The organism is Maricaulis sp. CAU 1757 (genome assembly GCF_054482675.1).
Map to the genome: position 1 here is coordinate 1 of NZ_JBTLRI010000003.1, position 55,873 is coordinate 55,873.

Annotated in this window: 56 protein-coding genes (1 of these 56 cut by a window edge); 22 read left to right on the plus strand and 34 right to left on the minus strand. The window is 64.4% G+C overall.

Features of this window, described 5'->3' with window-relative positions; genetic code table 11:
* From ACXYMR_RS08995 to ACXYMR_RS09010, 4 genes are all read left to right on the plus strand, one after another.
* Positions 1-731 (plus strand): diacylglycerol/lipid kinase family protein (locus tag ACXYMR_RS08995; protein WP_458942525.1); only part of this gene is annotated, 731 nt, incomplete at its 5' end.
* Positions 731-1,516: a metallophosphoesterase family protein gene (locus ACXYMR_RS09000; protein WP_458942526.1), complete on the plus strand. Its 786-nt coding sequence runs from the start codon at positions 731-733 to the stop codon at positions 1,514-1,516. The genes ACXYMR_RS08995 and ACXYMR_RS09000, both read left to right, overlap by 1 nt.
* A gap of 68 nt (positions 1,517-1,584) precedes the next feature.
* A complete protein-coding gene (locus tag ACXYMR_RS09005; protein ID WP_458942527.1) occupies positions 1,585-1,941 on the plus strand; it encodes a glycine zipper domain-containing protein in 357 nt (118 codons plus the stop codon).
* Positions 1,942-2,108: 167 nt separating this feature from the next.
* Entirely contained in the window at positions 2,109-2,237 is a 129-nt protein-coding gene (locus ACXYMR_RS09010; RefSeq protein ID WP_458942528.1) for an entericidin A/B family lipoprotein, read from the plus strand.
* Between the two features lie 80 nt (positions 2,238-2,317).
* Here the strand turns inward: ACXYMR_RS09010 and ACXYMR_RS09015 are convergent, their stop codons facing one another.
* Together ACXYMR_RS09015 and ACXYMR_RS09020 are read right to left on the minus strand one after the other, a co-directional pair.
* On the minus strand, positions 2,318-2,497 hold the full coding sequence (locus tag ACXYMR_RS09015) for a DUF1328 domain-containing protein (protein WP_458942529.1): 180 nt from the start codon (positions 2,495-2,497) through the stop codon (positions 2,318-2,320).
* 58 nt (positions 2,498-2,555) lie between these two features.
* A complete protein-coding gene (locus tag ACXYMR_RS09020) occupies positions 2,556-2,993 on the minus strand; it encodes a hypothetical protein (protein ID WP_458942530.1) in 438 nt (145 codons plus the stop codon).
* A 147-nt stretch (positions 2,994-3,140) separates the two neighbouring features.
* On the opposite strand from ACXYMR_RS09020, the gene ACXYMR_RS09025 reads away from it, so the two are divergent.
* The gene (locus ACXYMR_RS09025; protein WP_458942531.1) at positions 3,141-3,314 is read left to right on the plus strand and encodes a DUF1328 family protein; all 174 of its coding nucleotides are present in this window, start codon (positions 3,141-3,143) and stop codon (positions 3,312-3,314) included.
* A gap of 352 nt (positions 3,315-3,666) precedes the next feature.
* Positions 3,667-4,566 carry a PRC-barrel domain-containing protein gene (locus tag ACXYMR_RS09030; RefSeq protein ID WP_458942532.1) on the plus strand — a complete coding sequence of 300 codons (900 nt, stop codon included), beginning with the start codon at positions 3,667-3,669 and terminating at the stop codon, positions 4,564-4,566.
* A 78-nt stretch (positions 4,567-4,644) separates the two neighbouring features.
* Here the strand turns inward: ACXYMR_RS09030 and putP are convergent, their stop codons facing one another.
* Genes putP through proC form a run of 3 tightly spaced genes read right to left on the minus strand, consistent with a single transcriptional unit; the run spans position 4,645 to position 8,293 of the window.
* Positions 4,645-6,165, minus strand: a complete 1,521-nt coding sequence (gene putP, locus ACXYMR_RS09035; RefSeq protein WP_458942533.1) for a sodium/proline symporter PutP — start codon at positions 6,163-6,165, stop codon at positions 4,645-4,647.
* Positions 6,166-6,218: 53 nt separating this feature from the next.
* Positions 6,219-7,472: a glutamate-5-semialdehyde dehydrogenase gene (locus tag ACXYMR_RS09040; RefSeq protein ID WP_458942905.1), complete on the minus strand. Its 1,254-nt coding sequence runs from the start codon at positions 7,470-7,472 to the stop codon at positions 6,219-6,221.
* Between the two features lie 41 nt (positions 7,473-7,513).
* Positions 7,514-8,293 carry a pyrroline-5-carboxylate reductase gene (gene proC / locus ACXYMR_RS09045; protein WP_458942534.1) on the minus strand — a complete coding sequence of 260 codons (780 nt, stop codon included), beginning with the start codon at positions 8,291-8,293 and terminating at the stop codon, positions 7,514-7,516.
* A gap of 348 nt (positions 8,294-8,641) precedes the next feature.
* Between proC and proB the strand changes: the two genes are divergently transcribed.
* A complete protein-coding gene (gene proB, locus ACXYMR_RS09050; RefSeq protein WP_458942535.1) occupies positions 8,642-9,799 on the plus strand; it encodes a glutamate 5-kinase in 1,158 nt (385 codons plus the stop codon).
* Positions 9,800-9,881: 82 nt separating this feature from the next.
* Complete coding sequence (locus ACXYMR_RS09055) at positions 9,882-10,793, plus strand: acyl-CoA thioesterase (protein WP_458942536.1); 912 nt, start codon at positions 9,882-9,884, stop codon at positions 10,791-10,793.
* Here ACXYMR_RS09055 and ACXYMR_RS09060 read toward each other — a convergent pair.
* On the minus strand, positions 10,790-11,962 hold the full coding sequence (locus tag ACXYMR_RS09060) for an acetyl-CoA C-acyltransferase (protein WP_458942537.1): 1,173 nt from the start codon (positions 11,960-11,962) through the stop codon (positions 10,790-10,792). The two genes, ACXYMR_RS09055 and ACXYMR_RS09060, sit on opposite strands and share 4 nt — an antisense overlap.
* A gap of 54 nt (positions 11,963-12,016) precedes the next feature.
* Positions 12,017-13,273 carry a TetR/AcrR family transcriptional regulator gene (locus ACXYMR_RS09065; protein WP_458942538.1) on the minus strand — a complete coding sequence of 419 codons (1,257 nt, stop codon included), beginning with the start codon at positions 13,271-13,273 and terminating at the stop codon, positions 12,017-12,019.
* Positions 13,274-13,528: 255 nt separating this feature from the next.
* Here ACXYMR_RS09065 and ACXYMR_RS09070 point away from each other — a divergent pair, with 255 nt between their 5' ends.
* Positions 13,529-14,290: an SDR family NAD(P)-dependent oxidoreductase gene (locus tag ACXYMR_RS09070; RefSeq protein WP_458942539.1), complete on the plus strand. Its 762-nt coding sequence runs from the start codon at positions 13,529-13,531 to the stop codon at positions 14,288-14,290.
* 2 nt (positions 14,291-14,292) lie between these two features.
* Here the strand turns inward: ACXYMR_RS09070 and ACXYMR_RS09075 are convergent, their stop codons facing one another.
* The 6 genes from ACXYMR_RS09075 to ACXYMR_RS09100 all read right to left on the minus strand — a co-directional run bounded on the left by ACXYMR_RS09075 (position 14,293) and on the right by ACXYMR_RS09100 (position 23,768).
* The gene (locus ACXYMR_RS09075; protein WP_458942540.1) at positions 14,293-15,456 is read right to left on the minus strand and encodes a CaiB/BaiF CoA transferase family protein; all 1,164 of its coding nucleotides are present in this window, start codon (positions 15,454-15,456) and stop codon (positions 14,293-14,295) included.
* The gene (locus ACXYMR_RS09080) at positions 15,453-15,923 is read right to left on the minus strand and encodes a MarR family winged helix-turn-helix transcriptional regulator (protein WP_458942541.1); all 471 of its coding nucleotides are present in this window, start codon (positions 15,921-15,923) and stop codon (positions 15,453-15,455) included. The genes ACXYMR_RS09075 and ACXYMR_RS09080 overlap by 4 nt, the downstream gene beginning before the upstream one ends.
* 33 nt (positions 15,924-15,956) lie before the next feature.
* The gene (locus ACXYMR_RS09085; RefSeq protein ID WP_458942542.1) at positions 15,957-16,934 is read right to left on the minus strand and encodes a zinc transporter ZntB; all 978 of its coding nucleotides are present in this window, start codon (positions 16,932-16,934) and stop codon (positions 15,957-15,959) included.
* Positions 16,927-17,898, minus strand: coding sequence for a mechanosensitive ion channel family protein (locus ACXYMR_RS09090; protein ID WP_458942543.1), 972 nt, complete (start codon positions 17,896-17,898; stop codon positions 16,927-16,929). The genes ACXYMR_RS09085 and ACXYMR_RS09090 overlap by 8 nt, the downstream gene beginning before the upstream one ends.
* Before the next feature lie 81 nt (positions 17,899-17,979).
* Positions 17,980-22,056 carry a translocation/assembly module TamB domain-containing protein gene (locus ACXYMR_RS09095; RefSeq protein ID WP_458942544.1) on the minus strand — a complete coding sequence of 1,359 codons (4,077 nt, stop codon included), beginning with the start codon at positions 22,054-22,056 and terminating at the stop codon, positions 17,980-17,982.
* Positions 22,053-23,768 (minus strand): autotransporter assembly complex protein TamA, encoded by a 1,716-nt coding sequence (locus ACXYMR_RS09100; RefSeq protein ID WP_458942545.1) that lies wholly within the window; start codon positions 23,766-23,768, stop codon positions 22,053-22,055. Before ACXYMR_RS09100 ends, ACXYMR_RS09095 begins: the two co-directional genes overlap by 4 nt.
* A 168-nt stretch (positions 23,769-23,936) precedes the next feature.
* Between ACXYMR_RS09100 and ACXYMR_RS09105 the strand changes: the two genes are divergently transcribed.
* The 4 genes from ACXYMR_RS09105 (at position 23,937) to ACXYMR_RS09120 (ending at position 29,704) form a co-directional block, all read left to right on the plus strand.
* A complete protein-coding gene (locus ACXYMR_RS09105) occupies positions 23,937-24,767 on the plus strand; it encodes a DUF3108 domain-containing protein (RefSeq protein WP_458942546.1) in 831 nt (276 codons plus the stop codon).
* 294 nt (positions 24,768-25,061) lie between these two features.
* Positions 25,062-27,083, plus strand: coding sequence for a TIR domain-containing protein (locus tag ACXYMR_RS09110; RefSeq protein WP_458942547.1), 2,022 nt, complete (start codon positions 25,062-25,064; stop codon positions 27,081-27,083).
* A gap of 97 nt (positions 27,084-27,180) precedes the next feature.
* Complete coding sequence (locus ACXYMR_RS09115; protein WP_458942548.1) at positions 27,181-27,786, plus strand: hypothetical protein; 606 nt, start codon at positions 27,181-27,183, stop codon at positions 27,784-27,786.
* A 31-nt stretch (positions 27,787-27,817) separates the two neighbouring features.
* Complete coding sequence (locus ACXYMR_RS09120) at positions 27,818-29,704, plus strand: tetratricopeptide repeat-containing protein (protein WP_458942549.1); 1,887 nt, start codon at positions 27,818-27,820, stop codon at positions 29,702-29,704.
* Here ACXYMR_RS09120 and ACXYMR_RS09125 read toward each other — a convergent pair.
* Positions 29,633-30,325 (minus strand): Crp/Fnr family transcriptional regulator, encoded by a 693-nt coding sequence (locus tag ACXYMR_RS09125; RefSeq protein ID WP_458942550.1) that lies wholly within the window; start codon positions 30,323-30,325, stop codon positions 29,633-29,635. The genes ACXYMR_RS09120 and ACXYMR_RS09125 overlap by 72 nt on opposite strands.
* Before the next feature lie 164 nt (positions 30,326-30,489).
* On the opposite strand from ACXYMR_RS09125, the gene ACXYMR_RS09130 reads away from it, so the two are divergent.
* Positions 30,490-33,147 (plus strand): M14 family metallopeptidase, encoded by a 2,658-nt coding sequence (locus ACXYMR_RS09130; protein WP_458942551.1) that lies wholly within the window; start codon positions 30,490-30,492, stop codon positions 33,145-33,147.
* 85 nt (positions 33,148-33,232) lie between these two features.
* Here the strand turns inward: ACXYMR_RS09130 and rpmE are convergent, their stop codons facing one another.
* Positions 33,233-33,451, minus strand: a complete 219-nt coding sequence (gene rpmE / locus ACXYMR_RS09135; RefSeq protein WP_458942552.1) for a 50S ribosomal protein L31 — start codon at positions 33,449-33,451, stop codon at positions 33,233-33,235.
* 189 nt (positions 33,452-33,640) lie between these two features.
* Here rpmE and ACXYMR_RS09140 point away from each other — a divergent pair, with 189 nt between their 5' ends.
* The 3 genes from ACXYMR_RS09140 (at position 33,641) to ACXYMR_RS09150 (ending at position 35,161) form a co-directional block, all read left to right on the plus strand.
* Positions 33,641-34,540 (plus strand): alpha/beta hydrolase, encoded by a 900-nt coding sequence (locus tag ACXYMR_RS09140; RefSeq protein ID WP_458942553.1) that lies wholly within the window; start codon positions 33,641-33,643, stop codon positions 34,538-34,540.
* A 66-nt stretch (positions 34,541-34,606) separates the two neighbouring features.
* Entirely contained in the window at positions 34,607-34,852 is a 246-nt protein-coding gene (locus tag ACXYMR_RS09145) for a type II toxin-antitoxin system CcdA family antitoxin (protein ID WP_458942554.1), read from the plus strand.
* Positions 34,853-35,161, plus strand: coding sequence for a CcdB family protein (locus tag ACXYMR_RS09150; protein ID WP_458942555.1), 309 nt, complete (start codon positions 34,853-34,855; stop codon positions 35,159-35,161).
* A 3-nt stretch (positions 35,162-35,164) separates the two neighbouring features.
* On the opposite strand, the gene ACXYMR_RS09155 is transcribed toward ACXYMR_RS09150, so the two are convergent.
* The 8 genes from ACXYMR_RS09155 to ACXYMR_RS09190 all read right to left on the minus strand — a co-directional run bounded on the left by ACXYMR_RS09155 (position 35,165) and on the right by ACXYMR_RS09190 (position 41,508).
* Complete coding sequence (locus ACXYMR_RS09155; protein WP_458942556.1) at positions 35,165-36,154, minus strand: peptidoglycan-binding protein; 990 nt, start codon at positions 36,152-36,154, stop codon at positions 35,165-35,167.
* Entirely contained in the window at positions 36,151-37,152 is a 1,002-nt protein-coding gene (locus tag ACXYMR_RS09160) for a hypothetical protein (RefSeq protein ID WP_458942557.1), read from the minus strand. Before ACXYMR_RS09160 ends, ACXYMR_RS09155 begins: the two co-directional genes overlap by 4 nt.
* Positions 37,153-37,238: 86 nt before the next feature.
* Complete coding sequence (locus tag ACXYMR_RS09165; protein ID WP_458942558.1) at positions 37,239-37,679, minus strand: DUF3995 domain-containing protein; 441 nt, start codon at positions 37,677-37,679, stop codon at positions 37,239-37,241.
* Positions 37,680-37,702: 23 nt separating this feature from the next.
* The gene (locus ACXYMR_RS09170) at positions 37,703-39,106 is read right to left on the minus strand and encodes an NAD(P)(+) transhydrogenase (Re/Si-specific) subunit beta (RefSeq protein WP_458942559.1); all 1,404 of its coding nucleotides are present in this window, start codon (positions 39,104-39,106) and stop codon (positions 37,703-37,705) included.
* 3 nt (positions 39,107-39,109) lie between these two features.
* A complete protein-coding gene (locus ACXYMR_RS09175) occupies positions 39,110-39,430 on the minus strand; it encodes an NAD(P) transhydrogenase subunit alpha part 2 (protein WP_458942560.1) in 321 nt (106 codons plus the stop codon).
* 29 nt (positions 39,431-39,459) lie between these two features.
* Positions 39,460-39,951, minus strand: coding sequence for a hypothetical protein (locus tag ACXYMR_RS09180; protein ID WP_458942561.1), 492 nt, complete (start codon positions 39,949-39,951; stop codon positions 39,460-39,462).
* Positions 39,952-39,981: 30 nt separating this feature from the next.
* Positions 39,982-41,112 carry a Re/Si-specific NAD(P)(+) transhydrogenase subunit alpha gene (locus ACXYMR_RS09185; protein WP_458942562.1) on the minus strand — a complete coding sequence of 377 codons (1,131 nt, stop codon included), beginning with the start codon at positions 41,110-41,112 and terminating at the stop codon, positions 39,982-39,984.
* A 93-nt stretch (positions 41,113-41,205) separates the two neighbouring features.
* Positions 41,206-41,508, minus strand: a complete 303-nt coding sequence (locus ACXYMR_RS09190; protein ID WP_458942563.1) for an aa3-type cytochrome c oxidase subunit IV — start codon at positions 41,506-41,508, stop codon at positions 41,206-41,208.
* Positions 41,509-41,688: 180 nt separating this feature from the next.
* Here ACXYMR_RS09190 and ACXYMR_RS09195 point away from each other — a divergent pair, with 180 nt between their 5' ends.
* The 4 genes from ACXYMR_RS09195 to ACXYMR_RS09210 are packed head-to-tail and all read left to right on the plus strand — an operon-like array spanning position 41,689 to position 44,306.
* Positions 41,689-42,288 carry a DUF7010 family protein gene (locus tag ACXYMR_RS09195; protein WP_458942564.1) on the plus strand — a complete coding sequence of 200 codons (600 nt, stop codon included), beginning with the start codon at positions 41,689-41,691 and terminating at the stop codon, positions 42,286-42,288.
* Entirely contained in the window at positions 42,285-43,421 is a 1,137-nt protein-coding gene (locus tag ACXYMR_RS09200; protein WP_458942565.1) for a sensor histidine kinase, read from the plus strand. The genes ACXYMR_RS09195 and ACXYMR_RS09200 overlap by 4 nt, the downstream gene beginning before the upstream one ends.
* Complete coding sequence (locus tag ACXYMR_RS09205) at positions 43,415-44,017, plus strand: response regulator (RefSeq protein WP_458942566.1); 603 nt, start codon at positions 43,415-43,417, stop codon at positions 44,015-44,017. The genes ACXYMR_RS09200 and ACXYMR_RS09205 overlap by 7 nt, the downstream gene beginning before the upstream one ends.
* A 43-nt stretch (positions 44,018-44,060) precedes the next feature.
* Entirely contained in the window at positions 44,061-44,306 is a 246-nt protein-coding gene (locus tag ACXYMR_RS09210) for a hypothetical protein (protein WP_458942567.1), read from the plus strand.
* Between the two features lie 6 nt (positions 44,307-44,312).
* Here the strand turns inward: ACXYMR_RS09210 and ACXYMR_RS09215 are convergent, their stop codons facing one another.
* Positions 44,313-45,260 carry an alpha/beta fold hydrolase gene (locus tag ACXYMR_RS09215; RefSeq protein WP_458942568.1) on the minus strand — a complete coding sequence of 316 codons (948 nt, stop codon included), beginning with the start codon at positions 45,258-45,260 and terminating at the stop codon, positions 44,313-44,315.
* A 47-nt stretch (positions 45,261-45,307) separates the two neighbouring features.
* Positions 45,308-46,156, minus strand: coding sequence for a CPBP family intramembrane glutamic endopeptidase (locus ACXYMR_RS09220; protein ID WP_458942569.1), 849 nt, complete (start codon positions 46,154-46,156; stop codon positions 45,308-45,310).
* Positions 46,157-46,337: 181 nt separating this feature from the next.
* Between ACXYMR_RS09220 and ACXYMR_RS09225 the strand changes: the two genes are divergently transcribed.
* Entirely contained in the window at positions 46,338-47,807 is a 1,470-nt protein-coding gene (locus tag ACXYMR_RS09225) for a sigma-54-dependent transcriptional regulator (protein ID WP_458942570.1), read from the plus strand.
* A gap of 389 nt (positions 47,808-48,196) precedes the next feature.
* On the opposite strand, the gene ACXYMR_RS09230 is transcribed toward ACXYMR_RS09225, so the two are convergent.
* From ACXYMR_RS09230 to ACXYMR_RS09270, 9 genes are all read right to left on the minus strand, one after another.
* The gene (locus ACXYMR_RS09230) at positions 48,197-50,182 is read right to left on the minus strand and encodes a S9 family peptidase (RefSeq protein WP_458942571.1); all 1,986 of its coding nucleotides are present in this window, start codon (positions 50,180-50,182) and stop codon (positions 48,197-48,199) included.
* 56 nt (positions 50,183-50,238) lie between these two features.
* The gene (locus tag ACXYMR_RS09235) at positions 50,239-50,700 is read right to left on the minus strand and encodes an ASCH domain-containing protein (protein ID WP_458942572.1); all 462 of its coding nucleotides are present in this window, start codon (positions 50,698-50,700) and stop codon (positions 50,239-50,241) included.
* A gap of 239 nt (positions 50,701-50,939) precedes the next feature.
* A complete protein-coding gene (locus ACXYMR_RS09240) occupies positions 50,940-51,407 on the minus strand; it encodes a hypothetical protein (protein ID WP_458942573.1) in 468 nt (155 codons plus the stop codon).
* Positions 51,394-51,822 (minus strand): nuclear transport factor 2 family protein, encoded by a 429-nt coding sequence (locus ACXYMR_RS09245; protein WP_458942574.1) that lies wholly within the window; start codon positions 51,820-51,822, stop codon positions 51,394-51,396. The genes ACXYMR_RS09240 and ACXYMR_RS09245 overlap by 14 nt, the downstream gene beginning before the upstream one ends.
* A gap of 97 nt (positions 51,823-51,919) precedes the next feature.
* Entirely contained in the window at positions 51,920-52,222 is a 303-nt protein-coding gene (locus ACXYMR_RS09250) for a DUF2312 domain-containing protein (protein ID WP_458942575.1), read from the minus strand.
* Positions 52,223-52,280: 58 nt separating this feature from the next.
* Positions 52,281-53,258, minus strand: coding sequence for an alpha/beta fold hydrolase (locus ACXYMR_RS09255; RefSeq protein WP_458942576.1), 978 nt, complete (start codon positions 53,256-53,258; stop codon positions 52,281-52,283).
* Positions 53,255-53,836: a hypothetical protein gene (locus ACXYMR_RS09260; protein WP_458942577.1), complete on the minus strand. Its 582-nt coding sequence runs from the start codon at positions 53,834-53,836 to the stop codon at positions 53,255-53,257. Before ACXYMR_RS09260 ends, ACXYMR_RS09255 begins: the two co-directional genes overlap by 4 nt.
* Before the next feature lie 218 nt (positions 53,837-54,054).
* On the minus strand, positions 54,055-55,029 hold the full coding sequence (locus ACXYMR_RS09265) for an aldo/keto reductase (RefSeq protein ID WP_458942578.1): 975 nt from the start codon (positions 55,027-55,029) through the stop codon (positions 54,055-54,057).
* Positions 55,030-55,086: 57 nt separating this feature from the next.
* Positions 55,087-55,873, minus strand: the 3' portion of a protein-coding gene (locus ACXYMR_RS09270; RefSeq protein WP_458942579.1) for an acyl-CoA dehydrogenase family protein. The gene runs 302 nt beyond the window's last position; the window shows 787 of its 1,089 coding nt (coding positions 303-1,089); its start codon lies beyond the right edge, outside the window — the gene reads right to left on this strand; the stop codon is at positions 55,087-55,089.

A 55,873-nucleotide genomic window follows, 5' to 3' on the forward strand; every position in this document is an offset into this window, starting at 1 on the left:
GTATCGCTGAGGCCTTGGAAAGTGCCGTGAAGCACGGCGCTGACGCGATCGCGATCGCGGGAGGTGACGGGACGATCCGCGCGGTCGCCGAGGAGGTCGCGCGCTCTGGGCTTCACCTGCCGCTCCTTCCACTGCCACTGGGCACTGCCAACTTGTTGGCCAAGCGCTTGTACGGGGATCGCGACGCATTTGAAATTCTGGAAGAGGCGCATGGCTACCGGGAAGACGTCGTGCCCGCAGGCATACTCAATGGCCACCTTTTCCTGGTTGCCGCAGCCATTGGTTTCCCGTCGTTGTTTGCCCGTGCTCGCGAAGTATTGCGAGACGCCGACCGGCCGACGCCACTCTGGGACAGCTTCAAACGGGCTCTGGTTTCGTTCCAGTATGCATTCAGGCCCCGGGTTCGTTACAAGTTGGATCGATCGCACCGGGCTGCACGCCAGAAGGCGAGTGGCATCTACTTGTCGATACGGGCCGACGATCCGGATGGCTTTGATTGTATCGTCGTGCACTGGCGTCATTTCTGGGATTTGCTCAGCATGCCCTGGGAAGCCATGGCCGTGAATGAATCCGAGTATGCGACAACGCGTCGGACGCGCGTCGAACGGGTTGTTGCGAAGTCAAGTAAACCCTTGTCCGTAATGGTCGATGGAGAGCCGATATTCCTCACAGAACCCGCAATGATACGCATGATACCCAACCCGCTGGCGGTTCTGCGACCGGAGGAGTGATGCAGCTCCTCCATATTGCAGACCTGCATTTCGGAGCGGAAGACAGTGCGCTTGTTGATGCCTTCGCCACCTATTGTGAAGAAGCACAGCCGGACATGATCATAGCAGCTGGCGATTTCACCCAGGATGGCCGGAAGCAGGAATTCGAAGCCGCGGCGGACTTCTTCCGCCAGTTGGGCGTTCCGGTTATCGGCGCGGCTGGCAATCATGATGTTCCGGTCCGTTCCGTGTGGCAGCGCTTCGCGTCTCCCTGGCGGCGGTTTCATCATGCCCTGGGGGGTGCCGTGACGGATCGCTACGAGAGCGAAGGGCTGCATGTGGAAACCCTGCACACTGCGCGGCGAGCGCAATTCCAGCTTGATTGGTCACTTGGCCGCGCCGCCGCAAGTGACGTTTCAGAGGTCGTGAACCGACTGGCCCGCTCAACAAGTCGCACCCGCATCCTGACCTGCCACCACCCGCTTCGCGCGCCCGGGGGGAATCAAGGACGGGCTCGAACGCGCTATGGCGAAACCGCTGCGGGAGTCGTGGAAACGGCGTGCGATTTGGTGCTGACCGGGCATCTTCATCAGACCTTCGTGCTTCCAGCCGTGCAGGGAGACCACACCTGTTGGTTTGTTGGGGCTGGCACCACCTTTTCCCACCGAACACGTACGGAGCCGGCCGGCTTCAATCGTATTGAAATCCAGGACCGCGCAATCCGCGTCCAGCATGTGGTTGCGGAGGATGGTACCCGCTTTGCGCCCGGCCGGGTTTGGAATCTGGAGCGCGAGTCGCTGTCCTGATCGGCACCTTCTCAGGAACAAATTTTAGGCCGTCGCGTTTACCTGCCACACGCAAAAGGGAGCAGACCATGCGTACACTTATGGTAATGACCGTCGCCGCAACGAGTGTCTTGGCGGCATGTTCCAGTCATCCCAATACGGCGCGCAACACGGCCGCCGGCGCGGCTCTCGGCGCTGCCGCCGGTGCGGTGATTGGCAACAATACCGGTAGCGGAGACGCTCAGACGGGCGCCTTGATCGGTGCCGCCGTCGGTGCCGCTGGCGGTGCCGCGGTCGGCTGCCAGCAGGACCGGGCATGTCCGTGGAACGACAACAATCCGCGTCATTCCGAGCTTTATTACGACCAGCGTGCAGGTCGCTATTACTTCATCGACGAAGGCTCGAATTGCACCTATTGGCGCAATGGTGAGTTCCGCGGCTGCTAACTGGAAGCCGGATCAGATAAGTGCCAGTCGGTTCAAGCTGGCCGTATACCAGGCTCGAAGCCCCGGGATGTGTCCCGGGGCTTTGATTTTATTCAGGGGAAAGCGGTTCGGCTGGAACGGTGGGGCGAGTGGAGCGTTCTACCGGGGTCTATCAAGAGGAGACCGGTATGAAGCGAGCCACTTCAGCCATTCTGATCGCACTGCTCACTCTTTCCGTGGCGGCCTGCAACACCATTTACGGTGCCGGCCGTGACGTGGAGGAAGCTGGTGAGACTGTTCAGGATGCGGCCGACTAAAGACTCGTCGTCTTTTACGCCAAGCTAAAAAAACCCCGCTCTTCCGAGCGGGGTTTTTCATGTTTGCGGGTCAAAGGCATTTAGACCCGAGGCGAGCCGCCGCCACGGAACAGGCGCATCGCAAGTGAGACGGCGAACAGGATCAGGAAGATCACGAACAGGATCTGGGCAATCCCGGCGAGTGACGAAGCGATACCGCCGAAACCGAACACGGCTGCGACGATCGCAAAAATGAAGAACATAAGGGCCCAACCCAACATGGCATTCTCCTTTCAGTATGATGTTTCGAAGATCTAGAAGGCGAGGTTGAGGTTGCGCTCAACTTGTGCCCGACATGGCTCCTGGTTCAGGGGCCGGTGGGGACAGGAAGTCGTTGAGCAGGTTTTGCTCGGCTTGCCTGAACCCCTCTTGCAAGTCGCGCCATTCAAGGTGCGCGACCAATTTGTCCGTGTCGGCGTCATATCTGACGAAGCCGGCAGGATGATCGATCATGCCGAGAGTGGAGCCATCAGGTCCCTCCCAGAGAATCTGATAGGAATGGACGGCGCCGTCATCGGTGCGGATTACAGTCTCAACGCTGCCACTGGCCTGCCCCGTGATGTCAGTCACCGGCGTGGCCTCGAACTCATGCTCGGTCTCGGGCCAAATCGTCAGGGCTTGGTCGGTCGCTGTTGACGGGCTTGCAGGCATCGCGGATAGCCCGGTCGCGAGGGCGACCGTGCTGATGGCGATGGTGGCTGCGGCGAGACGTTGCATTGTTCTGTTCCTGAAACCTCTTGCAGCTGCAACGCTTTGTTTGGCGCTTGGTTCCCAGGAGAAGAAAAGGAACGCGTGCCGCAGTCGTCCGTTTTCCTGTCCTTGGAGGGGCCAGTCGGCCCCCAGGAATTAGGAGGAGTGCAAGTCATGTTTGGCTGGACGGTGGCTTTTCTACTGCTAGCTCTGGTCGCGGGCTATTTCGGGTTCTTTGCGCTGGCCGGCACCGCCGCTTTCATCGCTCAGGTACTATTTGTTCTGTTTCTTATCCTTCTGGTCTTGCAGGGGATTATGGATGCGGTGAGGGGGCGGCCGCCCATTTAGGCAAAAGCGGCGACGGCCGGATGTAAAAAAATGTACTAGGTGCGGGAACGAACCCGGGCGTAAGTCGTTCTACTCTTGCCCGGTCGGTAGGGTCCCCCCCTTCCTCCCCGCACCCCATGCCCTCAGGCAGCCGACCGGGCACCTTCCTCCTTGTTCAGATTAGTCACGCCCAGTCTGCGCGTCTGGGTCCGTGATAAGCATCTGTAAAGGAGTGGTTTTTTCAGTATTCGAGACCTCGCTTAAAGTTGAATTTGATCGAGGTCATGGGAACCGGAAGAACGCCGAGCGCGTTTTTCAGGCCGAATGCGCGGTGCATTCCAACGTGACTAAGAAGTTTAATGGAGAATTCGATATGAAGCGCATCCTGATTGCCACGACATCGCTGTTCGCCGCTTCGACGGCCTATGCTCAGGAAGGCGACGTCGATCCCACCGTGCATGGTGATGACATGCACATTGAAACCCAGGTCGAGGCCGATCTGGACCTGAACCACGAGCGCGACTGGGCCGAGACCACGGCACATGCCGCGTTCACCGAAGATCATGAGCTCGTCGATGCGTCCGTCTATGGTGTTGATGGCGAGGAGATCGGTGAAGTCGAGATGGTTCGCCTATCTGCCTCAGGTGAGGTCGACGCTATTGTGGTCGAGAAAGAAGGCCTCCTCGACCTCGGCGAATCCGAACGACTGCTTGAAATGGAGGATTTTACAGTGGACCGGGGCGATGACGCCGTCATGATCCGGACCACCCTGAGCAGCGAGCAGTTTGAAGCCCTCCCGGAGTTCGATGATGATCGTGTCGCTCTTGATCAAGTAGATGATGAGAGCGACCGGTATGACGTCGCGGAGATCGACGATGACGACCTGTCTCTCGACGATGATGATTGGGAGACCCCTTACACAGACCATCACGAGCTTGTCGAAGCCGATGTGTTTGGATCCGATGGGTCGGAGCTAGGCGAAGTCGAGCGCGTGCGCCTGTCCTCCTCCGGCGAGGTGGAAGCCGTGGTTGTTGAATATGGCGGCATTCTCGAAGTCGGCGGCCGCGAGATCCTGGTCGAGGCCGGTGCCTATACGACCGAGATGATTGACGATGACCTGCGGCTAACGCTGACCTACGACCAAGCTGGCTTTGAAGCCCTGCCCGACTTCAATGAGCGTGAAGCCACGACCTATCCGTTCAGCGATGATGATATCGGCAATGATAATGCCGATGAAGAAGGCGAACCGGACTTGGGTGACGGTTCGCGCTAAGCGCGGGCAGTGACCCTAAATACAAAGGGCGGCGCAGTGCGCCGCCCTTTTTTCATGTTCGACGCAAGAGTGCGGCGGTCAGCCTGCCTTGCGCACTTTCTCGGCATCGAGCTGGGCGATCATTTCATCGAAATGCTCCGTGACTTCGCCCTGAGGGAGGCGCGTCATCAGGCTCACCAGCACGGTGGTCGCGCTACAGGCGATGAAGCCCGGGATCATTTCATACAGCACGCCTGACAGCTTGAAGACGTAGATCCAGACCAGCACCGTGACCGCCCCAGTAATCATGCCGGCAATAGCGCCACTGCGCGTCATCCGCCGCCAGAACAGGCTGATCAGCACGATAGGCCCGAATGCCGATCCGAAACCGGCCCAAGCGTTGGACACGAGCGTCAGGATGTTGCTCGACCGGTCGAAGGCGAGGCCGATTGCGACCAGGGAAACAGCGAGAACCGACAGGCGACCAATGAGGACCAATTCCTTTTGTCCCGCGTCGCGGCGCAAGAAGGTCTTGTAGAAATCCTCGGTGAGCGAGCTGGATGAGACCAGCAGCTGGGAGGAAATCGTGGACATGATCGCGGCCAGGATTGCGGCCAGCAGGAAGCCGGCAATCAGTGGGTGGAACAGGACCTGGGACAACACGATGAAGACGGTTTCCGGGTCGTCCAGCGACAGGTTCGTGGAAGTGACGTAAGCTAGGCCGGCAATACCGGTCCCGACTGCGCCGACCACGGTTACGATCATCCAGCTCATCCCGATATGCCGGGCCGTCGCAACTTCACGCAGGCTGCGGATGGCCATGAAGCGGACAATGATGTGCGGTTGGCCGAAATAGCCGAGGCCCCATGACATCGTCGAGATGATGGCAACGATGGCAAGCCAACTCCATTGCTCCGGGAAGAACGCCAAACGGTCAGGGAAGCTGCTGTCGATCGTCGCCACCATTTCGCCTGCACCCCCGATCTGCATGAGGGTCACGATCGGTACGAGGATCAACGCCACGAACATTATCACCCCTTGGACAAAGTCCGTCAGGCTGACCGCTAGGAAGCCACCGAAAAGCGTATAGGCGACAACAACTCCTGCGGTCAGGAACAGGCCGAGGCGATAGTCGAGGCCGAAGGAGGCCTCGAACAGCTTGCCACCAGAGACGATGCCGGCCGAGGTGTACAGCGTGAAAAAGATGATGATGACGATCGAGGACAGAATGCGCAGCGTCCGGGTTCGATCATCGAAACGCTTCTCGAAATAGTCCGGAATGGTGATCGCATCGTGAGCCACCTCGGTATAGACGCGCAAACGCGGCGCTACGAGGCGGTAGTTGAAGTAGGCGCCGATCACCAGACCGACGGCAATCCAGGCTTCCGACAGGCCGGTCGCGAAGATGGCACCCGGCAGGCCCATCAACATCCAGCCACTCATATCTGAAGCGCCGGCCGACAGTGAGGCGACGGCGGGGTGCAGCTGGCGACCACCCAGCATGTATCCCGACACGTCGTCAGTCGACTTGCGGTAGGCGTACAGGCCAATCGCCATCATCAGGATGAAGTACAGCGCCAGGGAAACCAGCGCTTCCACGTCGATATCATTCGGTGTCATGAAGGTGCCTTGGGTGGAGAGTGAAACGTCGTCTCAATCCGGCAGGAAGTGGCTCAGGGGCGGGTCTGCCCTTCACCGTGTACCAGGTACTTGAAGGAGGTCAGCTGCTCGAGCCCAACCGGACCGCGGGCGTGCATTTTGCCTGTAGCGATACCAATCTCTGCGCCCATTCCGAACTCCCCCCCGTCGGAAAACTGTGTCGAAGCATTATGCATTACGACTGCACTGTCGATAGTCGTCAGGAAACGCGACGCAGCAGCTTCGTCCTCGGTGACGATCGCGTCGGTATGACCGGAGGAGTGACGGGTCACGAAGTCGAGCCCCTCCTCCAGCCCTTCGACCACTTTCACCGACATTATGCTGTCCAGATACTCGGTATCCCAGTCGTCATCACCTGCCGGCCGGATGGACGGCGCAATAGCACGCGCTTCGTCATCGCCTCGCAACTCGCAATCTTTCAATTGGTTGACCAGGCGGGGCAGGAAGTCGGCCGCGACCGCCTTGTCGACCACCAGGCTTTCGGTTGCCCCGCAAACGCCGGTGCGCCGGAGCTTGGCGTTCTCGGTGATGGCCAGCGCCTTGTCGAGATTGGCAGCAGAGTGGACGTAGGTGTGGCAATTGCCTTCGAGGTGCAGGAGCGTGGGAACCTTGGCCTGGTCGCGCACCAGCGTCACGAGCCCCTTGCCGCCACGGGGGATGACCAGATCCACGAATTCCGTACATTGCAGGAGGTGCTGCACCGCCGAGCGGTCTGTGCTGTCGATCATCTGGATGGCTGCGTCGGGAAGGGCGGCGTCGCGCAGGCCGGACTTCATGCAGTCGACGATAATGCGCGTCGAGTTGAGGCTCTCCGAGCCGCCCCGGAGGATGACGGCATTGCCTGATTTCAGGCAGAGGGCGCCGGCGTCTGCGCCCACATTCGGACGCGACTCGTAGATCATGCCGATCACGCCCAGTGGAACGGCGACCCGCTCAATGCGCAGGCCATTAGGGCGCTTGAACTCCGCCAGTTGGCGGCCGACAGGGTCAGGCAGGTCTGCGATCATTTCTACCGCGCTGGCGATCCCCTCGATGCGGTCCTCGTCGAGCATCAGGCGGTCGATGAAAGACTCCGGCTTGCCCGCTTTGCGTACACCTTCAACGTCCGTTTTGTTGGCCTCTAGGATTTCACCGGCGCGCTGACGCAAGGCCCTGGCCGCGGATTTCAGCGCTGAGTTCTTCCGGTCAGTGGTCGTCGTGGCAAGTTCGCGGGCTGCGGCGCGAGCGTTCTGACCAAGCGTGTCGATGTAGGATTTCATGTCTGTCATCAGGATGTCCTTTTCTTGTTGTACCGCGCGCTGCAAGAAGCCTAGCGGAGCTCTTGCGCTCGCGAATAGGCGGCCTTGGTCGCGTCCTTTACGAGCGTTTCGAAGGCACGGTTGCGCGTCAGGGCATTGATGCCCGCCTCAGTCGTGCCCTTCTTGCTCATGACGGAATTACGGAGTTCCTCGGCCGACTGGTCTGACCGCGATGCCATTTCAACGGAGCCGGCGACTGTTTCGAGCACAAGCCGGCGGGCTGTTTCGGGACTGAAACCCAGCTCTTCGGCGGCGTCGATGTAAGCCCTCAGAAATTCGAATACATAGCCCGGCCCGCTGCCCGCAACCGCGGTAATGCGGTCGATCTCGTCCTCGCTATCAAGCCAAACAGCCTGTCCGGTCGCTTCCGCTAGACGGGTGGCGAGCTTGATGTGTCGTGACTGGCAATCCGCACTGGCATAAAGGCCGTTGACGCTGCGGCCGACAAGCGCAGGCAGATTTGGCATGAGGCGGATGACGGGGCGTTCGCCGAGTGTATCGCGCAGCGATTCCACGGAAGTACCGGCGGCGATCGAGAGGAAGCAACCATCATCGCTCAGAAAGTCCCGGTAAGCGGGCATTATGTCGGCGATCTGCTGGGGTTTGACCGCCACTATGATGGCGTCAAAGCGGCGGTCGGCCAGGGCCGAGGCATTTCCGGCATGCGCGGCGGCGGGAGGAATGTTGTTGCCGCTCCGATTGACGGCTGTGAATTGGGCTGGAACCTCATCGACCCAGCGGCTCAGCATCGCGCCGCCCATTTTCCCGCACCCTACCAGAAGTATATCCATGCCATCCTTTCCTGCGCCCGTCCCGAGTTTCCGCGTCGGGCTACAACCATAACAAGGCGTCCGATGCACTGGGGTGCTCCGGACGGTCAGCGCGATATATAGGAAGAATTAATTCGAGTTCAAATAAGATTTCCATATGGAACAAAATAGCGATCGAGCCGTTAGCGGGTGTGGTTGTGGCCCAATGTAGGCCGCAGGGCCTTTGCGCAATCCTGTGCCCCGGCAGCAGGCCGAGTGGGGCGTGGGGTTGAAAAAATTTGAAGACTAAATATCTAAGGCCGTGCTGAACGGGCGAGGCACGAGTCCCGGCGACGGTTTGCCCGGTCTAACATCATTCAGGAGATGTCATTGAGTGAACGAAAACGCATTGTCGTGAAAATCGGATCGAGCCTTCTCGCCAACGACAACCGGCTGACACTCAATTACGCCTTCATGCATGGCCTGATGTCCGACATCGCCCAGCTGCGTGAAGACGGCTACGACGTAATTCTGGCGTCGTCCGGCTCCGTCGCGCTCGGGCTCAACACCATCAATTGCTCACCAGAGAACGCTGGCGTCCTAGACAAGCAGGCTGCTGCCGCTTGCGGTCAGCCGCTCCTGGTGAACGCCTACAAGCAGATTGCCCACGAGTTTGGCTACGACATCGCGCAGATTCTTGTCACGCTCGAGGATCTTGAGGAGCGACGTCGCTTTCTCAACACCAAGAACACGATTCAGCGCCTGTTCGAGCATGGCGTGATGCCGATCGTGAATGAAAACGATACCATTACGACCGAGGAAATCCGGGTCGGTGACAATGATCGTCTCGCAGCCAAGGTCGCCCAGATGGTGCAGGCGGAGCATCTGATCCTGCTGACCAATATCGACGGGGTATACGATCGTAACCCGGAGGACCCGGCCGCCGAATTCGTCGAGACGATCGAAGATGTGAGTGAGTACCTCGAAGTTACTTCCGGGACGAGTGCTCTGGGGTCGGGTGGCATGCTCACGAAGATGCGCGCCGCCAACATGGCGCAGAATGCCGGGTGCACGACCTTAATTGGCGAAGGCCAGATCGATCGGCCCGTTTCATCTATTCTCAGTGGTGAGCGGCGTCATACGACGTGTGTCGCTAAGGGTACCCCCCGTTCGTCCTGGGCGGTGTGGCTGACCAATCGCCTGCAGCGCGGTGGTGGGCTGGTACTCAACGAAGATGCTGCCAAGTCGCTGCGTGAAAACAAGCGCGGTGTGGGGCACGAAGACGTGCTCAAGATCCACGGCACATTTCAGAAGGGTGACGTGCTGCACGTTTACGCCCATGACGGCGAGGAGATCGCACGCGGTCTGACCAATTTCTCGTCGGACGAAACCATGGTGCTGGCGCGTCACGCGGATCATGATGTCCAGGAATTGCTGGGCTACCAGGCCCGTCCCGAGATCATCAACCGTGACAACATGGTGATGCTGGAGGATTACCACCTGCCTTGGGACGCTCCGACCAAGTCGCTGCGCCTGGTCGCTTCCTGACCTGAAATTGCCGTACCCAAGACTGGAAAAGTCCTGAAGCCGGGCGCACACTCCTGCGCTGACAGGCCGGAGTGGAATTCTCATGGATGATGCCAGCAAGATGGGTGCTCGAATCGCAGACGACGAGAAGGCGGCAAAACGCGCCGCCACGCTGCTCGATCTGCTGTCAGTCGAAGAGCTGGATACCGACCTCTACCGGGGCCACCGGAATCCCGGTGGCAAGGGACGAGTGTTCGGAGGGCAGGTTATTGGCCAGGCCCTGATGGCTGCTGTCGGTTCGGTGGAGGCGGATCGGATCTCGCATTCACTGCATGCCTATTTCATGCGGCCAGGCAATGAGGACTATCCGATCATTTATCGCGTCGAGCGCGACTATGACGGGGGAAGCTTCTCCAACCGGCGTGTGATCGCCATGCAGCGGGGCAAGCCCATCCTCAACATGACGGCCTCGTTTCACCGGGATGAAGGTGGGTTGTCACATCAGGTTGGAATGCCAGATGTACCAACGCCGGATGCGCTGGAATCCGAAGCGTCGCTGCTCGCCCGGTACCGGGATGAAATGCCGGAAGAGGTCTACAAGTTCCTGTCCCGGCCCCGCGCAATCGAAATGCGCCCTGTCGAGCCGTGGATGCCATACAGGCCGGTCAAGCGACCACCCGAGCGGCAGATCTGGTTCCGCTTGGCGGGGCCCGCTGGTGATGACCCTGTCATGCACCGGGCGATACTCGCCTATGCGTCAGACATGGCTCTTCTGAGTACGGCGATGCAGCCACACGGGGTCAGCTGGGTCAGTGGTGACGTCCAGTCGGCGAGCCTCGATCATGCCCTGTGGCTGCATGATGATTTCCGGGCCGACGAGTGGTTGCTCTATGTAACCGACAGCCCCTGGGCCGGAGGCGCCAGGGGCTTCAATCGCGGGCGGATATTCAGTCGCGACGGTCGGCTGGTCGCTAGCACAGCCCAAGAGGGGCTGATGCGGGTGCGCAAGCCCTAGAGGACTTCGAACAGGCCGGCGGCACCCATGCCGCCGCCTACACACATTGTCACCACCACGTATTTTGCGCCGCGTCGCTTGCCTTCGATGAGAGCGTGCCCGGTCATGCGGGCGCCTGACATGCCATAGGGGTGACCGATCGAGATCGAGCCGCCATTGACGTTCAGAAGGTCGTTGTCGATCCCTAGACGGTCACGGCAATAGATGACTTGAACGGCGAAGGCCTCGTTAAGCTCCCACAGTCCGATATCGCTGGTCTTGAGGCCGAACCTCTCCAGCAGCTTGGGTACCGCGAAAACTGGGCCGATACCCATTTCGTCTGGTTCTGTTCCGGCCACGGCCATGCCCATATAGCGTCCTAGCGGCTTCAGGCCGCGCTTGGCAGCCAGTCCTGCTTCCATGACCACGCAGGCCGACGCGCCGTCAGACAGCTGGCTGGCATTGCCAGCTGTGATGGTGCCGCCGTCGATGACCGGCTTCAGGCCGTGCAGGCCTTCAAGCGTCGTGCTGGGGCGGTTGCCCTCATCCTGACGCAGAGTGACTTCTTCCGAGGAAATCTTGCCGGTTTCCCGGTCGGTCACGAGCTTGGTCGCATCGACCGCAACAATCTCGTCGTCAAAGCGACCCGCCTCTTGGGCGGCAGCCGTACGCTGCTGGGATTGCAGGCCGTACTCATCCTGAACATCGCGGCCAATATCGTAGCGCGCCGCAACGGTTTCCGCGGTCTGCAGCATCGGCATGTATATGTGCGGATGCATCGCGACCAATTCCGGATCCGGCGCCACCCGCATTTCCTTGGTCTGCACCATGGAAATCGACTCCACACCGCCCGCGATCACCACGTCCATGCGATCGACTATGACTTGCTTGGCGGCGGTAGCGATCGACATCAGACCGGACGAGCATTGGCGGTCGATCGACATGCCGGCGACTGTGACCGGCAGACCGGCTCGCAGGGCAGCCGTGCGGCCTATCGTGTGCTGAACGCCTTGCTGCATCGCTGCTCCGATAATGCAGTCATCGACTTCCGCCCCTTCGATGCCGGCCCGCTCGACAGATGCGCGAATGGCATGTGCGGCCAGGGTCGGAGACGGGGTGTTGTTGAAGGCACCGCGATAAGCCTTGCCGATCGGCGTGCGGGCTGTGGAAACGATAACGGCGTCGCGCATGATTCGATCACTTTCCTGTCTGTGCGCCGCGCCAAGGTCCGGCCGGCTTGCGAATTACTTTCTGTGTCGGGACTTGGGTGGTGGTGAAAACAATCCTGACGTCAGGGTCGAAGCGTATCCGGCGATAGCCTCGCTCGCCGGAACCGGCCTGATCCAGTCGCGCAGATCGTAGGCCGCATTCAGGCCGCCCATAAGTACCTGGCTGGCGATGAGCGGGTCCACGGGCTTTATTGAGCCCTCTGTAATGCCGTCTATCATCATGCCTGCAAATCGCCGGGCCATGCGGTTGGAGCGCTCCAGGACATTGGTGCGCCAGTCGGTCGGCAAGGCATGGAGGGCGGTCGAGCGCAGCAGGGGGAACTCGCTGTAGAGCTGAATATCCAGCAAGGTTGCGATGGCGCAACTTAGTTTGTGCCACTCGCTACCTTCGAGTTGTGTGGCTGATCGCTGCACGAGGGAGACGCGGCCATAGCTGCGGTGGAAGCATTCCAGGACAAGTTCGTCCTTGGCTTCGAGGTGGTGGTAAAAACTGCCCTTGGTGACGTTCAGTTCGGACGCGATCTGCTCGACAGAGGCCCCGCGATAGCCGCGTTCATTGATCAGCATCGTCGCCGCTCGAGCGAAGTTCGCCGGCATGCCTTCAATGCCTACGCGCAGCGAGCTCTCATCTATGTCGAGGATCTCCGGGTCCCAGCCGCTGCCGGTCGGCAAGAGCCCGTGTTCGAAAATCTCTATCAGCCGACGGCACACCCGCGGGTAATCGCCGGAAGAATACTGACTCAGCCATGCTGGAACCCAGAACAGGGTATGCAAGAGCACGTGGGCGCGTACGGTGCCGAGGACCTTGTCTTCCTGGCTGCGGGGTATTGGGAAGAATTCTCGCAGGCTGCGGAAGACCGCCACATACCGATTGGTCAGCTCTGTTCCGAACGGTTCGTTGAGGGCGCGAATGTCGGACAGGATGGCGAGAGGGCGCTCTTCATTGGCCTCGATCTTGTGTTGCAGATCGAAGGTCAGTTCGATAAAGCGCGCGACCCGCTGGCGCGGCGTCGCGGCTTCGGCTGCCGTGTCGACCAGGGCCTGGATGCGTTCAAGCGATCGGTCCATGACCGCCGCGGCCAGCATTTCCTTCCGCTTGAAGTAGTAGGTGATGCTAGTGGTGTTCAGATCAACCAGCTGCGCCACATCGACAAAGGTCATGCCGCGAACGCCATGCCGGTTTATCAGCGTCGCCGCCGCATCGAGGATGCGTTCGCGCTTTTCCTGAAAGCGGCGGGTCTGGGCGTTCGGTGAGGGGTCGGGGCGGGCCATCATCAATTTCGCTTAGCAGAGAAAGAAACCGGCGTCACGGTGCCGGGGGTCGCTCACAATGAGTGTGTGAGAGCCGCGATATCAAGCATCAGGTATGCTGTACTTTGTCCCTTCGATTGATATCGATGACGTCAGGCAGCTTCACCGGTTGCATTCTGGACAGTTCCGGTGTCCGCTGGCAATGCTTGGCCGAAAGTCGAGTATGTTCTTGCATGGCGACGCGTAGCGTGGCCGAAACGCAGCAGGGAGCTCCAGATGTCTCTTTTCAGCCTTAAGGGGCAAGTCGCGATCATTACCGGATCTTCGCGTGGTATCGGTGCCGCGATCGCTCGCGAAATGGCCGCCCACGGGGCCAATGTGGTGATCTCCTCGCGCAAGCAGGACGCTTGCGATGCCACGGCGGACGCCATTAATGCCGATTATCCGGAGCAGGCGATTTCCGTGCCTGCCAATATTTCCGCCAAAGACGACCTGGAGAACCTGGTCGCGGAGACCCGCAAGCGGTTCGGTCGAGTGGATATTTGCGTCTGCAACGCCGCCACGAATCCTTACTACGGGCCCATCGGCGAAATCTCCGACGAACAATTCCGCAAGATCCTCGACAACAATGTGTTGTCCAATCACTGGCTGATGCAGATGGTGCTGCCGGAAATGGTGGAGCGTAAGAAAGGCGCGCTGATCATCGTGTCCTCGATCGGTGGCCTGCGCGGATCACCGACCATCGGGGCCTACAATGTGTCCAAAGCCGCGGACTTCCAGCTCGCCCGCAATTACGCGGTGGAATATGGCCGTCACAATGTCCGGACGAATTGCATTGCACCGGGCTTGATACGCACGGACTTCGCCCGCGCCCTCTGGGAGGACCCGAAAGCCGAGGCCGCCTTCAAGTCGAGCCATCCGATGCGCCGCATGGGCGACCCGCGAGATCTTGCCGGTGCGGCGGTATTCCTGGCCTCTGACGCAGCCGCTTACGTCAATGGTGAAACCATTGTGGTGGACGGCGGCTCGACCATCTAGGCTTACTCGTCACTGCTTTTGTTGGCGGACAGTTCGTCAAGAATCTCCCGGCTGTGCTCGCCCAGACCGGGGGACCGGCGCGCAGCACCCGTTACCGCGCCGGACATCCGAATGGGCGTTCGTACACCCTTTATGCCATCGAGCTTGATCTGGGTTCCGCGATGGCGTGCCTGAGGTTCGGCAAAGGCCTGGGCAACAGTGTTGATGGGACTGGCCGGCACCCCTATCTTCGCGAGCTCTTTCAGCCATGTCTGACAGGGCTGCGAACTCGTGATTTCCGATATGCGGGCGCTTAATGCCTGACGTTGGGCTACTCGTTCTGCGTTGGTGCGGTATTGCGCAGCTTCCGCGTCAGACAGGCCGAGCAGGCCGGCCAGACGAGCGAACTGGGCGTCATTGCCGCAAGCGATCACCATGTATCCGTCGCTGCAAGGAAAAGCCTGGTATGGCACGATATTGGGATGCGCCGAACCGGTTCGGGAGGGCGATTGCCCGGTCGCGAAATAGTTCAGTGCCTGATTGCCCAGTACGCCCATCATTGAGTCCAGAAGGCTCATATCGATGTGCTGGCCCCGACCGGTGAGTTGCCGCTGGGCCAATGCGGCCTGGATGGCAATAGTGGCATAGAGTCCGGTGAAGATGTCGGCAAAGGCAACACCGAGACGCTGGGGCGGGCCATCCGGCTCGCCGGTCAGGTCCATGATGCCGCTCATGGCCTGGATGGCGAGGTCATAGCCGGCCTTGTCTGCGTCCGGCCCTGTCTGTCCGAAGCCGGTAATCGAGCAGTAGACGAGTTTTGGAAAGCGTTCGGCAACGGCGCCGTAATCCAGGCCGTATTGCGCCAGACCACCGACCTTGAAGTTCTCGATGAGGACATCTGCTTCGGAAAGCAGTGCGAATACGGTCTCGCGTCCCTCCGGTGTCTTGAGGTCCGCTATGACAGACCGTTTTCCCCGGTTGCACGCATGAAAATAAGCAGCGGATGTGCCGCTGGCATGTTCGACCCAGGGCGGACCCCAAGTCCGGGTGTCGTCCCCGGTCGGACTCTCCACCTTGATCACATCGGCCCCGAGGTCGGCGAGGGTCTGCCCGGCCCAGGGACCGGCCAGGATGCGGGCCAGTTCAACGACCCGGACCCCCTCTAGCGGCCGTAGTGACTGGCTCAACGTCCGATCTCACCGGTATCCAGGAAGGGCGAGGCATCGAGATCCTCGGCATCCATCAGCTCGGCAATCCGCTGCAACGAGGCGATCAGCATGTTCTGCTCCCAGGGCTGGAGCTCCCGGAAGCTGCGCATGAAGCCGGCCTGCAGGAGTTCGGGCGCGTCATTGGCGGCGACGTGCCCCTTGTCCGTCAATCGGGCCAGCACCACACGCTTGTCGGAATCGCTGCGTATACGCTCGATCAGGCCGGCATTTGTCAGGCGGTCTAGGATTGAGGTGATCGTGGCCTGGCTCAGAGAGACCCGGCGCGCGATGGCGCTGGGTGAAAGCTCGCCGCCCTTGCGCAGGGTGTCGATGACCACCAGTTGCGGCGCCGTCAGGCCCGTCGCCTTGACCAGGCGCTTGGATTGCAGGTCGATGGCACGGGTAATCCGGCGCAGGGCAACGAGAATTTCGTCATGATCGCTCATCGGGTCTCCCTCAAGCCGGTGATGCGTGCGCTGTTACAGCCATTTGAGCCAACGGAACACGGCGAGCTGAACCATTGTGATCAGGCTCAACAGAGCAAGGAATATCCAGAAGGCACTTGTCAGGTCCGCACCGGGGATACCGCCGACATTGATGCCGAGCAGGCCGGTCAGGAAGCCGAGCGGAAGGAAGATCGCCGCCACCAAGGATAGCATGTAGAGATTCTTGTTCATCCGGTCAGCAAGCGTGTTGGCCAGCTCGTCCTTGACGATCTGGGCACGCTCACGAATGGCATCCAGGTCTTCCAGGTACCGAGTGACCCGATCATGGTTTTCCTGCAGCCGCCGCCGGCTCACCGCGTCGATCCAACTGAGTTCGGAGGTTCTGAGGTAGGTGATCACGTCGCGCTGGGGCGCAAAATGTCGTCGGAAAACGATAGCCTGTTTGCGCAGGGAGATGATCTCCTGGCGCACCGCGGGCGAGGGCTCGTCGATCACGCTTTCCTCGACATCGTCCAGGCGTGTGCTGAGCTCGGTCATCACCGGCTCCATGCGTTCGAAAAGCCGCGCCGACAAAAGGGCAACGAACTCGCCCGGATGACGAGGGCCATTCCCGGCGGCAAGACGTTCCTGGATGTCTGTGACCGCCTTGAGGCTTCGCAATTGAACCGAGACGATCCGGTGCGGGTCGATCCACAGTCGCAATGAAATCATGTCTTCCGGCTGAGCATCGGCGTTCAGATTGACGCCACGCAAGATCAGCAACATGCCCCGTTCGAACTCGACCACGCGCGGCCGGGTCTCCTCGGCCAGCAGGGCATCTGTCGCGAGCGGGTCGAGATAGTCGAGCTCTGTTTCGATCCAGGCTCTGGTCTGGGGGTTGCGGCCGTCCAGATGAACCCATGCAAGCGTGTCATCGCGTATGATGGCCGACGTCCTGTCGGCGGTGAGCAATTCGCCATAGCCGTCGCCATTGATGGCAGCGGAGTAGAGGATTGGTGAAGCGTCAGCCACGGTCGGCGTCCTTCTGTGGCAGCGGTGTGCGTATATGGATGTCCTGCTGCGGGAATGGAATCTCGATGCTGTTGGCGCCGAACTTCCGCCAGATCGCAAACATCACCTCGCTCTGGGGGCCGAGCCGCCCTTTCACCACATCATCGATCCAGAAGTACAAGGTGAAGTCGACCGAGGATGAGCCGAAGGTGCGCAGGAAGCATTGCGGCGACGGATCGCTAATGGTGAGCGGATGCTCCTTGGCCGCTTCGAGGATCAGGTCGCGGGCCAGTTCGAGGTCCGCTCCGTATGAGACGCCGACATGCACCTCGATGCGGGCATGTGAGTTCGACAGCGTCCAGTTGATCACCCGGCTTGTGATCAGGTCTTCATTCGGAATCAGTATTTCCTTGCCGTCAAAGGTCTCGACGAGCGTGAAGCGGGCGCTCGAACGGCGCACGAAGCCGAAAATGCCGTCCGGCATCTCGATCAGGTCATCAATTTCAACCGAGCGCTCGAACAGCAGGATCAGGCCGGATATGAAGTTGGAGGTGATCTTCTGAAGGCCGAAACCGAGTCCGATGCCGACCGCACCGCTGAACACTGTCAGGGCCGTCAGATCGAGCCCGATCAGGTCCATCGCGATCAGGAACGCGATGATGTACAGCGCGATCTGGAACACCTTGATGACCAGGACGCGTGTTGTTGACCGCATCCGCGACAGGCTGTTGACGCGATGCTCAACGAGGCTGGCGATGATGGCCGCGGACCAGAAGATCAGGGCGATGACCAACGCCCCGCGCAATCCCGACCAGGCGCTGATCTCGACATCGCCGATCTGGAAGGTGAGCGGGGCCAGCCAAGCTTCGACGCGCTCGAACGCCCCGCTCAGGCCCGCGACGACGATCGCCAGAAGGGTCAGGAAGATCAGCCAGCCGGCCCACGCCCCGTTCGGCTTGATGATTTTCAGGAAGAGGTTTTTCATGCGGCCTGCTCTGCCCCGCGGGTGCGCGCCTTTGTGACTTGGTTAAAGTGGGTTGCGGAAGCTGACAAGCTTGTCAAAGGACTAGTAATCTCGGCTCCACTGCACGGAAACGCTGGCATCGCTGTCGGCACCGATCACGGACAGCAGGCTCAGGCTGGGTGTGAGTTGCCACTCCACGAGGATTTCGGCGAGGGCTGACAGCCCGCTGGTTCCAACCTCGACATAGACGTTGTCTCCGAAACGCCGGCCTCCGGTGACCTGCAGGTCACCATTCTCCCCGGTGTTGAACGAGAGTCGGTCAATTCCGGCCAATTCGCGCAACTGACCGACGACATCGAGCAAGTTCTGTCCCGACAGCTGGGCCGCGAGTTGCGCAGCTTCGAGGGCTCCCAGCTCGCTGACCGGTCGATTGAACAGGAGACGGGCAATGATCTCGTCTTCCGGCAGATCAGGTTCGCTTCCCAATGTCACCTGGGGCGAGGTGATGGTCCCTCTGGCCCGAGCAGTGGCAGTGAAGTCCGGCCGTTGATGGGTCGCAGCGATGTTGACGCGGGCATTTTGCGGCCGCCCGTCGAAACGCACATAGCCGTCGCTCAGGCGGAAGCGGCGATTGAGCACAAACGCCCATCCTCCAAGCAGGTCGGCACGACCGACGATTGACGGGTCGAGCGGCGAGCCGCGGACCCGCAAGTTCAGGGCCCATTCAGTGGTAAAGGTTTCGGTCGAGATATGGACGTTGTCGTCGGCCATGACCCGGTAGTCCAAGAGGATCGGGAGTCGACTGCCACTAATCGCCCGGCGATCCTTGGGCAGATTGATCTCGCGAACTTCAATTGTGGGAACGGATTGAGTGCCGCTCATTACGGGTTGGGCGCGCAGCTCATCAATATTGGCCGCTCCGCCAATGCTCAATCCGTTTTCATCCAGGCTGAGCCGGGCGTCGCCGGACGCCTCGACTGTCAGGTCGTCGTTTCGTGCGGCATGGAAGTCATCGAAGCTGACATTGGCTTCAGCCCGTAGCCCGGCTTCGGTGAGGCGGGCGCGACCCGAACCGGACAGGCTGCCATTGCCGCCGTCCGTGGCCGACAGCGTTTCCACGTCCACGCCGCTGTCAGTGAATGATCCGTCGAGGGTCAAACCGACAATGCGGCTGGCGAAGGCCGGATACACCAGTTCGCCATTGCTAACCCGCAACTGGCCGTCGAGTTCTGGGTCGCCGCGGGTGCCGGAGATGCTCATGGCCGCAGAGATGTCGGCGCTCTCGACCTCCACCGCCCCCTCTGAGTAAAGCGCTGCCAGGGCGACCAGGCTGCCCTCCGCCGTGAAGTCGCCGGAGATCGCAGCGTCCGGCGGGCCGGCCAGGTTTGCCAGATTTGATGTCGGACCCGCGCGGACGACTTCCCCGTGGGCATCGAGACCACCGCCGGTCAGGCGCAGTTCAAGCGACGTGTTCTCCGCCACGTCAAGCTGTGCATCCAGGCGTAATCGCGGCATGTCCGCAACTGCAGGAGAAGCCAGTTCGGAAACCGCAATGATGGCATTGCCGCTCCACAAACCGTTGCGTTGAGAAAGCGCTGCTTCACCATCCAGAACCCCTTCTCCTGCCGGAATGTCGGCGATATCTGCCAGCATCTCCACCGGCAGGTCGACCAGGGTGAGGCTCGCTGTGGGGTCCGGGCCCAGCGTGTCGTAGAGCAAGCTGGCGCGACCGTCTCCCAGCCGGACTCCAGCACTGGCAAAGAAACCGTCCGACGACGCGCGCACCTCAATCGGATCCGGTACGCTCCAGGGATGTACACTCCATTTTCCGCCCGGCGTGAAGCGCAATTCCACGCCGTCATCGCCGACGGACAGCGTGCCCCGTCCGACGAGGTCGAAACGGCTGCGCATGCGGCCGACGGCCCGAGCCTGCAGCGTCATGTTCTCGAGCTGGCCGGACAGGGTGATTTCGGCGGTATCGAGCAGGGCGCCGCCACGGACCAGATTCCGGGCCTGCAGGCGAGCATCGACAACGCCGGCGCGCAGGTCGCCCGGCGGCGCGACATAGTCGATATCGAGCTCCAGCTTGTCCTGCTGGCGAGCGCTGACCTGTGCGGCGAACTGGTCGGGCGTGCGGCGCGCCTGGCCGACCAGCTGGATCTCGCCAAGCTGCCCCTCGATGACCTCTACAGACCAGTTCCCGCGATCATACAGGGCCGTGCCTCCGAGGCGCACACCGTGGCCGGCGCTCTCCTGACCCGTCAGGAGCCAGTCGGCTCGGGTGGTGCCGGCGCCTTGGCGGAGTTCGATGGCCAGTCGCGGGTCACTGACACTCACCGGACCCACAGACAGAGTTCGCGTCGTGCTCAGTACAGTCGCGGTGAGCCCGTCGTCCGTCGAGCGGGCCTCGAAGGTGGAAGCGAGGGCCCCGCTGAGCTCGATCTGGGAGAGGGGCACGGACCCGGAGTAAGCGAGGTCACCTTCGCTGCGCCAGCCGTCCGGGCCGATGCGGGCGGATAGGCTCGCGCGCAATTGCTCAGCCCCGATACGGAGCTCAGGAAAGCGCCATTCCTGGCCGTTCCTTCGGATGCGTCCATTGGCCCGCAGGCCTCGAAGGGACGGGCGCAGGGCCTCTGACCAACGCACCGAGCGCGCATTCACCACGAAGCGCGCCTCGCTGGCCGACAGGGTGGTAATGGTGGCCCGGACGGGGCCGCTGCCGACCGGGCTGACCCGGGACAGGTCGGCTATTTCAACCGCGGCATCAAGCGTGAACGGCGTGGCCGGTTCGGAAAGGGAGCTGATCGGGACTGTGCCGTTCGCCTGTAGCGTGGCCTCGGTCGATGTCAGCGCCAGGTTGTCGAAGGTCAGCGATCGCGTGCGCGAATTCCAAACCAGGCCACCTTCAACACTCGACGGGCCGGTCAGTAAAGGATCGAGGCGGTCGATCCCCGGCTCGGTGTCGCGAAGCTCAAGATCCATGTCGACGCGGTATTCGGAGGGGTGCCGTTCGATCGACAGCGCGCCGTCGATCCCGCCGATGCGAGCTGGCTCGGCGGTCAGGCTCGTGGCGGCTATGCGGCCGTCCATCCGCACACCGTCCGTTCGGTCCAGCGTGCCTTCCCAGGTCAGCGACCCGACCCGGGCGCGGCCATTTGTAAGGGTCGCTAGTACCGGTCCGGTCAGTACCATGGACAACTCATCCGGCTGACCGGCGCGGGCCCGCAGATTGATGATCGCTCCGGCGGCTTGAAATTGCGCCGTCTCAAGGTCCAGGTCGTCGCCTCGGCTCCCTGTGAGCGCCAGCTCGGCGTCGTCGATCAGGCCTTGGTAGTCCTCGGGGATCATCGGCCACGGAGCCGTGTTGATGTCGGCATTGAGGCGCCAGCTGTCCGGTGACCATTGCAGCGTGCCGTCGGCCAGGGCGACGGTGTCGGCCTGAAGGCTGAAGCTGCCTTGTCCGGCTTCGCCAGTACCGCTTGCCTGGAAGCCGCCGGAAACGGCCTGCTTGTCGAGCCGGAGCAGGCGGGCGACCAATCCGCCGGGTGCTCCCTCGATGTCGAAATTGCCGCCCACGTTTTCAGGTGAAACAAGAAATTCGCCCCGCAGTCGATCGCCTGGCTGATCCAGGCGGACCGCGTCCAGTTGCCCGCTTGCGGCGTTCCCGCCGGACAGACGGAGAGCACCGTTCACGCGGATCTCGGCAGCCAGACCGGCCACCGGCTCGGCCAGGGACAGGGTGTCGATGTGAAGGTCGCGTAGATCGAGTGTCGGGAAGCTTGGCGCGCGGTTGCGTTCACTGTCGGGCTCGTTGCTCACGGGGCGGCGCAAGACATTCACCTCGCCGATGTCGACACTCTTGACCAGGAGTGTCTCGCCAATGCTCGAGCGCGCATTCCAGTCGACATCGATATCACGCACCTGCAGCCACACGCCGTCCCGGTCGCTGAGCTCCAGGCTGTCGATGTGGAAGCGGCTGAGCAGGTCACCTTCGATCCCGGATAGCTGCAGGCGGCCGTGTTCACCTATGGAGCGGTCGGCAATGTATTGCCGGGCCAGCCAGCGTCCCGGTGCGGTGCCGGCGGCCAGGCGCAGGCCCCCGACCAGCAAGGCCAGTCCGACGAGGGCGATGCCGAGCCAGCGCAGGGCCCTCACGGAATTTGGACCGAGCCAGCTCAAAACGCCTGCCCCAGGCTGAAATAGACCTGTATCGCTCCGTCACCGTCGCGCCTATCGAGCGGGGTGGCGATATCGAATCGAACGGGGGCGAAATCGAAATGATAGCGGACGCCGATGCCGGCTGCGGCGCGCATGTTGCCGAACTCGGGCGAGGTGCCGGGGTCAACGGAAGCCGCGTCGACAAAACCGACTACTCCCCATCGGTCGCGGACACGCCAGCGCAACTCGGCGGCGGTTTCCACGACCGACAGGCCGCCAAGGGGTATGTCGGTAGCGCTGCGAGGTCCAATGGACTGGTAGCCATAGCCTCTCACCGACCCGCCTCCACCGGCAAAGAAGCGTTCGTCGATCGGCAATTGGTCGACTGAAACACCCTGCAGGCTGCCGACGCGCAAACGTGCTGCCGCGACAAGACTGGAAGTCAGCCGCTGATAAACAGCGCCTCGGACCTGGATGCGGGCATAGGTCGATTGCAGGTCGCCAAACGTGCGAGCCGGAGCCAGCTCGATCGAGGCGAGGAAGCCGGAAGTGGCGTCGAGCGGATTGTTGCGCGAGTCATAGGCCGCGGCGAGCGGTAGTTTGGCGGTCACGACGCTCTGTTCCACCAGCGCGTCGGACACGTCGGAAGCTTCCAGTGCGACACCGGCGCTGTACGTTCGCCGCGAGCCCGAGCGCCGTGTGATGCTGAAGGCGGTGGACGCCTCGACCAGTTCGTAGGCGGCTGTGTCCTCGCGAACCAGGCCGGCTTCGGCAAACAGAGTCTGTCGGTAGCGTCGCCAATGCGGGCGCGAGAGGCTTGCCTTGAGCCCCTGGTTGAGCTCGGCGGCGACACCGGTGAGCGTGAGAGTTTCGTCGCGACCCAGCATATTGCGGCGCTTCCAGGTCACTTCCGTACCGGCGCCCTCGGTGGTGGAGTAGCTGGCGCCGACCTGGACGGTGTGGCGCGGCGCTGCGGTGAGCTCGATGTTGACCGTGCGCTCGGAGTTCGCGTCCGGTGGGCCGAGGGTGACCAAGGCCGAATTGACGCTTTCAAGCCCGTCGAGGCGCGACTGGAATTCCAGCATCTCGTTGCGATTGGCAATTTCGCCGGACTGGAAGGGTGACATGCGGGCGAGGAATTGCGGGTCCCAGGCCCCGGTGTCGCGATTGATCGTGCCGTAGCGGGAAAATGCTCCCGGGTTGTAGCGGAAGACGACATCGCCGAGCGTGGAGGCGTGGTCGACGGTGACCACGCGTTCTGCCGCTTGAGCATCCGGCCAACCGGACGTGTGCAGAGCCACGAGGCCGCGGGTTTCTGCGCTCAGGACGGCTTCGGCGCGCAGCGGGGCACCGGTACTCAGTTCGATGGCCGCGGCTGCCTGTTCGCCGGCGCGAGTGTCGTCTCGCGCCATAACCGTGACCTGGCCGACCGTGTAGACCGGGCCGGGGACGATCCGGATGCCGGCCATGTCCTGGGCGTCAACGAAGGTTTCGATGCTGGCGGCGTAATAGCCGCGCGACCGCAACACCCTCTGGGCCCGGGTGGCCGCCCGTCTGGCATCACGCAGGGGGTTTCCGGAGGTGGCGCTGTCGGCCTCGGTCCGATCGCCGACAACTCGTTCGACTTCTTCGCGAAGCTCTGTGTCGCCAATGCCTTCGACGCGGGCCAGAGGCTGTGCGATAGCCGGCGTCACGAGCAGCAGGAACAGCAAAACGAGAAGGAAGAATCTCAAACCAATGGTCCGTGGAAGTTGCTGGTGCCGGTATAATGATCGCTGCCCGTTCTGTCCTCCCCTTTCTCGGTCCGGGATGACTGGAATTTCGACGCCTCGCCTCTTCCAACTACACAGTTGCAGGTGCACGATGGACGCCTGCGAGGAGCGCGCGATCAAGGATACACCATGTCGCATTTCATGACCTTGGGGCTAACAGTTCTGGCGCTGGCCGTGTGGCCGGCGAGCGATGCGGACAGCACGATTGCCAGCCCCGCCGGGGGCGCGCTGCAGCGCGCTGGCGGCTACCAGGTTGAAGCGCGGTATTCCAGCTCGGTCATGATCTTCAAGGTCGGGGAAATCTCTTTCCGGGCCCGCTTTGCTCCGGCCGGATACAGCGCCAGCAGCTTCGTGGAGGCGGCTGGCCTGGCAGCGCTGTTCACCGATTTCGACATCCGGGCGGAAGTGACAGGGCGGCGGGCGGCGGGCGAGGCTCGGCCGAACCGCTACGCCCATGTCGAGCGCACGGGACGCAAGGTGCGCTCGGTCGATGTGTCATTCGATACCGGGACAGCCCAATCGGTGGCCGAGCCGCCGTTCGGATCGTGGGGCGTGCCGCCAGCCAGTGCCGAGGAGCGAACCGGCGTGGTCGATCCGATGACGGCCTTCTTCCACCTGTCAGAGCAGCTCCGCCAGGCACCTGAAGCCGGATGCCGCGGGCGGCTGCCGGTGTTCGATGGCAAGCAGCGCTATGATTTGCGGCTGGAGTCGATGGGCCATCAGGATTTGCGCACGCGGGCGTGGAGCGGCGAAGCGCTTGTGTGTCACGCCTATTACGAGCCGATTTCCGGCTATGATCCGGAAGACCGTCCGAGCGAGGCGGAATTGCGCCATCCGCTGGAAATATGGCTGGCGCCGCTCGCCGAGGGGCGGATCTACCTGCCGGTAAAGCTGCATACCCGCGCCGGTTATGGCGGTGTCACCATCGAGGCAGTCGCGCTCGATGTGGCGGAGGGTTAGCCGCAACTTCGAACATCGCGCCGGTGTGACGGGGATCACGGCGGGCGCAAGTGCGGCGCGCTAATCAACAGTCGCTGCGGATGACGCAGCCAGCCTCCCGGCAGTGTTCCGGCCCTGCAGGAGACGGATGGGGCGTGATCCTTGCCCAGTTGCGAAGCCCCAACTTCGCGTCACGCCCCATCATTTCTCCCCTTGCCAACGCAGACTTTATGAGTTGTTGAAAAAGAACGGCTTTCGGGCTTGCGTGAGGCAGGCCAACGCCGCCATCATGCGACCCGGGCAAGGGAGACGGTCATGGCAGAGGCGCAGCGCTATCGCGCATTCATCAGCTACAGCCATCAGGACCAGTCCTGGGCGCGCTGGCTTCATCGCTCTCTCGAGGGCTACCGCTTGCCCCGCCGCCTGGCCGGAAGCGGCCGGGGTGAAGCGGCGGTGCCGCGCCGCCTCACACCGATTTTCCGTGATCGCGATGACCTGCCGGCTGCGTCCGACCTGTCGGCCTCGGTTCGCGAGGCTCTGGGCCGTTCCGACGCCTTGATCGTCATCTGCTCCCCGGCCGCCGCGGCGTCGCCGTGGGTGAATGAAGAGATCCGGGTGTTCCGGGAGCTCAATCCCGATCGACCGGTGCTGGCCGCCATCATAGATGGCGAACCCGAGGCCGCGGCGGCGGGCACGGCGGATGCGTGTTTTCCGCCTGTCCTGCTGCGTCCGGCGGAGGGTGAGACCGTCCGCGAACCCGTCGGGGCCGACTTCCGGCCGGGCGGTGATGGCCGGAGGCTGGGCCTCCTGAAGCTGATTTCAGGCTTGCTTGATCTGAAACTTGATCAATTAATTCAACGAGATGCGCAAAGACGGCAACGACGCGTGACTGCCATCACAGTCATCTCCCTCGCCTTTTCGCTAGTCCTTATGGCGTTGACCTTCTTTGCGGTCTCCGCCCAGTCCGAGGCCGAGCGACGCAAGGCCGAGGCAGAGGACTTGATAGAATTCATGCTCAGTGATCTTCGCATAAAGCTTGAACCGGTCGGTCGCCTCGACGTCCTCGACGCCGTGGGAGCCAAGGTGATCGACTATTACGATGCCCAGAATGATCGCCAGATGATGCCGGATGATCTCGGCCGGCGCGCCCGTGCCTTCCATCTCATGGGCCGCATCGATTCCGCCGCCGGCGACATGGAAGGCGCCTACGAGCATTTCGTGACCGCCTATCAGGCGACCGAGCGCATCTACCAAGTCGAGCCGAGCTCTCCGGCGCGCATCTATGAGCACGCACAAAGCGCCTTCTGGGTCGGGTTCTTTGCGCTGGGCCGCAATGATCTGGAGACGGCCGAGGCACGACTGGGCCAGTATCGTGACCTGTCCCAGCAACTGCTTGACCGTGACCCGGACAATCTGGAGTACCGCACCGAGGTCGCCTATGCGCAGGCCAATCTGGGCGCGGTTTACACGCGGCAGGGCAATTGGGAGGCGGCTTACCGAACCAAGCGGGCGGCCCTGCAAAGCCTGCTGAGCTTGGCCGAGGCCCAGGATTCGGCGCAGGCCTGGAGCGAGGTGGCTGACGCCTATGGCTGGGTTGCGTTGACGGCCGAACATGTCGGGCGGGTCGATGAGGCCATCGAGGCGCTCCGCGCACAGATCGCGCTCTACGAGGCCGGGCTCATGGGGGAGCAGAACTGGACCATTCGCCGGGATTCCATGGCCGCGGATTATGCTCTCGCACGCCTGCTGATCGCGGCCGGACCAGACACCCGACCGGAGCAATTGGAAGCGGCCCTGGAAATCCTGGAAGTCGCCTCGGTGGAAGCCGAAGCGCTGGTCCAGCACGACCCGTCGAACATGGAATGGCGGCTTGTCGCCGTGCGCCAGAGATTGTGGCTGGCCGAGGCCCTCCTGCTCGATGGCCAGGCTGGCCGTGCCCGCGATGCCTATCTGGACGCCACCGGTTTCATGAGCCATTCGGCGTGGGAGGGGATGGACGGGCCGCGATTTGCCGAGACCCGCCTGCATGCCATGCTGGTCGAAGCCCGCCTGTTCGCGGCGCTGGGTGAGCCCGGATCGGCACGAGAGACCCTGCAGCACCTGATGGTGCAGATCGAGCGCAGTGGTGTCTGGGCCCGCAGTTCCAGCAAGGGACCATCGGTCTATGCCGGCGCGGCGCTGCTCATGGCCGACCTGCTGGAGGCCGATGGCGAATTCGAGGCTGCACGCGACATGCTTGAGCAATTGGTCGAACACCTGGCACCGGTCGAAAGCGATCTCGGTGCCGGCGCTAGCCACCTCTTCCACCAAGCGCTGGAACGGGTCGCCGCGGAATAGGGCGTACGGAGTTTGTGTAATGTGCCGGCATAATCTGCCAGCGGCTGTGAGGGGCGCTGCAAATTCTGCTGTTTGGGAAAGCAAATAGGGGGACAGCATGGCTGCCATCGACCGAGAGTCATTCGACGGAACGAAGCCGCAGGAGGACCTGCAGGCTGCGTGCGGGTTCAAGACTACGCGTACCCAGATCAGCCTGATCGCCAGTGCCATTGACGGTTTTGTCGTCGTCACCGGTAGTGACGAAGGTCATGGGGTATTCGACGACGAGGCGATCTCGTCCATTCTGCTGACCTTCTCGCAGGTCGTGGATGACCATCCGGGTGCCACGGCCGGATCCCTCCGCATTGCCGTGCAACAGGCACTGGCAGGGCACTGGAAGCCTTGCGGTGCCGTCAATCCATGTCCCTTCGACCAGGACTTGCAAGTGCCGACCCGGATGATTTTTCATGTCTATTCGCCAGGGTGGGGGTTCGAGGCAGCGCGTCTGAAATTCAAGGGCAAAATTCCCGCCGGGGAATTCTGCGGATTGGCCTGGCTGCAGCTCAACGGGGCGGGGCAGCAACCCTACTCGTTCGAGCTTTCGTGCCGGGCCAGCGAAGCCGCGAAGTATGAATTTGCACTCTACATCAAGGCGTCTCAGGATGCCGGCAACCAATCGACCCGAGTGATTATCGATCCGCTGATCAAGGTGACGCCGGACTGATCAGGCGGTTACCGACCGGACGCAGGACCGAATGACGCGACGCCAGATCATCATGGAGCGTTTTAATCATGGCGATCTGGCGCGCGCCTATGATCTGTGCCTCGACGGCATTCGAGAGCGACCGGACGATCTCTGGCTGAAGCACCGTGCCGTGCTGTGCCTGCTGCGCTCCAATGCCCTGGAGCGCGCCGAAGCCGACTATGAGCGTTTTCAGTTATCCCATGCCAGGCACGACGAGGACTGCATGGCACTGGGGGCGCGGCTGCTCAAGGCGCTCGCATTCGAGGCCAGCGCGCCTCATTTCAAGGCCGCTGCGCGTGCCGCTGCCGACAAGTATGTCGATGTATTTGCCCGGACAGGGGGGCACTACCCGGGGGTCAATGCCGCCACGATGGCGTTTCTGGCCGGCCAAAGCGAGCGCTCAGAAGGCCTGGCCCGCGCGGTCGTCGAGCGCTGCCGTGCCAGCCTGCCCGCCAAGCCGGAAGCGGCCTACTACCAGCTCGCATCGCAAGCCGAGGCCAGCCTCCTCCTGGGCCAGTCGGGCGCTGCCCAGATGGCTTTCCTTTCGGCCGTTTCGCGTGACCCCGAAAATTTCAGTGCCCACGCCACCACGCTGAGGCAATTACGTCTCATCGCCCGGCTGAAGCAACTCGACCTGGCCTGGCTCGAGCAGGCCGGGCCACCTCGCCCGGCGCACTTTGCCGGCCATATCTTCGAGTCCGGCGACGGCAAGACGGCCCTCGACAACGCCACGCTCGAGCGTCTCAACCAGCAGATCGAGGACGCCCTTTCGACCGAGCACGTTGGAGTGCTGCATGGCGCCCTGGCTGCGGGCTCTGACATTCTGATCGCCGAAGCGGGCCTCCGCGCCGGTTGCGAGCTCGCTGTCGTGCTGCCGGTTCCGACAGGCGTTTTTATCGACGCATCGGTGCGCCCGTTCGGAGACGCCTGGGTGAAACGCTGCGAAGCCTGTCTCGGTGCGGCCGACAGTATCCGGGAGATGACCAGCGACCGGCGTATCGTCTCAGAGCTCAATCTCAATTATTCCAGCACGGTCGCGATGGGGCTGACCCGTATCCGGTCGGAAGCGCTGGCTGCCAGCCCATTGCAGATCCTGATCCAGGACGAGCGGGGCAGTGCGGCGCGCAGCGGCACGGCGCGTGACGCGGAAATCTGGCGCCGAACCGGGCTGCCGCAGGTGCGGATCCCGATTGTCCGGGAGGTGCGACCACAGTCCGGCAAGGCCCAACCGGCACCGGAAGCCAAGGGCGCGGCGTTCCGCCCGGTGATGCGCGCCATGCTGTTCCTGGACGTGCGCGGCTCCACCACAGTGCCGGACGACCAAGTCCCGGTCTTTGTCGAAACGGTATTGGGACGCCTTGCGCAGATCTGCCGGGCGCAGACACCCGCCCCCAGCCACGCAGACAGTTGGGGCGACGGGATGTTCCTCGCATTCGAAAGGGTCGGAGCCGCGGCCCGCGCAGCAGAGGAGTTGCGCCGGGCGTTTGCCGCCATCGATCTGAACGCCCTGGAGCTGCCATCGGGTCTGGGCCTCCGGATCGCTGGCCATTATGGCCCTGTCCACGAGGGGCTCGACCCGTTGCAGGGCCGCGCGTCGCCATTCGGTGGCCAGGTGGCTATCGCATCTCGCATTGAGGGGGTGACCACGCCGGGCTCGATCTTTGTCAGCGAGGCCTTCGCTGCGGTGCTGGCAATCAGCGGCGAGACCGGGTTCCAGTGCGAATATGTTGGCCAGACCCAGATCGATTCCCTGCTTCCCGAGGTGCCGCTTTACGCGCTCAGGGCGGTTGCCGAGGATTCGCTGCTGGGTGGAGGACGGGCGCTGTCAGCCGGGACCGCGAAGGCGGTGCAGGAAATCGGGGTCGATGAGCTCGATCCGGGAGTCGCTGCGCCTTAGCAGGCCACGCTTTTCCAGCCCGTTGACTGTGCGCGACGCGGTTTCTCGGGTTGTGTTGACGCGACGTGCGAGCTCGGTCATCGACGGTGCGGGCTGAATGATGCGGCGTTCGGCGTCTTCGAGGGTTTCCGCCATCCGCAGGAGTTCTGCATAGACGCGCCCCGGCGCCGAAAGGGCGGACAATTCGAACATGCGCTGTGTCGTGTTGTGGACCCGGTCGGCAAGGGTGCGCGACAGGGCCCAGCCGATGGCACCATGGTCCAGCATGAGGCGCTGGAAGGCCTGGTGTGAGAACACGCCCAGGCAGCAGGCGCTTTCGGCTATGATTTCAGAGCTGCGCGGGGCGCCAGTGAGCGCCGCCATCTCACCGAAAATCGTCCCGGCGGCGAAGGCGTCGAGCCAGATTTCCTGGCCGGACTCGGACAACAGGACGACCCGTGCCTCGCCCTCGAGGAGAAAGAAGACATGCTGGTCGTCATCATCCTGGGCGATGATCGATCGACCCGGAGGCACTTTGCGGATGTCCGCCGCCTCGCGCATGCCAGCGCGCGCAGCCTGATCGTCCACACCGAAGATGTCGAGCGCACCGTCCCAGGCCGCTTCCGTCGACAAAATTGCCATGCCCGAACATCCCGCTAGCAACATGTTGATGAATAACAGGTTGGTTTGGCAGGGTCAGCATGATTCGGGGCTCGCCGAACCGGCATTTCACACTCTGCAGGCATTCGTTTCTCGCAAGAAACCTGATTTACTGGAGCGGCAAACTGTTCGGGGGGAATTCCAACGTGCGCATTGTCCTTACGGCGGTCACCGCCATTTTCGCCATCGTCGCATCTGTCCAGGCCCAACCATCGCCGCTCGACGCCCGATATGACCCGGCCATTCCCGGGCCCGTCGAGACGCTGGGGCACGCTTTCGGTGCCGAGATTACCGGCCCGGAAGCGGCCGTGGACTATTTGTACGCGCTGGCCGAGGCGGCACCGGAGCGCATGATGGTGCGCGAGTACGCGCGCAGCTGGCAGGGACGACCGCTGGTCTACGCGGCAATCAGCAGCGCCGACAACATGGCCCGCCTGGACCGCCTGCAGGCCAATCTGCAGAGCCTTGCCGACCCCCGTGGACTGACTGCCGAGGCGCGCAACGAGCTGATCGAGGCGACGCCTGCCGTGGTCTGGCTTTCCTATGGCGTGCATGGTGACGAGATATCCTCGACCGATGCCGGCCTGCGCACGGCCTATCACCTGCTGGCGGCGCAAGACGACCCGGTGGTCCAGACCATCCTGGAAAATACCATTGTCATCATCGACCCGACGCAGAACCCGGACGGCCGGGCCCGATTCCTGGCCTCGTTCTCAGCGGCGCGCGGGCTGGAAGCCGATGACGACCGCTATAGCGCCGAGCACGACCAGCCATGGCCGGGCGGCCGCTATAATCACTACCTCTTCGATCTCAATCGCGACTGGTTCACGCGTAGCCAGCCGGAAACCCGGGGCCGGGTGGAAGCGATCCAGAACTGGTATCCGGTTGTGCTGGTCGATGCGCACGAGATGGGCGGCGAGGAGAGCTATTTCTTCGCCCCGGCAGCCGAGCCCTTCAATCCCAATATAACCGCTGAGCAGCGCGCCGCTCAGGAGCGCATCGGGCGCAATCACGCACGCTGGTTTGACCGGCTGGGCTACGACTATTTCACCCGCGAGGTCTATGACGCCTTCTATCCCGGCTATGGTGACATGTGGCCGACCCTGCAGGGCGCCATCGCCATGACCTATGAACAGGGCTCGGCGCGCGGCCTGGCCTTCCGGCGCCGCAACGGCGAGGTGCTGACCTATGGTGACGGGGTCGACCACCATTTCGTCGCCAGCCTGTCGACGGCCCAGGTGGTGGCCGAGAACAAGGCGCGCTTCCTGAGTGATTTCGTCGCCATACGTGGCTCTGCCGGTGCCGTGGACGGGCCGCAGGCGGCGCTGCTGGACCTCGCGAGCAATCGCTGGGGGGCGGAGCGCATGGCCCGCAACCTGGCTGCCCAGGGTATCGAGGTGGGGCGCACCCGGACCGGTATCAGTGCCTGCGGGCAGGACTTTCCCGACGGTGCACTGCTGGTGCGTTACGACCAGCCGGCCGGTCGCCTGGCGCGCACGCTGCTCGAGCCGACGACGTCTCTGCCGGCCGATTTCCTGGCTGAACAGGAGCGGCGGCGCGAAGCCGGCCTGGATCACCAGCTTTATGATGTGACCGCGTGGTCTCTGCCCCTGATGGCCAATGTCGGGGCCGTGAGCTGTGGCCGTGCCCCGAGTCTGGAGACGCGCCGGGTGGATGCCAACGCGGCGATCGAGCGGGTTGCCGCAGGCGTTGAGGCGCAATGGGGATATGCCATCCCGTGGCACAATGCCGGCCAGGCCCGCCTGGTTGTGGCCCTGGCCCGCGAGGGCGTGCCGATGCGCACGAGCGAGCAGTCATTCCGCATGGGTGGCCGGGACTATCCGGCCGGCAGTGTCCTGGTCCCGCGGCATACGGCGGACGACGGACTCGATGCGCTGATCGAGCGTCTGGCGGCGGAGATCGGCGCTGAGTATGCCGGGCTCGCCGACAGCTGGGCCGAGGATGGGCCAAATCCGGGCTCCAGCGCCTTCCGCCCGATCGAGGCGCCGCGCGTGGCCATGCTGTGGGATGACGGAACATCGCCGACCTCGGCGGGCGCCACCCGGTACGTTCTGGAACGGCGCTACGGCTTGCCGGTCGCGGTGATCCGGACCGGCACGGTCGGGTATGCGGACCTCGGCCGTTACGACGTGCTGATCCTGCCGGAGAGCGGCTATGGCGGCTATGAGGCCGCGCTGGGCGGCGCGGGGCGCGAGGCGCTCGAGGGCTTCGTGTCGGATGGCGGAGTTCTGGTCGCCCTGGGCACGGCGACGCGCTGGCTGGCCGGCGGCGAGGAGCCGCTCTTGGCAGTACAGCGCGAACGCGCCGCCGACACGCCGCGCGAGGCCGGAAGGGGCGAGGGCAGTGTGGTCGACGGCACGGTTATCACTTCGGAGGCCGAAGCCGCCGCACACGTGACGTCGACGGGCGCCATGCCCGACACGGCGCCCGGGGCGCTAGTGCGCGTGGAGGCCAACGAAAACGCCTGGATGTCGGCGGGCTATGCGAACGGGGCGGTGGCCTTGGTCACGGGGTCGGACATCTATGCGCCGGTGCCCGCCAATGTCGCCGATACCGCCATGCGCTTTGCCGGGCCGGACACGCTGGTGGCCGGCGGGCATCTATGGTCGGAGAATGCCGAGCAGCTGGCTTTCAAGCCGTTTGTCCTGTCCACACGGCACGGCCACGGACAGATTGTCGCCTTTACCCAGTCGCCGACGACGCGGGCCTATCTGGAAGGACTCGATCTGCTTCTGCTCAATGCCGTGGTGCTGGGGCCGACGCGGTCGCGGCGCTTCCGCTGAGGCGAACAGGTCTCCAGCCAGGCACGAAAAAGGGCGCGCTCGAGATGAGCGCGCCCTGATTTCATGCCGCACTGGCAGGACCGGCTTAAACGAAGCCCTTGAACTTGTCCTTGAAGCGCGAGACGCGGCCGGCACGGTCCAGCATCTGCTGGTTGCCGCCGGTCCACGCCGGGTGCGAGGTCGGGTCGATGTCGAGGGTGAGCGTGTCGCCTTCCTTGCCCCAGGTGGACTTGGTCTGGAAGGTGGTTCCGTCCGTCATCTTCACATTGATCATGTGATAGTTCGGGTGGATATCCTTTTTCATCGGTCCGGCTTTCTTTGTATCCGCCGCGCCACACCGATCCACAGCCGGGCACGCAGCTCAATAAACTCAGGAGGGCGAGCCTATACAGGAGGCTTGTCGGCTTCGCAAGCGGGGCTGTGAGTCTTGCAGAGACGGTCTGGGCGCGGGGCCGGGCGAGGGCTAGTCTGAGCCCTGTACAAGGGGGATTGCATGATCAGAAGCGGACTGGCCGGCCTGGCGCTGGTGATGAGTGTGACCGTGCCGGCGACGGCGCAGGACGAGACTGCGGTGACGGCGACACCGATCGAATTCGGGGTCAGCCACACTCTGCATTCCGACATTCTCGGCGCCGAGCGGACGATCAATGTCTGGCTGCCGCCACGCTGGGAGGACGGCGAGACGCCTTATGACGTGCTCTACGTGCTCGATGGCGGACTGGAGCAGGACTATCCGCATATTGCCGGGCTGGCCCAGCTCGGCGTGCTGTCCTGGCAGTACAAGCCGTTGATCGTGGTCGGGATCGAGACCAAGACGCGGACCCGCGAGCTGACCTCGCCGCCGCAGGACGCGCGCTATGTCTCGGCCTTCGAGGGCGCCGGTGGGGCCGAGTACTTCCGGCGCTATATCGCCGAGGAAGTCATCCCCTTCATCGAGACGACCTACCGCACCGGCGAGCGGCGGGCCCTGATGGGGGAATCGCTGGCTGGGTTGTTCGTGGTCGAGACCCTGCTGCAGGCCCCGGACCTGTTTGACGACTGGATCGCCATCTCGCCGAGCCTGTGGTGGGACGACCAGCGGGTGGCGCGGGAGGCGGCCGGGCATCTCGCGAGCGGCGACCGCGGCGGCGACCGGGTCTATCTGAGCATGGCCGATGAGGGCGGGACGATGCAGGCGGGCCTCGACATGGTTCTGGAAGCCCTGGCGGGCACGGCAGAGGGGCCTGCGGTGCGCTATGTCGACCGCAGCGAGAGCGACACCCATTCGACGATCTATCACGGTGCGGCCCTGGACGCGCTGCGTTGGCTCTACCCGCACCCGCCCTGGGATTACGGGCCGGCGCCCTGGTATCTGAGCGAGGATGGCGAGCCGCCTGCGGAGGGCGAGGAGTAGCGCGGCGCGCATCGACGTGCGGATGATGTGTGTGTATGCTTTCTGCGGACAGTTGACAGGTTTAGCATGAGATACGATCAGCCCCCCAACCGGAAACGGCTCAACCTCACCGTTCGGGAAGACACCGTTTCGGAAGCCAAAGCTCTGGGTCTCAATGTCTCGCGCGCCGCAGAAGCAGGTATCGAAGCGGCCGTGAAAGCGGAGAAAGAGCGTCTCTGGCTGAAAGACAATGCAGATGCCATACGCGCCCACAATGAGCGCATTGAGCGGGAGGGGACGTTCTTCACGCCGCATTGGGACAAGGACGACTAGGTGGCGCGGTTCGATGTCTACCAGCTGAAGAACCGGGACGGTGCGCTGGTCGTCGACGTCCAGGCCAACCTGCTGTCTGAATTGGCCAGTCGGGTCGTGATTCCGCTGGTTCCGATTCGGCCCGGATCCGCAGAATCGGACGATCGTTTGAAGCCCGTGCTGCAGGTCGCAGGTTCCTCTTACACTTTGCTCACCACGGATATTGCAGCCCGCCCGCTGTCCCGCTTCGCTCGAACTGTCGACAATGTTGAAGCCACGCACCGCGACGACATTGTCGCGGCACTCGACTTCCTTTTCCAGGGGTTCTGACCCTCAGCGCGCGGTCAGCTTCAGCTCGATGCGGCGGTTGCGCTCATTGTCTTCGGCCGAGCGCCCCTCGACGATCGGGTAGTGCTCCCCGAACCCGGCGGCGACCAAGCGGTCAGAGGGGACGCCGAGATCCTCGAACCAGTTGACCACCGAGATGGCCCGGGCGGCGGAGAGGTGCCAGTTGGACGGATAGGTGGTGCGGATCGGGACCGGGTCGGTGTGGCCGTCGATGCGGATGACCCATTCGATGTCGGACGGAATCTCGTCGGTCAGCTGGATGATGGCGTCGGCGATCGGGCGGAGGCTGTCGCGGCCCTCGCTCGACAGGGCGGCGGATCCTGACGGGAAGAGCACGTCCGTTTCGAACACGAAACGATCGCCGACGATGCGCACGCCGGTGCGGTTGCCGAGGATTTCGCGCAGCCGGCCGAAGAAGTCGGAGCGGTAGACGGCCAGCTCCGCGGCGCGTTCGGCAAGAGCGGCGTTGAGGCGTTCGCCGAGATTGATGACCTGGGCCTCGGCCTCCTCGGCGCGCACCTCGGCGGCGTCGAGGGCGGCATTGAGGCTGGCGATCTGGTCGCGCAGGACCTGCATCTGCTGGTTCAGCAGGGCCAGGGCGCGCATCGCCTCGTCGGACAATTCCTCCTGGGCGGTCAGGTCGGCCCGCAGGCTTTCCGCCTGGCCGGTGGCGAAAGCCAAGGCATCGGCGAGCTGGTCGCGCTCGGTTTCCAGCCCGGTGATGGTCAGTTCCAGTTCGGCATTCTCGTCGCGCGCGAGGCTGAGCTCGTCGGCCAGCTGGGCCAGCTGGGCATTGAGGCTGGCGAGCTGCTCGTCGCGGCCGGTGAGGGCCCGTGACAGGGCAAACTGGCCGGCGACGAAGATCGACAGCAGGAAGACGATGACCAGCAGCAGGGTCGCCAACGCATCGACGAAGCCCGGCCAGTAATCGCCGGCATCGCTGTCCTGGTAGCGGGCGAGGCGCGACGTCATCATGGCTGGTCGCCGCCCCCGCGTTCGCGCGACTGCAGGGCCCGGATCAGGACGCGGATCTCGTCACGCAGCATGCGGGCGGTTTCCTCCTGGCCGGCGCGGGCATCTTCGCCGAAGCGCTGCAGCGTGGTGTCGAGCTGCCGGGTATGGCGTTCCAGGGTGTGGGCCAGGCGATCGAGGGTTTCGGCGGTCTGTTCCAGCAGTGCCCCGACATAGGCCGGGGAGGATTCACCGTCGCCACCGCCGGCCGGACCAGCCGCGGCCAGGCGGGAGATGGTCGACAGCCATTCCTCGATCTCGTTGAAGAAGCGGTTCTGGGCGCGGCTGGCCTGCAGGTCGAGGAAGCCGATGACGAGCGAGCCGGCAAGGCCGAAGAGCGAGGAGGCGAAGGCCGTGCCCATGCCCTGGATCGGATCCTCGATCGCCGACATCAGGCGCAGCACGTCGGCCTCGCCGCCGGTCGAGCTCTCGGTGACGGCGCGCACGGCCTGGCCGACGTCGGAGACCACCTGGAGCAGGCCCCAGAAGGTGCCGAGCAGGCCGAGGAAGATCAGCAGGCGGCCGAAATAGCGGGTGAAGGCTCCCGCTTCGGCCATGCGGGCGGCCACCGAGTCGAGTACGGTTCGCACCGAGTTGGCAGACAGGTGCACGCGCCCTCGGGTCTGGCTGATCATCGAGGCCATGGGGGCGATCAGGGCGGGCGGACGCGGCAGCTGGGCCGGGTCTTCCGACGAGCGGAAACGCATCAGCCAGCGCGCCGCCGGGCCGATGCCGAGCGCCTGGGCAAAGGTGTAGATGATGCCGACGACGAGGACGCCGAGGATGAGGCCGTTGATCGCCGGATTGGCCATGAAAGCTTCCGACAGCGGCTCGTATAGGGTCAGGGCGAGGGCGCCGACCACGGCGACGAACAGCGCCATCCAGATAATGTAGCGCCAGGGTCCGGTGAAGCGCACCAGCGGCGCGTCCTCCACGGGCTGTTCCCGATCATAGGTGGGCATGTTGTCCCCTTCATGCAGCGGCGACCATTCCTCCCCTTCGATTGGGACAATTTGGAGGCGAGGTCAAAGGGGGAATGGTTTGTCGCTCACCGGGCACTGCGATGCGGTGAGACCGAAAGGTAGCCGAAGGCCAGGCCGAGAATGATGCAGAGGGGTGAGTAGAACTCGGCATTGAGCGAACCGAAGGGCTGCAGGGCCGGCGGGAACAGACCCGGGATATAGGTGATCAGCCCGCGCGCAAGAAAGATCACGGCAAGACCGAACAGTGGCAGACGCAGGAGGACGAAAAAGTCCCAGTCGAAGACGCCGCGCATGACCGCCATGGCGCCCGCCCCGAAGAGCAGGATGGCGATGATGAAGATCATCTGGGGCGGCGGCATGTACTCGCTTTCCGTGCCGATCACGGTGCGCACCAGTTCGACCTCGGTCTCGGCCGGCCACAGGCCGCCAAACCCCCAATAGGCGTGCACCGCGGCGATGGCCGTCATGATGGCAAAGGTCAGCCACCCGATGATGATCTGGACCATGTCTGGCGGCCCCCCGGCCTCGGTCAATCGATCGCCTTGACGATGCTCTCGGCCATTTTCTTGGCGTCGCCCAGCAGCATCATCGTATTGTCCCGGAAGAAGAGCGGATTCTCAACGCCGGCATAGCCGGAGCCCAGTGAGCGCTTGACGAAGAAGACGGTGCGCGCCTTCCAGACCTGCAGGACCGGCATGCCGTAGATCGGTGAGGCCGGATCGTCCTCGGCGGCCGGATTGGTGACGTCATTGGCGCCGATCACGAAGGCGACGTCGGCATTGGCGAATTCCGAGTTGATGTCCTCCAGCTCGAAGACCTCGTCATAGGGGACGTTTGCCTCGGCCAGCAGCACGTTCATGTGGCCGGGCATGCGGCCGGCGACGGGGTGGATGGCGTAGGAAACCTCGACGCCCTCCTCCTTGAGCATGTCGGCCATTTCCTTGAGGGCATGCTGGGCCTGGGCCACCGCCATGCCGTAGCCGGGCACGATGATGACCTTGCCGGCATTCTTCATCACGAAGGCGGCGTCCTCGGCCGAGCCCTGTTTGGCATTGCCCTGGGGACCGGCTTCGGCAGCAGCGGCGCCATCGGCCCCGAAGCCGCCGAGGATGACGGAGATGAAAGACCGGTTCATGCCCTTGCACATGATGTAGGACAGGATGGCGCCGGACGAGCCGACCAGCGCGCCAGTGACCAGCAGGGCGGTGTTCTCGAGCGTGAAACCGAGCGCGGCTGCCGCCCAGCCGGAATAGGAATTCAGCATCGATACCACGACCGGCATGTCGGCGCCGCCGATCGGGATGATCAGGGTCACGCCGAGCACGAAGGCGGCCAGGGTGATCAGCCAGAAGGCCGTCTTGGCTTCACCGCCGGAGGCCATCAGGAAGACAATCATCAGCGTGATGAAGGCGCCGATGCCGATATTGATGAGATGACGGACGGGCAGCAGGATCGGCGCGCCGGACATGTTGCCGTTGAGCTTGGCGAAGGCGATGACCGAGCCGGAAAAGGTGATGGCGCCGATGGCCGAGCCGAGCGACAGCTCGAACAGGGACAGGCCCTTCAGCTTGCCCAGCGGGCCGGCGATGCCGAAGGCTTCCGGGGCGTAGAGCGCGGCGGCGGCGACCAGAACGGCGGCCATGCCGACCAGCGAGTGGAAGGCCGCCACCAATTGCGGCATGGCCGTCATGGGCACGCGCTTGGCAATCACGGCACCGACACCGCCACCGACGGCAATGCCGAGGATGATGAGCGCTGTCGAGGCCAGGTCGAGCTGGACGGCGAGCAGGGTGGTGACAATCGCGATGGCCATGCCGACCATGCCGAAGAGATTTCCGCGACGCGCGGTCTCCGGGCTCGACAGGCCCCGCAGGGCGAGGATGAAGAGTATGCCGGAGGCCAGGTAGAGGAGGGCTGCGAGATTGGCTGACATGCCTCAGCGCTCCTTTTTCTTGTACATGGCCAGCATGCGTCGTGTGACCAGGAAACCGCCGAAGATATTGACGCTGGCCAGGGCGATGGCGAGCGTTCCGACGCCGCGGGCGAAGCCGGCGCCGCCCTCACCGTCGCCCTCGATCCCTGCCGTCGCAGTGGCCGCCAGCAGGGCGCCGACGATGATGACCGAGGAGATGGCGTTGGTGACGGCCATCAGCGGCGTGTGCAGGGCCGGGGTGACTGACCAGACGACGTAATAGCCGACGAAGATCGCGAGAACGAAAATCGCCAGTCGGAAAATGACGGGATCAACGGCTTCCATGGCGGAGGGGCTCCTTGCCTTCTGGAGGTTCAGCGTTGGCGGGGAATGAGACCGCCCATGGACACCACGCTGCGGCAGTCCAGGGCAGGGTGAGGCGGGTGCGGCGAGTAGGCGCCGATCTGCTGGCATAGCGCGGCGTCGCGCGCGGCGATATGGCGGACCGGCAAGGCCTGCCCGGCGTGGTGGAAATGCAGCAGCAGTTCCAGCGCGGTATCGGCCCCGCCGGGCCGGCCGCCATCAGCAAAGGTCATCAGGTATCTGACGCCTTCGACGCGGTCCCAGCAGGTAAATCCGATCCCGCCAATGGCGACATGGATGAAGTAAATGGTGCAGTCATAAGCCTGCGGCGCTTCGCGCGTCAGACCGGGAATGGGCTGCAGCAACTGGTCGGGGATCTGGACCTGGACCTGGGCCGGCAGTTGTACGCGCTGTTGCGCCGCCGGCGGCCGGGTCATGGACTGGGCTTCGGCGGTTCCGGCGAACAGCAGGACCGAAGCGATCAAAGCACACACTACACGCATGTTTCCCTCCCTTAATGTCAGGATTTCAACTCAGGCGTCTTCCCTGGCCAGGCTGGGATGCACGATCTTGCCGTCCCGGGTGAGTGCCATGCCCTGGATGACCTCGTCATCCCAGTGCGGTGCCCTGTTGCCCTCATCATCGACCAGGAGCGGCAGGAGATTGGCCAGGTTCTTGGCGTAAAGTGCGGAGCTGTCGGCCGCGAGGCGTCCCGGAAGATTGGCAAAACCAATCACCTTGACGCCGTTGTGGTCGACGATCTCGTCGGCCCTGGTGAGCTCGCAATTGCCGCCGGTCGGAGCAGCGAGGTCGACGATGACCGAGCCGGGCTTCATGCTGTCCACCATGGCTTTCGAGACCAGTTTCGGCGCCGGCCGCCCGGGGATCAGGGCGGTGGTGATGACGATGTCCTGCTTGGCGATGTGGCTGGCCACAAGTTCGGCCTGTTTGGCCTGGTATTCCCTGGACATTTCCTTGGCGTAGCCACCGGCCGTCTCGGCCTGCTTGAACTCCTCGTCCTCGACGGCAATGAACTTGGCGCCGAGCGAGGCGACCTGTTCCTTGACCGCCGGGCGGACGTCGGTGGCGGTGACGATGGCCCCGAGGCGGCGGGCCGTGGCGATGGCCTGCAGCCCGGCGACGCCGACGCCCATGATGAAGGCCTTGGCCGGGGCAACGGTGCCGGCAGCGGTCATCATCATCGGGAAGGCGCGGCCGTACAGATGGGCGGCCTCGATGACCGAGCGGTAGCCGGCGAGATTGGCCTGGCTCGACAGGGCGTCCATGGCCTGGGCCCGGGTGATGCGGGGCACGAATTCCATGGCCAGTGCATCGATGCCGGCGTCGGCCAGGGCGGTCGCGCGTTCCTTATTGCCATGCGGTTCGAGGTGGGCGACGAGCAGGACGCCCTTGAGCTTGGCCCGGGTGGCGTCGTCGGGCGCGCGCACCGCGAACAGGGCCTCGGCGCCCTTCAGCGTGGCCGCGGCGGTGCCGACCTCGGCGCCGGCGTCCTGGAAGGCCTTATCGGTGATGGCGGCGGCGAGGCCGGCGCCCTTCTCAATCCGGACCTGATGGCCCGCCGCGACGTATTTCTTCACCGTCTCGGGTGTGGCCGCGACGCGGGTCTCGCCCGCATGTCGTTCTTTCAGAATGGCAATTCGCATCTCGTCCCGCCGTGCTGGTGACCGGGGGACACGATGCTTGAATTCGACGGGCAGGGAAAGGCCCCCACCCAAATTCTATTGAAGTCGGGGAATTCAGCCGATTGCCGCGCCGAACAGCATGACGATGCCGCCGGAGATCAGGGTCAGGATGAACATGCCGGCCACGGTGGCGTACCAGGCGGCCTTCATCTTCAGCACCAGGCCGGCGACGACACCGGCAATGGTGACGCCGATGAGCGAGCCCAACCAGTCCGTGCCGACCGCGAACACGAGGGTCATGTAGAGAACCGAAAGGCCGATGATCAGCGAGCTCCAAAGCGACACCGCCATGAAACCGTCATAGGTGCTCTTGTGGTGCGAAACATCCATCTCGCCGCGAACGTGATCAGCTGCCATGGCTGCAACCCCTGTCAAAAAGATGCGATCTGCGGGAGGCGATAGCACGGGCCGCCCGATGCGCCAAGATGCGGACTGTCGCAGGACATGACAGGTGTCATGAAAGATGGGTGAAAGCGGTTTCTGCCGCTGGTACGGTTGATCAGCCATTCTCCGGTCAAGCAAACCGATGAGGCTGTCATGCAATCCGATTTCAAAACCGAACTTCGCCAGGTCCAGCACCAGTATCTGCTTGATGCCGGGGGCGGCGTTTCGCTGCCGGTGGCTGGCGCCATCTACTGGATCGTGCTGGCGGTCCTGGCCGGCCAGATGGAGGTGGCGCAATGGGCGTTCTGGGCGGCAGCCCTGTCCGGAGCCATCTTCCCGCTCGGTCTCTTGCTGCAAAAGCCGCTGCGCAGCCCGTTCATGAAATCCAAGTCGCCGCTGTCCGGCGTGGTCATGCTGGCCATCTTCGGGATCAACGCGCTGTGGCCGCTGCACTTCCTGATCATGGGCGCGATGCCGGAGGCCACCGTGCTGTCGCTTGCCATCGGCATGTCGCTGCACTGGCCACTGATCGGCTGGGCCTATGGCAGCCGGGTCTGCATCATCCACGGTGCCGCCCGGGTGATCGCCGCGACCGTGCTGTTCTTCGCCCTGCCAGAGCTGCGCCTGGAGGCCGTCCCGCTGGCCATGGCCGCACTCTACCTGGCCGCGGCTGCGGGCATCCGTTGGGAAATCGGTCGCATCCGTCGTAATCGTGGGGCGGGTGAAACCGTCCAGGTCATGGGGGTGGCGTGACAGATCAGAAGAAACCTCGGCCGGGTCCGCATGCTGCGGGTCCGGCCGGCGCCGGCTGGCGCCGCTGGGTCGCTGGGCTGTCGCCGCAGCGGCCCTGGCTGCACCTGGCCTATCTCGGCTTCCTGCTGTTCCCTTGGACGCTGCAGACGCCCGAGCGCGCCGAGGTGCTGCTGACCGTCGCGGCGGTGGCGGTCTTTCTGGGGGTCTATGTCATCGCCATGTGGCGGCGCGACCGCACGGCCCTGGTCGGCGCCACGATCAGCCTGGTGATCGGCCTGGCCCTGATGCCGATCAATTTCGCGGCCTCGGTCTTCCTGGTCTATGCGGCAGCCATGCTGGGCCGGATGCGGGTGGCGCGGGAGCGCTGGGTCGGTCTGGGCGTGTGGGCGGTGGCGGCCCCGGCCGGCGCCCTGTGGATCGGCATGCCGCCGGGCTATCTCGCCGCCGTCCTGGCGTTCGGCGTGATGGTGGCGGCGGCCTCGGCCTGGGCCGGCACGCAGGAGGACCGGGATGCCGAGGCGGAGGATCGCGAGGCGCTGGCGGCCAGCCTGGCGGCCGATGCGGAGCGCCAGCGCATCGCTCGTGATTTGCATGACCTGCTCGGCCATACCCTGTCCCTGGTCACCTTGAAGGCCGACCTCGCCAACCGTCTGTTTGACGCCGACCCTGAGCGCGCGCGGGCGGAGATCCGGGCGATCGAGACGATCAGTCGTAATGCGCTGGGCGAAGTGCGCGAGGCGGTGACCGGATTACGCCAGCGATCCCTCACGGATGAGGCGCGCGAGGCGATGGGGCAATTGCAGGCGGCCGGGCTCGCCACGCGGATCGATCTCGGCGCCGCCATTGTCCCAGCACGAGCCGAGGCGGGACTGGCCATGGTGGTGCGCGAAGGGGTGACAAATATCTTGCGCCACGCCGCTGCTAAGCGCGCGGAGTTGGTTCTCGACGGGGACCAAGGTTGCGGCCGGCTGACCCTGCGCGATGACGGGCTCGGCGGGGCGCGCTTCCAAGGCCGGGGGCTGGACGGGCTGCGCGAGCGGCTGGAGGATATCGGGCTGCAGCTGAGCCTGGTTGACGGCCTCGAGGGCCGCGGTACGGGGCTGCAGGTGCATTGGGAGGAGACGGCGTGCTGAGTGTGGTGATTGCCGAGGACCAGGGCCTGCTGCGCGACGCGCTGGCGACCCTGCTCGGGTTGGAAAGCGATATCGAGATCGTCGGCCAGGCGGAGACCGGTCGCGAGGCGCTGGACCTGGTGTCGCGACTGCAGCCGGACGTGCTGCTAACCGATATCGAGATGCCGGAATTGACCGGGCTGGAAGTGGCGGCGCAGCTGCAGCGGCGGCAGGCAAAGACCCGGATTCTAATCGTCACCACATTTGACCGGGCCGGCTATCTGCGCCGGGCCCTGGAGGCGGGCGTCAGTGGCTATGTGCTCAAGGACACGCCGTCGGGCGAACTCGGCTCGGCGGTGCGCAAGGTGGCAGCCGGCGAGCGGGTGATTGCACCGGGCCTCGCCGAACGCGCCTGGAGCGAGGCCGACCCGCTGACCGACAGCGAGCGCCGCCTGTTGCGGCTGGCCGAGGCCGGCATGACCAGTACGGCGATCGCCGAGGCCGAGGGCCTGGCCCGTGGAACGGTCCGGAACTACCTGCACAGCGCCATTTTCAAGCTCGGCGCCAGCAACCGTATCGAGGCGGCCCGGCTGGCCCGCGAGCGCGGCTGGTTGTGACGAATCGGGGGTTTTGCTAGAGCTGGAGCAAGGGAGGTGCGGCATGAAGCTGTCGTTTGTGATTGTTACAGCCATTCTGGCCGTCGCGGTGTTCGCGGGTCTGACCGCCCTGGACTACTTCAATTTCGGAGCCTTGGAGCTGAACTGGACCCGCGCCGGCGTCATCTTCGCGGTATGGCTGGGCGTGCTGGTGGCGGCCGGCCTGATCGGCCAGGTCAAGCGCGCGACGACACCGCGCCCGGCCCATGTTCCGGACGACGTAGCGCGCGAGATCGACGCTCACAGGTAAGTCTGGTCAGCCCCAGCCCGGACCGGTCAGGACTTCGAGGGCCGCGGCCATGGCGAGCGGCTGGTCGAGAATGACGTGGTGCTCCGCCCCCGGGATCGACACCATTGAGGTGTCCGGACCGAAGACCTCTCGCATGTAGCCCCAGACCTCGTCGGTAACCAGCCGCGAATTGGCACCGCGGAACAGCGCGATGCGGGTGTCCAGCCGTTCGACGAGCTCGGTCGGGTGCAGCCGGTCGTGTTCGAGTTTCTGCCAGAGCTGCGGATCGAACTTCCACGTCCAGCCGTCACCGCCATCGGGGCGCGGGGACTGCTTCAGCGAGCGCCGGGCGATGTGGTCGAGCAGGAATGCGTTGGCGCAGCCCTGCTCGGGCAGGAGGCGGAAACGCATCAGGGCGGTGTCAAAATCAGCATAGGTCTGGCCGCCCCGACGCGGCGGGGTCGAGCGCTGTTTTTCGTCCGGCTCACGGATCGGGCTGTCAATGACGGCGATGCCGGCGATGTCGGCGGCGTGCGACAGCGCCGTGCTCAATGACACGAAGCCGCCAAAGGAATGACCGGCAATGAAGGGAGCACCGGCGTCAAAGGCCCCGCCGGCGCGACCGGCGGCCATCACTTCGGCCGCGTAGGTTTCCATGGTGTAGCGCTCGCGGTGGTCGCTATCGCCCATGCCCGACAGGTCGAGGGCCACGATGCGGCGCGTGTCGGCGAGGAAGGGGGCGATGCCGTCCCACCAGTCCTTGTGCGCGACACCGCCGTGCACGAGCACGAGGCCGGGACGGCCAGTCTCGCCCCAGGCTTTCCAGCAGATGCGGGCGCCCTTCACGATGACCTCTCCAGTCTCGCTGGGGATGTAGAGGGCGTGCTCAAACCAGGCCGGTGCCGGGGGCTTGGCGCCTTCGAAGGCTATCAGGGGCGCCGGGGGCCGGGCTTTGCCGGCAGGTGCTTTTGTCATGGTTCAAGCGCTACCTGTGCTGCTGCGCTGCGTCAATTGCTGCAGGCTCAGTTGGACAGGCGTTCCATGATCAGCGGCGCCAGCAGGACGGCCCAGGCATTGTTGGCGACATGGCCCAGTATCGGCGCAACCAAGCGGCCGCTCCACACGCGGGCCAGACCGAGCACGAGCCCGAGCAGGAAGGTCGAGCTGACAACCATCAGGCCCTGAGCGATATGGATCAGTCCGAAGGCGAGCGCTGACAGGATGATGGCGATGACGGCCGGCAGGCCGCGGGCCCGCAGCATGGGCAGCATCCAGCCGCGGAACAGGGCCTCCTCGATCACTGGCGCGATCAGCAGGACCAGCAGGAGCACGGCCCAGGGCGCGGCGCCGGTGCCAGTGAAATTGTCGACATTGGAAAGGTCCTCGACCCTGGCTCCGCCGGACAGGGTCAGCGAGGGATCGCTCATCACCAATTCGTGGAAGGACAGGCTTATGCGGCCGGCGAACAGCACCATGAAGAGGAGGGCCAGGCCGGCGAGGTGGAGGTCTATGGGCCGGATGGGCCAGATCGCGAAGACACGGAAATGGCTGTCAAAGCGCTGGAAGTACAGCCACATCACGGCACCGAAGCCGAGATAGGCGAGCGAGATGGCAAGGAAGCTGGCGGTCGGGCCGGGAAAAACCTGCTGCAGGTCGGGCGCGGCCTTGTAGGCCATTGCGGTCACGAACTGGAGCGCGATGACCATCGCAAACAGCAGGGCCGGCCACACCACGAGCCCGGGCAGTGTGCGGGCGAGGGTCTCGTGATGGTGGTCGGCGATACCGGCAAAAACCTCGCCCGTGCGGCGACGGACCGATGCGCGTGTCGCATCATCCTGCGGGCTCTGGGTCGGGAGTGTCGTATCCGGCATGCCAAGCTTCTGTTCCGGCCCGGACGGGCCATGTGCCTGTTATGCTTAACCGCTTCTTTCCGCGTCTTAAACGTCAAATTTAGAAGAGTGTCCCATAACGGTGCGCATAGACACCCCACCAGGGGACGGTGGAGAGGCCAAAAGGCCCGGTGAATAACAAGCGACCGAAAAGGCGTGGGTGATGGTGAAAACAGTTCTGATCGTGGATGACGATCCGACCCAGCGCCGCCTCCTCCAGGCGGTGATTGAAAAGCAGGGCTACCGGGCCGAGACCGCGGACAGCGGCGAAGCGGCCATGGAGCGGGTGTCGGCGTCGGGGGTCGACGTCATGCTGCTCGACCTGATCATGCCGGGCATGGACGGGATGGAGACGCTGGAAGCGCTCAAGCGCAAGCATCCGGATGTGCCCGTCATCGTGCTCACGGCGAGCGGCGGCATCGAGACCGTGGTGGCGGCCATGCGGGCCGGGGCCGTGGATTTCTTCGTCAAGCCGGCCAGCCCGGAACGCATTGCGGTGTCGATCCGCAATGCGCTCAAGGTGCAGAATCTGAGCGGCGAGATCCAGCGCCTGACCAAGAAATCGACCAACAAGCTGGGCTTTGCCGACATGATTGCCGGCGCCCCGACGATGCGCCAGGTGGTGCGTCTCGGCGAGCGGGCGGCCCAGTCCGACATTCCGATCCTGATCACCGGCGAAAGCGGTGTCGGCAAGGAATTGGTGGCCGGCGCGATCATGGCCGCGTCCAAGCGCGCGGATGCGCCCTTCGTCGCGGTCAATTGCGGCGCCATCCCGGAAAATCTCGTGGAATCAACCCTGTTCGGCCATGAGAAGGGCGCCTTCACCGGCGCCGTCGGCAAGCATATGGGCAAGTTCCAGGAAGCCGATGGCGGCACGCTCTTCCTCGACGAGATCGGCGAACTGCCGCTCGACATGCAGGTCAAGCTGCTGCGGGCGCTGCAGGAAGGCGAGGTTGATCCGGTCGGCGGCAAGCGCCCGGTCAAGGTCAATGTGCGCATCATTTCGGCGACCAATCGCGATCTCGCCGAACAGGTGGCCAATGGCGCCTTCCGCGAGGATTTGTTCTATCGCCTCAACGTGTTCCCGATCGAGGTGCCGTCGCTGCGCTCGCGCAAGGATGACATCCCGGCCCTGGTGCGCCATTTCATCGGCCGCTTCAATGCCCAGGAGAACAAGTCGATCATCGATGCGGCGCCGGAAACCCACGCGCTTCTGTCGAATTTCGATTGGCCGGGCAATGTGCGTCAGCTGGAAAACTCCGTGTTCCGGGCCGTGGTGCTGTCGGACGGCGATTATCTCAAGCCGGAAGACTTTCCGCAGATTTCCGGTCTGGCACCGACCATCCAGGATGCCGACACGGCGCCCCAGGCCCCCGCCGGAGCGCCAGCCGCGGCGGCTGACGCGTCCTTCCACGCCGTGGCGGCCGAGGCGGCCGGGGTGGACATCATGGACGAGGGCGGGAATTTGCGCTCGCTGGAGGACATCGAACGCGACCTGATCGAGTTCGCCATCGAGACCTATGCCGGCCGGATGAGCGAAGTCGCGCGGCGTCTCGGGGTCGGCCGGTCGACCCTGTATCGCAAGGTGCGCGAATACGAGCTCGACGTGGACGGGGTGCGGGCCGCCAGCTGAGCGGGACCCGACGAAGACACAGAACAGGCCGGGCCCGCAAGGGTCCGGCCTTTTTGCGTCGGGACCGGTGGATCTAGGGTGGTATCGCGGCGGAAGCGGATCCGCCTCTGGCGGGGATGCGCCGGCGGGGCGCGGTCAAATCGGCTGCAGACCCCGGCGCGATTCAAGTCGGTTTCAGAGAGGGTTGGAAAAAACGGGGATAACTTTTCCTGCATCCCCACATTTTCAATTTTTTTTCGCGGCGATTTCAGACCCTTGTCTTTTTTCTGGCGCTCAAAATCCGACGGGGGTCCGTCCGGGGGGATACTCGATCGGTTATCGGTGAGGGCCGAGCGGATGAGGGCGTGACCATGGGGCAGGAAGGAACCAGAGAGGCGCAGCGAGCGGGGCTAATTGGTCGCGTCGTCGCCCATGCCCAGCTGGCGTTCCACGAAATCGGCCTCGCGGCGATAGTAGAACAGCTGGTTGGCCAGTTTCGACCAGCCATGGCCCTCATCCGGAAAGCGCAGGAATTCGGCCTCCACGCCGTTCCCGCGCAGGGTGGTGACCATGATCTCGGTCTCGCCGATATCGATGCGCGGGTCCATCACGCCATGGCTGTAGAGCACCGGGACGCGGATCCGGTCGGCCTGCCGGATCGGCGAGTTCTCGGTGTAGAAGTCGCGCCATTGCGGATCGGAGATGTCGCCGTATTCGATGCGGTCGGAGGCCTTGAGGGCCGGCGAGGCGATCTCCAGGGCGGTGACCCAATCGGCCACGCCGAAAGCCGAGATGCCGGCGTCAAAGGCGTCCGGATAGGCGGCGAGGACCGCATTGACCATGTAGCCGCCATAGGAGCCGCCGGAGACGACGGCGCGGTCGGCGTCGAGGCCGGGATCCGCGCGCAAATGGTCGAGCATGTCGATCAGGTCGCGCACGCTGTCGAGCCGCTTTTCGCGGTCGTCGAGGGTCACGAAGGTGCGGCCGAAACCGGTCGAGCCGCGCACATTGGGCTCGAACACGGCGATGCCGCGATCAACATAATACTGCGCCACGGCGTTGAAGCGGGCCACGGACTGGGCGGTCGGGCCGCCATGCACGCGGAACAGGACCGGGTAGGGCGCTGCGCCGGAGGCGGCGTCGGGGCGGTAGAGCAGGCCCTGGAGGGTGACCCCGTCGCGCGCCTCGATGCGGATGCTCTCGGGACGCACCAGGCGGTCGGGGTCGAGGCCGGCGAAGTTGGCGCTGAAAACTTCGGACAGAACGGATGTGGCGAGGTCCAGCAACAGGATATTGCCGGGCGTGCGCCAGCCATTGGCGAGAATGGCGAGCCGGCTATGGCTGTCGCCGCAGCTCAGCCCGTAGCGGCCCTCCGGCAGGTCCGGGACCATCGTGTCCGTGCCCTCGGTCCGGTCGCGTACATGGACGCGCTCGAAGCCGTCATGATTGGTGGTCCAGACGAGATAGCGGTCGTCCCGGCCGCACAGCCCGACATCGCCGGCATCGGCGTCTGTGGCCGCGAGGGTCTCGAACGCGCGGGTCGCGAGGTCCATGCGGGTGAGCGCGGCAAATTCGCTGTCGCGATTGGTGGCGAGATAGAGGGCGGCGCTGTCATCGCTCCAGGCGAGGCCGCCATCGGTGTGGTTGGCGCGCGGGTCGGGGGCGGAGACGAGGCTGGTTTCGCCGCTGGTCAGGTCGAGCAGGGCAAGGGTGTCGGAATCCTCGCCGACGGCTTCGGTGATGACCACCCAGCGCCCGTCCGGCGACACGGAGCGGGCATAGACATTGCCTTCATAGACCCGCTCGGGCTCGCCCTGGTCGAGCGGCGCGACATAGACGTCGAAATCGAGCCCGTTGCGTTCGGTCGAGGCGTAGACGATGCGGTCCTCGCCGAGGAAGTCGCCGAACACGCGGAATCCGTTCTCGGTGGCGGGCAGGACCACGGCCTCGGTGTCACCCTCGGCCGAGATCCGGTAATAGGCGGGCCGTTCATTGCCGTCATTGTCGGCGCTGTAGAGCAGGCCGGAGGAATCGGGCAGCCAGTCGAACGCGCCGACGCCGTTGCCGAAGGTGAGTTGCTGCGGCTGGCCGCCGGTCGCGCTGACCACCCAGAGCTGGGGCGCGCCGGTCAGGGACCGGGTGAAGGCGATCCGGTTGCCGTCGGGCGAGAGGGCGGCGCTGCCCGCCCCGTTGGCCAGGATGTAGCGTCCGATATCGGCGGGATCTTGGCCGGCCAGGCCGACGCGGACCGGCTCGCTGCCCGGCTCGACGGCCTCGATCGACAGATCGGCCCCGGAGGCGCCGCCGATACCGGGGGTGTCCTGGGCCAGGGCGGAGGGCCACAGGCTCGCGCCGCTGACCACAAGCGTGGCAATGCCGAATGCGCGCAGATTCATGACGTCCCCCTGCTCAGAGGCAGGGAGACTAGGTCTGCACAGCCCTGGCAGGCAAATCACATTCCGGGGTGCCAGGCCAGTTCGAAGCGTTCGAACACGCCGTCCATGTCCTCGCTGAACGCAAAGCCGTCGCGGGCCGCCTCGCGCTGCCAGTAGGCGAGATGTTCGCGCATCCAGTAATCCAGGCTGCCATCCCCCTCGCCCTCGTCCCAAGCGAAGGCGGCGTCGGCCGTGCGTACCGGGCGGACCTCGACGGATGTGGTGCGCACGACGCAGGCCGGGGCGCCGCGACCGTCGAGGATGAGGGAGACATCGCCGGGTTCGACGAGGCGCAGGCCATCGCCGCGGTAATGCCGCGCCAGCGCGCAGGTGGCCCGCTTGCGTCCGGCCAGGACAAGGGCGAGCAATTCGTCATTCATTGCCGGGTCGTCGCCGAAGCCGCCGATCTCGAACGGCTCGGCGGTGCTGCCGGTGGCGGCCTGGAATTGCTGCCAGAAGGCGCGTTGGTCAGGGGTCATGGAATGCTCGGCGGGGTGGGGGTTGCAAGGAGGGGCGTGGTCAGGAAGCGCGCGTGCGTGGACCAATTCATTGTTTTCTTGCCGGGATTTCGCCTCAGGGGTCCAGCGCTGTCAAGGCGCATGCCCGCTTTGCGGCGCCTTCGGCGGCCTTGACAGCGCTGGACCCCTGAGGCCCGCTGGCTGACAAGACAACAATGACCTGAACTGCGCCTTGGCGCGCTCAGTTCTGACCGAAGCCGCTACTCGCCGTGTTTGTCGCGACCGCCGCGGATGACCCGGAAGGCCGGCCGTCCGGGCTTGGTCTCAAGAGGAGCCGGGGGCGCGGAGCTAGTAGCGTCGTCCGGCAGGTCCTCATTGATGTCGCGACCACGTGGGGCGGGCCTGGCCTTGGCTTTGAAGCCGGAGCCGCGCGACATCGGCTTGCGTGCCTTGCCCCTGGCCTTCTTCTCGATCTCGCGCAGCTTGATCGACTGGCGCGCCGACAGGGCCTCGTCGCGGGCGCCCTTGTCGGGGTCACTGAAGGCCGAGCCGAACTCGTTCAGGCGTTCGCCGACGCTGTCGAGAAACTCGTCCTCCCACTCCGACAGCTTGCGGTCGGGCGTGTCGCCGGCTTCCGCCTCGCGCCTGGCCCGGGCCAGGCGGCGCAGGGCCTTGCGGGTCTTCTTCTCGTCAATCTCGCGCGCCACGTCCCCGTCAGTGGAAGACAAACGTCTTGGCGACGATCTTCCACTCCCCGTTCAACTTGTAGAGCAGGAACATATCATCCACTTCGCGCTCACCCCAGACCATGTGGAGATGAGCCCAGGCGACGGTGTCCTCGACGATGCGGATGTCGCGGATCTCGGCCGGGCGGTCGCCGGAGGGATTGCCGAACCGGTCGGCGAAATCGCCGAGATTCATCGGCTCGACATGGTCGGCTTCCCCGTCCTCGCCCGGGCGCCGGATGAACATCACGCCCTGGTCGGTCTCGAAAGCCTGGCGGGCCAGCTCGGACGAGCCGGTATTGCCGGCCTCCACATAGGCCATGACGGCGGCGCGGACGCCCTCGATGTCGGCCTCGGACTGGGCGGCGACGGGGGCGCTGAGGATGAGGGCGGAGGCAAGGGCCGCGACGTATTTCATGATAAATCTCCCTGTTTGGCAGGAGACTAGGCCGGAGTGTGGCCGACCTCTACTTACAATCATGTGAGGCGCAGCGGCCCGCTGGTGGCGGCGTCGACTAGCTTTCGACGGCGCCGAGATAGAGCTCGAGCAGGGCTTCGGCTTCCTGGCGCTCATTGCGGTCGATCTTGCGCAGCGAGATGACCTTGCGCAGGATCTTGGTGTCGTAGCCCATCGACTTGGCCTCGGCGTAGACTTCCTTGATGTCGGCCGCGACATTGGCCTTGTCTTCTTCGAGCCGCTCGATGCGGGCGACGAAGGCCTTGAGCTGTTCGCGGGCGGCGCCGCCAATGGCGTCGGACTGGTCGATCGGGCCGGAATCGGTCGCGGCGGCAGCAGGGGCGGTGTCGGTGAAAGCCATGGATATTACCTTGTCAGCGGGGGAGGCGGGCGGAGATTAGGAGCGCGGGCCGCCGGTCTCAAGGGGCCGCGCCAGCACTGCGGGGGCGTTTTGTCAGTGCGCCGCCGCGAATGTCGTGCACGGCGCGCAGCACTTCAAGCGGATGATGGTGGTGGAGATTGTGCCCGGCCTTGCGGATCCAGCGCAGTTCAGCGTTGGGCAGGCGCTCGGCGACATCGCCGGCATGACGCTCCGACCACAGCACGGTGTCCGGCTTGCCGGCGATCAGGACCACGGGATGGCTGATGTCGGCGTAACGCTCGTGCTGGTCGGCGAGATGGTGATTGACGCGGGCCATGTCGTCGGCATTGGCGAGCCAGGCCTGGGGGCGGAACAGGAGCGGCAGGCCGGTGCGCCGGACATAGTCCTCCGGCATCGGTTCCGGGTGGAAGGCGCGCGCGGCTCCGGCCTGTGCCTGGCGGTCGCCGATCAGCGGCACCACGATGCGCGAGAGGGACGGGCCCAGCACCGGCCAGAAGGTCGCCTTGTTGAACCAGGCCGCTTCACCGATCCACGGCGACAGGGCCGGCGCGACGAGAACCAGGCCGTCGACCCGGTCGGGATGATCGATGGCGATCCGCGTGGCAATGGCGCCGCCCCAGGAATGCCCGATGATCACGGCCTGCGGGATGTCGAGCGCCGTCAGGAAATCGGCGATCAGTTCGGCTTCCCGGCCGGGCGACCAGCTTCCGGCGGGCCGTTGGCTCCAGCCGAGACCGGGCCGGTCGAGCCATATCACGTGCTCGTCGGCAAAGCTGTCGGCCAGGGCCAGGCGCGGTTCTTCCAGATTGGAGGCGGCGCCGTGCAGGACCAGTACGGGAGGTCGGTCGGGGTCGCCGGTTCGCCGATAGTGGATCTGGACCCCCCGGACCTCCACGAAATCGCCGCCCGGCGGGTGATGCTCGGCCAGCCGGTGCACCTTGCGGAAGGCCAGGGCCGACGAGCCGACCAGGCCGGTCGCCAGCCCGCCCAGCAGCAATCCGAGCGCCAAGCTCACAGGGACCGTCCCCGCCCGGCCCGCTCGAGCCGCTCGACGGCCTCGCGCGCCGCTTCGTGGGTCGGGTGGATGTCGAGCACCTGGCGGTAGGCGTCGAGGGCGGCCTCCCAGGCCTCGGCCCGTTCGAGCACGCGGGCGACGGCGAGGTAGGCGTCATAGCGCCGCGGCTCCAGGGTCAGCGCGGTGTTAAGCGTCTCCAGCGCGAAGGCCCAGTCCTCGGCCCGCGCGGCCTGGCGCCCGGCGGCCAGCCAGCCTTCCGCATAGTCCGGGGCGAGCTGGATGACGTGGCCGAACATGCGGGCCGCGATGTCGTGATTGCCGGCCTGCTCGGCGGCCCGGCCGCGGTCCATCATCAGGGCCACGGTCTGGCTACCGGAATGCGCCCACAGGGCGTGGATCTCGTCGATCAGAGGCGCCGCCTCGCGCGCCGTCTCGGCTTCGGCCAGGGCTTCGAGCCGGTCATTGAGACGCGCTTCGGGAGACTGGAACTCGCTGCGCGGCGCAACGCCGATATCGGCCGGCGGCGCGGTTTGGCCGGTGAGGGCGAGCAGGAGGGACAAGGCGGTGAACTGGATCATGGCAGGAAGATATAAGGCCTACCGCCGGCGTCCAGTCGTCACAGGCATTTCCTGTCGCGGAATTCATGTGTGCTGAGGCAGTGCCCTCTGCCCGGCCACTTGGACTCGTGTCGTCTCCGCAAGCGGGTGCCATCGGCGCAGGATGAGACGCGCAAAGTCGGTCGGTGGATCATCGCGTCCCGGATTGAACGGGCGGCTGGCCGGGTTGACGGCTGGGGTCAGTGTGCCGGCTGAGCGGCCTGCCCCTTAGCCGCCGTATCGAGCCTGTCCATATGACCGGCTTCCAGGCGCAGTGACATGGCACCGAGCAGCTCGTCGAGCTGGTCCAGCGAGGTGGCCGAGGCGATGGGCGCGGTGACGCCGGGCTGGCGCGCACACCAGGCCAGCGAGATCTGGGCCGGCGTGGCGCCGGTCTCGGCCGCCACGGCGTCGAGAGCGGCCAGCACGTCGCGGCCCCGCCCGTCCAGCCATGCCTCCATGCGGCCGCCGCGCGGGCTCTTCTTCAGGTCCTCGCGGCTGCGATACTTGCCGGTCAGGAACCCCGAGGCGAGACCGAAATAGGTCAGGACGCCGAGATTGCTGCCGATGCAGAAATTCTGCAGCGTGCCGGAAAAGCCCTCTGGCTTCATCAGATTGAGTTCCGGTTGCACGATCTGGTAGGCGGGCCAGCCGCGCTGGGTGCTCATGGCGATGGCCTCGCCGATGCGTCCGGCGTCGAAATTCGAACAGCCGAGCACGCGCACCTTGCCGGCATCGACCAGTTCGGCGAAGGCGTGAAGCACCTCGTCCATGGGCTGGTCGTCATCGTCCTGGTGGGCATAGTAGAGGTCGATATAGTCGGTCTGCAGGCGGTTGAGCGAACGCTCGGCGGCGGCGGCGATGTGTTCCGGGGCGAGGCCCTTGCCTTCCGGGCCGTCCAGCATGCCGACCTTGGTGGCAATGAGCACGTCGTCGCGCCGGCCGCGGCGCTTCAGCCATTCGCCGATGAGGCGTTCCGACTCGCCGCCGGAATGGCCGTCGACCCAGGCCGAATAGACATCGGCGGTGTCGATCATGGTGCCGCCGGCCTCGACGAATTTGTCGAGAATGTCGAAGGCTTCCGGCGGCCGGGCGGTCCAGTTGAAGACATTGCCGCCGAGCACCAGGGTGGGGGTTTCCAGCCCGCTGGTTCCGAGCTTGCGCATCTGCGGCATAGTGGTCTCCTTGCTTGATCAACCCCCGGAGCAACGCGGCGGCGCCAGTATCGTTCGTCAGGCGGCCGACGCGCGAGTCAGTTCGATGACCCGGTGCAGATGATCGTCGGCATCGCCGAGCTGGTGGTCGATCATGACCAGGCGCTTGGCGTAATGCGAGGCGGCGTATTCCCAGGTCATGCCGATGCCGCCATGCATCTGGATGGCTTCCTCGGCAACCAGGCGACCGGCTCTGCCGATCAGGTTCTTGGCCTTGGCCACTGCAAGCCCGCGCTCTGCGGTCCCGAAATTCCCGGCGGCGTGAATGGTGATGGAACGCGCCTGCTCGATCTCGATGGCAAGGTCGACGAGGCGGTGCTGCAGGGCCTGGAAAGTGGCGATCGGGCGCCCGAACTGCTGGCGCTGCATGAGATAATCGCGGGTGGTGTCACGCAGCACCTCCATGGCGCCGACGGCTTCGGCGCACAGGGCCAGGCGGCCGGCGTCGAGGGCTTCCGCGACAGCCGTTGCAGCGTTGTCGCCGAGCCGTGTTGCCGAAGAGGCGTTGAGCATGATCTCAGCCGCGCCACCGCCGTCGATCATGGCGTATCCGAGAATCTCGGCATCCGCGCCGGCGACCTCGAAGAGGTGCACCGCGCCGGAGCTGTCCTCGACCGGGACCAGGATGAAGTCGGCGGCCGGAGCCCCGTAGACCACGGTGCGGCGGCCCGTGAGCCGGACGGTGTCGCCGTCCCCGTCAACCTCGATGCCCGGATGGCCCTGGCCCGGTCCCCAGTCAGCGCTGTCGATGGCGAGCGCGGCCCGGCTGGTGCCGGCGATGACCGCGTCGATGCGGTCCTGGTGG

Coding starts and splice junctions, on each gene's coding strand:
- ACXYMR_RS09000 (WP_458942526.1), top strand. CDS start 731: ATGCAGCTCCTCCATATTGCAGACCTGCATTTCGGAGCGGAAGACAGT.
- ACXYMR_RS09005 (WP_458942527.1), top strand. CDS start 1,585: ATGCGTACACTTATGGTAATGACCGTCGCCGCAACGAGTGTCTTGGCG.
- ACXYMR_RS09010 (WP_458942528.1), top strand. CDS start 2,109: ATGAAGCGAGCCACTTCAGCCATTCTGATCGCACTGCTCACTCTTTCC.
- ACXYMR_RS09015 (WP_458942529.1), bottom strand. CDS start 2,497: ATGTTGGGTTGGGCCCTTATGTTCTTCATTTTTGCGATCGTCGCAGCC.
- ACXYMR_RS09020 (WP_458942530.1), bottom strand. CDS start 2,993: ATGCAACGTCTCGCCGCAGCCACCATCGCCATCAGCACGGTCGCCCTC.
- ACXYMR_RS09025 (WP_458942531.1), top strand. CDS start 3,141: ATGTTTGGCTGGACGGTGGCTTTTCTACTGCTAGCTCTGGTCGCGGGC.
- ACXYMR_RS09030 (WP_458942532.1), top strand. CDS start 3,667: ATGAAGCGCATCCTGATTGCCACGACATCGCTGTTCGCCGCTTCGACG.
- putP (WP_458942533.1), bottom strand. CDS start 6,165: ATGACACCGAATGATATCGACGTGGAAGCGCTGGTTTCCCTGGCGCTG.
- ACXYMR_RS09040 (WP_458942905.1), bottom strand. CDS start 7,472: ATGACAGACATGAAATCCTACATCGACACGCTTGGTCAGAACGCTCGC.
- proC (WP_458942534.1), bottom strand. CDS start 8,293: ATGGATATACTTCTGGTAGGGTGCGGGAAAATGGGCGGCGCGATGCTG.
- ACXYMR_RS09055 (WP_458942536.1), top strand. CDS start 9,882: ATGGATGATGCCAGCAAGATGGGTGCTCGAATCGCAGACGACGAGAAG.
- ACXYMR_RS09060 (WP_458942537.1), bottom strand. CDS start 11,962: ATGCGCGACGCCGTTATCGTTTCCACAGCCCGCACGCCGATCGGCAAG.
- ACXYMR_RS09065 (WP_458942538.1), bottom strand. CDS start 13,273: ATGGCCCGCCCCGACCCCTCACCGAACGCCCAGACCCGCCGCTTTCAG.
- ACXYMR_RS09070 (WP_458942539.1), top strand. CDS start 13,529: ATGTCTCTTTTCAGCCTTAAGGGGCAAGTCGCGATCATTACCGGATCT.
- ACXYMR_RS09080 (WP_458942541.1), bottom strand. CDS start 15,923: ATGAGCGATCATGACGAAATTCTCGTTGCCCTGCGCCGGATTACCCGT.
- ACXYMR_RS09090 (WP_458942543.1), bottom strand. CDS start 17,898: ATGAAAAACCTCTTCCTGAAAATCATCAAGCCGAACGGGGCGTGGGCC.
- ACXYMR_RS09105 (WP_458942546.1), top strand. CDS start 23,937: ATGTCGCATTTCATGACCTTGGGGCTAACAGTTCTGGCGCTGGCCGTG.
- ACXYMR_RS09110 (WP_458942547.1), top strand. CDS start 25,062: ATGGCAGAGGCGCAGCGCTATCGCGCATTCATCAGCTACAGCCATCAG.
- ACXYMR_RS09115 (WP_458942548.1), top strand. CDS start 27,181: ATGGCTGCCATCGACCGAGAGTCATTCGACGGAACGAAGCCGCAGGAG.
- ACXYMR_RS09120 (WP_458942549.1), top strand. CDS start 27,818: ATGACGCGACGCCAGATCATCATGGAGCGTTTTAATCATGGCGATCTG.
- ACXYMR_RS09125 (WP_458942550.1), bottom strand. CDS start 30,325: ATGGCAATTTTGTCGACGGAAGCGGCCTGGGACGGTGCGCTCGACATC.
- rpmE (WP_458942552.1), bottom strand. CDS start 33,451: ATGAAAAAGGATATCCACCCGAACTATCACATGATCAATGTGAAGATG.
- ACXYMR_RS09140 (WP_458942553.1), top strand. CDS start 33,641: ATGATCAGAAGCGGACTGGCCGGCCTGGCGCTGGTGATGAGTGTGACC.
- ACXYMR_RS09145 (WP_458942554.1), top strand. CDS start 34,607: ATGAGATACGATCAGCCCCCCAACCGGAAACGGCTCAACCTCACCGTT.
- ACXYMR_RS09155 (WP_458942556.1), bottom strand. CDS start 36,154: ATGATGACGTCGCGCCTCGCCCGCTACCAGGACAGCGATGCCGGCGAT.
- ACXYMR_RS09160 (WP_458942557.1), bottom strand. CDS start 37,152: ATGCCCACCTATGATCGGGAACAGCCCGTGGAGGACGCGCCGCTGGTG.
- ACXYMR_RS09165 (WP_458942558.1), bottom strand. CDS start 37,679: ATGGTCCAGATCATCATCGGGTGGCTGACCTTTGCCATCATGACGGCC.
- ACXYMR_RS09170 (WP_458942559.1), bottom strand. CDS start 39,106: ATGTCAGCCAATCTCGCAGCCCTCCTCTACCTGGCCTCCGGCATACTC.
- ACXYMR_RS09175 (WP_458942560.1), bottom strand. CDS start 39,430: ATGGAAGCCGTTGATCCCGTCATTTTCCGACTGGCGATTTTCGTTCTC.
- ACXYMR_RS09180 (WP_458942561.1), bottom strand. CDS start 39,951: ATGCGTGTAGTGTGTGCTTTGATCGCTTCGGTCCTGCTGTTCGCCGGA.
- ACXYMR_RS09185 (WP_458942562.1), bottom strand. CDS start 41,112: ATGCGAATTGCCATTCTGAAAGAACGACATGCGGGCGAGACCCGCGTC.
- ACXYMR_RS09190 (WP_458942563.1), bottom strand. CDS start 41,508: ATGGCAGCTGATCACGTTCGCGGCGAGATGGATGTTTCGCACCACAAG.
- ACXYMR_RS09195 (WP_458942564.1), top strand. CDS start 41,689: ATGCAATCCGATTTCAAAACCGAACTTCGCCAGGTCCAGCACCAGTAT.
- ACXYMR_RS09210 (WP_458942567.1), top strand. CDS start 44,061: ATGAAGCTGTCGTTTGTGATTGTTACAGCCATTCTGGCCGTCGCGGTG.
- ACXYMR_RS09215 (WP_458942568.1), bottom strand. CDS start 45,260: ATGACAAAAGCACCTGCCGGCAAAGCCCGGCCCCCGGCGCCCCTGATA.
- ACXYMR_RS09220 (WP_458942569.1), bottom strand. CDS start 46,156: ATGCCGGATACGACACTCCCGACCCAGAGCCCGCAGGATGATGCGACA.
- ACXYMR_RS09225 (WP_458942570.1), top strand. CDS start 46,338: ATGGTGAAAACAGTTCTGATCGTGGATGACGATCCGACCCAGCGCCGC.
- ACXYMR_RS09230 (WP_458942571.1), bottom strand. CDS start 50,182: ATGAATCTGCGCGCATTCGGCATTGCCACGCTTGTGGTCAGCGGCGCG.
- ACXYMR_RS09235 (WP_458942572.1), bottom strand. CDS start 50,700: ATGACCCCTGACCAACGCGCCTTCTGGCAGCAATTCCAGGCCGCCACC.
- ACXYMR_RS09245 (WP_458942574.1), bottom strand. CDS start 51,822: ATGAAATACGTCGCGGCCCTTGCCTCCGCCCTCATCCTCAGCGCCCCC.
- ACXYMR_RS09250 (WP_458942575.1), bottom strand. CDS start 52,222: ATGGCTTTCACCGACACCGCCCCTGCTGCCGCCGCGACCGATTCCGGC.
- ACXYMR_RS09260 (WP_458942577.1), bottom strand. CDS start 53,836: ATGATCCAGTTCACCGCCTTGTCCCTCCTGCTCGCCCTCACCGGCCAA.
- ACXYMR_RS09265 (WP_458942578.1), bottom strand. CDS start 55,029: ATGCCGCAGATGCGCAAGCTCGGAACCAGCGGGCTGGAAACCCCCACC.